A 41,643-nucleotide genomic window follows, 5' to 3' on the forward strand; every position below is an offset into this window, starting at 1 on the left:
CGTGTGGGAGTTCGTGGCGGGCGAGCTGGACACGGTCCCGGCGGCGGGCGCGGTGCCGCTGCTGTTCGACCACTGCGCCCAGGACTGGCGGGACGTGCTGCCCGCGATCGACGTGCCGACGCTGGTCGTGGGGTCCGAGGTCAGCCACGTCAGCGTGTCCTCGCAGGCGTACGTGGCCGACCGGATCCCCGGCGCGAGGCTGCACGTCTTCACCGCCGACGTGGCCACCTCGCACTTCCCGTTCCTGCTGAACCCGCCCGCGTTCAACGCGGTGGTGGAGGCGTTCCTGGCCGGGTGACCGGTGGGCGACACGCCGTGACGAAGGCAACGTTTGTATGATCATGCAGCCTCGTGCATAATCTTCATCGTGTCCAAAGTCCTCACTTCCCTCCCCGTCGGCGAACGCGTCGGCATTGCCTTCTCCGGCGGCCTCGACACCTCGGTGGCGGTCGCGTGGATGCGTGAGAAGGGAGCGGTGCCGTGCACGTACACGGCCGACATCGGCCAGTACGACGAGCCCGACATCGCCTCCGTACCGGACCGCGCCCAGCTGTACGGCGCGGAGATCGCCCGGCTGGTCGACTGCCGGGCGGCGCTGGTCGAGGAAGGGCTCGCGGCGCTGGCCTGCGGGGCGTTCCACATCCGGACCGGGAGCCGCACCTACTTCAACACCACCCCGCTCGGCCGGGCCGTGACGGGCACCATGCTGGTGCGCGCCATGCTCGACGACGACGTGCAGATCTGGGGCGACGGCTCCACCTACAAGGGCAACGACATCGAGCGGTTCTACCGCTACGGGCTGCTCGCCAACCCCTCGCTGCGGGTCTACAAGCCGTGGCTGGACGCCGAGTTCGTCGGTGAGCTGGGCGGCCGCACCGAGATGTCGGAGTGGCTGCTGGCCCGCGACCTGCCGTACCGCTCCAGCGTCGAGAAGGCGTACTCGACCGACGCGAACATCTGGGGCGCGACGCACGAGGCCAAGGCGCTGGAGAACCTCGACGCGGGCATCGAGCTGGTCGAGCCGATCATGGGCGTGCGGTTCTGGGACCCCGCCGTGGAGATCGAGACCGAGGACGTCGTCATCGGCTTCGAGCAGGGCCGTCCGGTCACCATCAACGGCAAGGAGTTCTCCTCCGCCGTCGACCTGGTGCTGGAGGCGAACACCATCGGCGGTCGCCACGGCCTGGGCATGTCCGACCAGATCGAGAACCGGATCATCGAGGCCAAGAGCCGGGGCGTGTACGAGGCTCCGGGCATGGCGCTGCTGCACGCCGCGTACGAGCGGCTGGTCAACGCGATCCACAACGAGGACACGCTGGCCGCCTACCACAACGACGGCCGCAAGCTCGGCAGGCTGATGTACGAGGGCCGCTGGCTGGACCCGCAGGCGCTGATGATGCGCGAGGCGTTGCAGCGCTGGGTCGGCATGGCCGTGAGCGGCGAGGTCACGCTGCGCCTGCGGCGCGGCGACGACTACTCGATCCTCGACACGACCGGTCCCGCGTTCAGCTACCACCCCGACAAGCTGTCGATGGAGCGCACCGAGGACTCGGCCTTCGGCCCGGTCGACCGCATCGGCCAGCTCACCATGCGCAACCTGGACATCGCCGACTCCCGCGCCAAGCTGGAGCTGTACGCCGGGTACGGCATGGTCGGCAGCAGGCACCAGGCGCTGATCAGCGCCCCGCAGGTGTCGACGACCGAGCTTATCGGCACGATGCCCGACGGCGGAGCCGAGGTCATCGCGTCGCGCGGCGAGGTCGCCGACGACGAACTGCTCGACCACGCCGCCCTCGAGGCGGGCAACGACTAGCACCGTTCGCCAGGTGAGCCCCCGACCGCTCGTGCGGTCGGGGGCTCACTGCTGCATGGTCAGCCAGTCGACGATCGCGCGGGAGATCGCGCCGTTCGCGCGCTGGTCGTAGCCCTCGAAGCACGGCATCGAGTTGGCTTCCAGGAAGTACCAGTCGCCGGTGGTCCGGTCGACCTTGAAGTCCACGCCGAGCAGCGGCACACCGCAGTGCTCGGTCAAGCGGGCACAGCCGTCGGTGATCTCCGGGGGTGGGACCAGCGGGCGGTAGGCGTTGACGCCGCGGACGGTGCGGTAGTCGACCACGGGGGAGTCGATCCGCTCGGCGAAGCAGCGGTCGCCGACCACGTGGACCCGGACGTCGGGGCCGGGCACGCGTTCCTGGAACAGCACCGGCAGGTGGGCCAAGCGGGGCAGCAGGGGGACGTGGTGGTACTCGAACACCGTCGCCCACGTCTTCACGGCGCTGGAGCCCTTGAAGATCGCGCCGTGGCGGCAGCCCTTGACGAACCGCTCCGCCTCGGCCGGGTCCGAGGTGAGGCACGTGTCGGGGATCCGCCAGCCGCCGACCTCGGCGAGGGCGACGGAGTGCAGGACCTTGGTGAACCCGGACGCCTCTCGCAGCGGAGGGTTCACCACCTTGCGCGGCAACACCTCCAGCACGCGGGCCAGTGCCTCGAACTGCCCGGCGGCGCACGCCGCCAGGTGCGGGGCGGGCGCCGCCGCGGAGACGTCCACGAGTCGGCACCACACGGCCGAGAAGTCGCCGAGCCGGTGGTGGTCGTCGTCCAGCACCAGTTCGGTGTCCTCCGGGTGCTCCAACGGGATCCGCACGCGGCCGCGCAACGCCAACGACGGCAGGTCGACGCAGCGGAACGCGACCCCGGCCCGCCGCAGCGCCCGCACCCCGGCGGTGAAGGTCGGGTCGGCGGCGAGGCCCAGGCAGAGGATCACGGCGTCAGCTCCGCCAGCAGCGCGGTGTGCACCCGGTGTTCCACGTGCGCGAACTGGTGGTGCCGCGGGTAGCACGACACGTCGTGCAGCCGGTGGTCGTGCTCCACGGTGAAGGTCGCGAAGTCCACGCCGTTGCGCCGGATCCAGGCCACCACGGGGGCCGTCCCGTCGAGCCCGCCCCCGTCCAGGGCGATCACGTCGGACCCCGCGACGAGGACCTGCCTCGTGCGGGCCGGGTCCCGGTCGCTGATCCGCACGACGGCGAACCGGTCGCGTGGCGCGTCGGGCTCCAGCACCGTCCAGTCGGGCAACCGGAACACCTCCTCGCCGGGGGCGGAGCCGTCGTTCAGGACCACCGTGCGCGTCGGGGCGACCACGCCGGTGGCGACGAGGTCCAACGGGTCCAAGCGGGGGAAGAACCCCTGCGGGGACGGCCGGTTGACGACCGGCCCGTCCCACAGCGCGATCGCGGACCAGAGGACGGCGTACGTCTCGGCGGCGACGAACGCCCGGTCGGCGTCCGGCTCGTCGCCCCACGGTCCGAGCCCGCGCGACAGGATCGCCGTCACCTCGACGCCGTCGACCGCGATCCGCGTGCGGCTGACCCGGTCCCGGCTCACGCGCACGCTGACCGCGATCCGGTCCAGGTCGCTCGCCACGACCGCCGTCCGTCCGCTCGCACGGGCGAAAGCGGCGAACCGGTCCGCGGTCTCGTCGTCGTCCGGGGCGAGGACGAGGACCGTCATCGCCGCGCGTCCAGGGCTTCGGCGACCTGCCACGCGGTCGCGGCGAGGTCGTCGAGCACCTGGGGCCTGGCCTCCGCCGGGATGAACGGCCGTCGGTCGTCCGCGTCGGGCGTCACCGCGGGTCGCGGAACAGCCCGGCGGCCCACTCCGACCGCTCCTTGCCCTCGCTGGTCTCCGTCATCTCGGACCGCTCGGTCGTCTCGCTGCCCTCGGTGCCCTCCTTGCCCTCGGACCCCTCCGTGCTCTCGGAGTTCTCCGACGTCTCGGACCCCTCGCTGCCCCGTTGGGACGACTCGGGAACGCCGGTCGGGGCCGTCAGGCCGAGGTAGCTCGCCGCGCGGTTCCGGACGTCGGCCGGGAAGTCCGTGAAGGCGGGTCGTTCGGTCATCGTGTTCCTCCTGCGCGGCTCTGCTTCGCTCGTCCCGAGAGGGGACTCTGGGCGCGGGATCCCCTGCGGTCAACGGGAAAACCGGACGTGGGAACAGATGGGAACGCCTGAGAACGGCAGGGAAGTCGTGGGAAGATGACCCGTATGCCGTTACCGCGGACCGGTGAGCGATGACCGACGACCTCCCCGGCGAACCGCGCACCTGGACGGAGTTCCGGGCGGCGCTGAAGAAGCTGATGGCGCGGGCGGAGATGACCGCGGTGGCGGTCGAGCGGCTGTCCGTCGACCCGGAGGCCCGGCGGCTCGGCGTCGACAGCATCGGCGACGCCACCGTGGGCCGGAAGATCGCCGCCAAGGACGAGCCGGTGGACGCCAGGGCCGTGCGCGCCATCGTCGTCACGTGCGGGCTCGCGGCGGCCCGGCGCGGGGTCGCGCTCGCCGACGCGGACGTCCACCGGTGGCTCCGGGCGCGGACCCGCCTGGCCGAGGGCGAGGTCGCGCCACCGGCCGACGAACCGGTGGTCCACGAAGAGCAGCCGTTGGGCCGGTCGTTCGGCAGTCCGTGGGTCGTCGGGGCGCTGGTCGCGCTGCTGATCGTGACGGGCGGGGCCGTCCTCTGGACCGTGACGGGCTCGGACCGGACCCCGCCGGTGATCGCCGAGTCGACCAGCGGTGGTGGCGACGACCTGGTCACGGGACGGCCGCCGTGCGTCAACCCGCCGGACAAGCCCACCGGCACCGGGCTGGCGATGACCGCGCCGACCTCGGGCCTGACGCTGACCGGCGACTCGGCCGAGGCGACGGGCACGGTCACCCTGGCTCCCGGCGAGAGCGCGCCCTGGCTGCTGCTCTACGCGCCGGGGGACTGCAAGTTCTACCTGGTGGGGCCGGTGGCGGTGGCCGACGGCACGTGGGCGGGCACGCTCTACGTCGACCCCACCCAGCGCGGCAGCTACGGCGCGTACGTCGTGGTGGTCGACAACGCCACCGACGAACGGCTCCACCGGATCGCCGAGGCGAGCAGGTCCCCGTTCATCGTGCGGCTCCCGACGGGCGCGCGGGTCGTCCACGTGACGGTCCGCTGCTGCGCCTGACCCGTGACCAGCACGGGCAGTCGCGAAAGGCCCCACAGGGCCAGGACGGCGAGGACCGACAGCACCACTGTGGTGCCCAGGCCGACCACCCGGTCACGCAGGTTTCGCCCCAGCACCAAGGGGATCAGCACGGCGACGACGCCGTAGCCGATCGCGTCGCCGTGGTAGGCCAGGACGACCTGGTACCAGAGGGCGTCCATCCCGAAGACCCCGCCGAGCAGCGCCGGTCCCGCGGTGCGCCGCCACCCCGTGCCGGTGCGCCACCACGCGCCCGCCGTGCCGAAGAGCGGACCGGCGACCAGGGCCAGCGCGAGCCAGAACAGGGGGTAGGTGAGGTCGCCCATGCCGTCGCGGAGCAGTTCGGCGTAGGCGTAGTAGCCGACGACCGCGCCGACCTCGGTCGCCGTGCCCGCGAGGACCGCCACCCGGCCGGGGACCCGTGCCAGCGCGCCCGCCGCGAACGCCGCGGCGGACCAGACGGACCCCGAGTTGGAGATGGCCTGGAGGGCGTCGGGCAGCACGCCCTGGAGCACGTTGGTGACCGCGCCGACGAGGAGCCCGGCGAGCAGCGCGAAACCGGTCGTGGAGAGCGAGGAGCGAGCGGGAGCCGTGAGCACGGGAGGAGCCTGGCGCGGCTCACGGCCCGGGGGGGGGGGGCCGCGGGGGGGGGGGGGGGCAGACGCGCAGCGCGGGGGGTGGCGCCGCGGGCGCCGCCCGCCGGGCGGGGGGGGCGCCGCGGGGCCCCGCCCGGACGACATCCGGGGGGGGGCTGTTGTCGCCGAGCCGAGCGGCCGGTGTTCCGGCCCGGTGACCTTCGCCGCGGTCGCGAGGGGACCCGGCGAGGACCTCAGCCCGGTGCCACGGCCCGGCCGGTCTGCGGGGAGATCATCCCCGCGCACAGGCCCTTGCCCGCCAGCGTCTGCGCGATCCGCGGGATCGCCGCTCGCGTGTTGGCGGGCCACTCGTGCATGAGGATGATCTGGCCGTTGCCCAGCCGGGAGTTGGCCGCGACGATCGCGTCGACGCTCGCGCCGTTCCAGTCCTGCGAGTCGACGTCCCAGATGATCTGCGTCAGGCCGTACTTGGCCGCGGCGGCGCGCACCGTCGCGTTGGTCTCGCCGTACGGCGGGCGGAACAGCCTCGGCGTGCCGCCGCCCCCGTTGGCGATGGCTTGCTGCGTCCGGGAGATCTCGGACTCCACCTGCGCCTGGCTCTGCTGCACCAGGTGCGGGTGGGTGTAGCTGTGGTTGCCGACCCACATGCCCGCCGAGACCTGGGCCCGCACCTGCGACGGGTTGGCCGCCGCGTTGTTGCCCTGGTTGAACATCGTGGCCCGCAGGCCGCTCTGCCGCAGGGCGTTGAGCAGCGCCGGGGTGTTGCCCGAGGACGGGCCGTCGTCGAACGTCAGCCCGACGTAGCCGTTGCACGCGGCCGCGTGCGCCGGGGTCGCCGCGACCGTGCTCCCCAACGCCAGCGCGGCGGCGGCCAGCCCGGTGACCAGCGCGCGTTTCGGTGGTGTTCGCATCCGGTGGCTCCTCGCGGTGGTGTGCCCGGTCATCCGACGTAGATGTTGGAGTTGCCGCTGCTCTGGTAGCCCTCGGTCGCGAGGATCATGTAGTAGTTGAACGAGCCCAGCCGCATGCCCGCGCGGGACCACGCGTCGAAGTGGTTGCCGGTGGTGATGCTGCCGCCGGTCTTCTTCTGCTGCCGGACGCTCCAGTACTGGTTGAACGTCTTGGTGCCCTCGACGGACGGGGCGTTGTACCGCGTGGTCTGGTAGATGTCGTACGTGCCGCCGTCGGTGGTGACCGAGCCCTTGTAGGTGCCGGTCGGCCGGTAGGTGCCCCAGTTGTCGACGATGTAGTACTCGACGAGCGGGTTCGACGTCCAGCCGTAGAGCGTCAGGTAGGCGTTGCCGGAGGGGTTGAAGCTGCCGGAGTAGTTGACCGTCCGGCGCGAGCCGTTGGCCCAGCCCTTGCCGCCGACGAAGTTGCCGGTGTTGCGCCACGAGGTGCTGTAGTTGCCGCCGGAGCCCAGGGTGATGCACGCGGAGCCGCCGCCGTCGGTCCACCACGAGTAGTAGTAGCCGTTGTTGGTGCCGGTCGAGCTCGAGCACGTGGCCGCGGCGGCCGTGCCCGGCAGGAGAGCCATGACCAGTGCGGCGCAGACACCGCCCGCGAACAGCCTGAGGCGGCCGCGCCCGCCTGTGGTTTTCAGCATTGTTCCTCCTCGTTGAGGTCGGCACGGCGGCCGGGCAGGGCCGTCCGGTGTGCCGGGAGCGCCGCCGTGCGTGACCGACAGTGTTGGTGCGACTCCGAGGAGTTGTCAATGTGTTTCGAGGAAGTTTCGGAAACTTATCTTGTGAGTGTGCTCGGGCGAAAGTGTTGGTCCCGAACGCTTGTTGAAGGGCGACGGAGAACGTTTTCGGCCGGTCGGCTGAATCGATTGATCGCCCGGTTGGCTCGGTGATGGCGAAAGTTTCGATGCGCGGCTTGCGGCAAGTGTCTGCAAATTATCGATGTTTTTGAGCAACTACTAGTCAATTCGGCGAAACTCGCGCACAACTTCTTGTGGGTAGCCGTACCGCATCTTAGAGTCGCCTCACCCTGTCGCCGGAAGAAATGAGTTCCCCGATGTCACGGAGCACCACAGGAGCTGCTGCGAGACGTTCCCGACGCCGATCCCGGTGGGTCGGCGCGGCGACAGCGGTCAGCGCGGGCATCGCCCTCGCGGTCGTGCCCGGCGCGGCGACCGCGGCCGCGGGCCCGGTCGTCACGCGCGCCGCCCTCGCGCCCGCGCTGGTCGCCGGGCGGGGAGCGAAGGTCGACTTCGTCGAGCAGGAGGCGGAGAACGCCGCGACGAACGGCACGGTCATCGGCCCGGACCGGAACGCGTACACGCTGCCCGCCGAGGCGTCCGGCCGCAAGGCGGTCAAGCTGACGCCGGGGCAGCACGTCGAGTTCACCCTGCCCGCCGCGGCCAACGCGGTGACGGTCCGCTACAGCATCCCGGACGCGCCGACCGGCGGCGGCATCACCGCCCCGCTCGACGTGGCCGTCAACGGCAGGTACGCCAAGACCGCGACGCTGACGTCGCAGTACTCGTGGCTGTACAACCAGTACCCGTTCTCCAACGACCCCAACGCGGGCCTGCTGCACCCGGACTGGTGGATCACCGAGTGCTCGTGCGTGCCCGCGGCGACCACGCCCGCGCCGGTCATCACGACCCCGTTCCGCCCCAACCACTTCTACGACGAGCAGCGGATCCGGCTCGACCGCGCCTACCCGGCGGGCGCGAAGGTGCGGCTCACCGCCCCCGCGGGCTCCACCGCCGCGTGGACCGTCATCGACCTGCTCGACTCGCAGCTCGTCGGGCTGCCGCACGTCGAGTTCACCGCCGTGAACGTGCTGCTGTTCGGCGCGGACCCGACGGGCAGGCGTGACTCCGCCGACGCGTTCGACAAGGCCATCGCCCTCGCGAAGCGCTTGCACCGCAAGGTTTACCTGCCGCCGGGCGAGTTCCAGGTCAACCGGCACATCATCGTCGACGACGTGACGATCGAGGGCGCGGGCAACTGGTACACGACCGTCAAGGGCCACGAGGTCGCGCTGAGCGCGCCCGCCCCGGACGGCTCGGTGCACACTGGTGTCGGCTTCTACGGCAAGGACGCCGCCGCGGGCGGCAGTCGCAACGTCCACCTGTCCGGGTTCGCGGTCGAGGGCGACGTCCGCGAGCGGATCGACACCGACCAGGTCAACGCCGTCGGCGGCGCGATGAGCGACTCGACGATCCGCGGCCTCTACCTGCACCACACCAAGGTCGGCCTGTGGTTCGACGGTCCGATGAACAACGTCCGGGTCACCGACAACGTGATCGTGGACCAGATCGCCGACGGCCTCAACTTCCACACCGGCGTGACGAACTCGGTGGCGTCCAACAACTTCGTCCGCAACACCGGCGACGACGGCCTGGCGATGTGGGCGGAGAAGACGCAGAACGCGGGCAACACCTTCGACCGCAACACCGTGCAGTCGCCGGTGCTGGCCAACGGCATCGCCATCTACGGCGGCCAGGACACGACCGTCTCCAACAACCTCGTCGCCGACCCGGTCCGTGAAGGCAGTGCTCTGCACGTCGGCTCGCGCTTCGGCGCGCAACCGTTCACCGGCAAGGTGTGGATCACCGACAACACCACCGTCCGCGCGGGCACGTTCGAGCTGAACTGGAAGATCGGCCTCGGCGCGCTGTGGCTGTACGCGCTGGACCAGGACATCACCGCCGACGTCCAGGTCGTCGGCGACAGCTTCCTCGACAACACCTACAACGCGGTCATGCTGGTCAGCGACTTTCCGGTGAAGGACAAGTACTCGATCACCGACGTCCACTTCAAGGACCTGAAGGTCGACGGTGCGGGCACGTCCGTGCTGAGCGCCCGTTCCGCGGGCAAGGCGACGTTCCAGAACGTCGACGCCCGCAACGTCGGCGCGGTCGGCGTGAACAACTGCGGCTCGTTCAACTTCACCCCGGCGGGCTCGGAGTTCTCCCTGACCGACCTGGGCGGCAACGACGGCGGCTGGCTCGCCCCGTGGCTGCTGCCGAACACCATCACCTGCGACGACCGCCCCACGGTCGTCCCGCCACCCGCGCCTTCGGCGTGGTGAGCTAGCGCGAGGGTGGGCGGTCCCCGGACCGCCCACCCTCTCCGTTCGGGTGCGTCGAACAACCGGACCCGGTCGGCTTCCGCCAGATCGTGCTGCCCCGTGATGACATGACGTGCCATCGCGGCGTACGGTGATGACACGACGTGTCGTCACCAAGGCGGCACCGGGGTGGCTGGAGACTCGATGACCGGTGAGGTCTGGATCCTGGGTGGCACGGGGCGCAGTGCGAGGGCCATCGCGGCGGCGTTGGTCGAGGTCGGGGTGACGCCGGTGCTGGTGGGGCGGGACGCCGGGCGGCTGGCCGAGGCCGCGAAGGGTGGGCGGACGGTGGTGGCGGGGTCGGCCGCCGCGATGGCCGAGGAGATCCGGCGGCAGCGGCCCGCGGTGGTGGTGAACACGGTCGGGCCGTTCACCGAGACCGCCGCGGTCGTCGTGCGGGCCTGCCTGCCGGGGAGCCACTACGTGGACCTGGCCAACGACCTGGCCGCCGTGTCCGCGGTGCTGGGGTTCGACGCGGAGGCGACCGCCGCCGGGCGCACGCTGGTGACGGGCGCCGGGTTCGGGGTCACGGCCACCGAGAGCGTGGTCGTCAAGCTGTGCGAGGGGCAGGCCGCGCCGGTGAAGGTGCGGGTGGACATGGTGCCGTCGTTGGAGACCGAGGCGGGACCGGTCGGGGAGGCGCTCGCCGCGACCATCCTCGACGGCCTGCCCGGAGTTCCCGGCGGCGGACGCTTCGACGGGAGGCGGTACCGGGGCGGGCGGTTGGTCCGCGCGGCGGTCGGGGCCGAGGCGGCGCGGCTCGTCCTGCCGGACGGGACGACGGTCACCACGGCGAGCGTGCCGCTCGGGGAACTCGTGGCGGCGCAGCGGGCCAGTGGCGCTCCGGACGTGGTGTCCGCGTCGAGCGAGGCTCCGTCGTCGCCGGTCGTGCGGGCGGTGCTGCCGGTCGCGATGGCGCTGCTGGGGAACGCGCGGGTGCGGGCGTTCGCGAAGCGGCGGCTCGCCGCCGTGACCCTGAAGGCCCGCGAACGGCCCCGTGAGCACTCCTGGGGACATGCCCGGCTGGAGTGGGCGGACGGGACCGTTCGCGAGGGGTGGCTGCGGGTCGGGGAGGCGCAGGCGTACACCGGCGCGGTGCCCGCCGAGGTCGTCCGGCGGCTGCTGGCGGGGGAGGGCAAGCCCGGCGCGCACACGCCCGCCGCGCTGTTCGGGTCCTCGCTGGCCGAGGCGTGCGGCGGCGAGTACCTGGTCTAGCGGACGGCGGCCGCCAGGACGTCCCGGAGCGGCGTCGGACGACGGCCGAGCAGGTCGCCGAGCGCGGGGCCGACCTCGGCGAACTCGGCCCGGTGGCTCGCGGCGAACAGGCCGACGAGCAGGTCGGCCGCGTGCTCGGGGACGCCGTGGCCGAGCAGGGTGGCGCGGTAGTCCTCGGCGGGCACGACGACCCGGCGGATCGGCCTGCCGGTCACCTCCGAGGCGAGGGCCGCCACGCCCTCCATGTCGATCGCCTCCGCGCCGGTGAGGGCGGGTGTCACGCCGTCGAGGACGTCGTCCGCCAGGGCGATGGCCGCCGCCTCGGCCAGGTCGGCGTGCGCCGTCCAGGAGACCGGGCCGTCCTGCGGCACGGCCAGTTCGCCGGTCGTGAGGGCCGCGCCGAGCAACTGGACCGCCGACGACGCGTAGAAGCCGTTGCGGAGGACGGTGAACGGCACGCCCGCGTCCCGCAGCACGGCCTCGGTGGCGGCGTGGTCGGGCATGGGCGGGAACAGCGAGTCGGGGGCCGCGCCTTGGTGGCTGGTGTAGACGACGCGCTGCGCACCGGCCTTCGCCGCCGCGTGGATCGCGGTCTCGTGCAGGCGCACGGCGGCCTCGCCGGTGGAGTCGACCGACACGACGAGGACGCGTGACGCCCCCTCGAAGGCGTGGTCGAGGCTCGTGGGGTCGGCGAAATCGCCTTGGCGGACCCGGACACCGCGGTCCGCCAACCCCTGCGCCTTCGCCGGGTTCCGGACGCACACGCCGATCCGGTCGGGCGCGACCCGGTCGAGCAGCCGCTCGACGACCGCGCTGCCGAGTGCTCCGGTGGCTCCGCTGACGATGATCATGGGTTCGTGGTGTTCCTTCGTTCGGTGGCGGGACTGCCGACCACGATGCCCGCGCCGCCGGTGACCTGGAAGGATCGGCGAGGACCCGACTGTTACCCTCAGGGACATACCGAATCGGGGTGGTCGTGTGGAGTCCCGCCCGCTGCGCTGTTTCGTCGCGGTCGCCGAGGAGCTGAACTTCACCCGTGCCGCCGAGAAGCTGGGCATCTCCGCGCCACCGCTGTCCCGCACGATCCGCAAGCTGGAAGCGGAACTGGGCGTCACGCTGTTCGAGCGGACCACCCACAGCGTCGCGCTCACCGAAGCGGGCACCGTCCTGCTGGAACAGGCGCGGATCGCGTTGGACGCGCTGACGGCGGCCGCGCACCGGACGCGGCGGACCGCCGAGCCGAAGCTCGTCCTGGCCGTGAAGGCCGACAGCGACGCCGGGGTGCTGGACGCCGTCGTGGCGCGCTGCACCGCCTACCCGGTCACGGTCCGGCTGTGCGGCTGGGGCGAGCAGCCCGGCCTCCTGCGCCGAGGCGAGGCCGACGCGGCGCTGATCCACGCGCCGTTCGACCACGCGGGCCTGGACTTCGAGACCGTGGCCGAGGAGCCGAGGGTCGCCGCCGTGGCCGCCACGCACCCGTTGGCCGCTCGCGACAGCGTCACCCTCGCCGAGCTGGGCCTGTCCTTCTCCAGCCCGGAGGACGTCGGCCGGTTCCTGGACGGGATCGTCGAGGAGCACGCCGTGCGCGACCTGCCCCAACTCCTCAAGCTGGTCGAGTTCGGCACGATCACCACCCTGCTGCCCGAGTCCGTCGTCGCCCGCTACCCCCGGCCCGGCGTCGCCTACCTCCGGGTCCCGGACGCCCCGCCCGCGGTGCTCGTCATCGCCTGGCCGCAGTCGTCCCGCTCACGGGCGGTGGCCGCGCTCGTCCGCGCCGCCACCGGTTGACCGTCAGCGGCGGCCGTCCCACAGGACGCGCTCGTCGGCCCGGTCGTCGAGGGTGGTCGCGGAGTCGGTGTCGAAGCGCATCGCGACCCGCTTGTCCGGGTGGTAGGCGGCCCAGCCGGGATCACCCGTCGTGGCGAAGTCGACCCACGCCCGGTGCACGGCGTCGGCCAGCTCCTGCGGCGCGTGGTCGTCGGTGATGGTCGTGAACGCCGGGTCGTCGAGGTTGTCGAACACGAACGGGAGCTCGATGGCGTGGCACGCCCCGAGCGCGTGGTCGTACGCCGTGGAGCGCCAGGCGAACTCGTAGACGTACGTGGTCGCGGCGTGCGCCTCGGCCAGGCGCAGCGCGGGGATCCGGTAGTACCAGTCGGTGATCACGGCGGCCAGCACGTCGCCGGGCGAGGCCTTCGGATCGGCGGCCCGGTAGCGGCGGACCGCGCCCGGCCGCAGCCCGTAGCGCAGGGCCGCGAGGTGCAGGACGAGCGAGGTGATCTTCGAGACGGCCCCGGTGGGCACGAGGAACAGCCGGGCCTCCTCGCTGTTCGTCCCGATCAGCACGTCGACCCGCTCGGCCGTGCCGGAGGTGACGGCGTCGATGGGGGAGGTCGGCAGCACGTCGCCGTCGACCACCGGCTCGAACGGCATCAGGTTGCGGGCCGCCTCGCCCCACCGCTTCGGGTTCGGCTTTGCCCCGATCTCCTGCGCCACCTGGTTCTGCGCCGCCAGCAGCCGCTCGACGGGCACCTCGGCGATGGCCTCGCGGGTCGGCGCGACGCCGAGGATCGCCGCGAGCCGCGTGCCGATCAGCCGGGCCGACGCCGGGGACAGGAAGCTGTGGGCCGCGCCGGACTGCGCGATGGCGCGGTGGAACAGGCCGCGCGCGGCGGGCATCGCCAGCAGGGAGCACACGCTCATCGCGCCCGCCGACTCGCCGAACACGGTGACGTTCGCCGGGTCGCCGCCGAACCCGGCGATGTTGTCCCGCACCCACTCCAGCGCCGCGACCTGGTCCAGCAGCCCGAGGTTGGCCACGCCGTCGCCGAACCAGAGGAACCCGTCCGCGCCGAGCCGGTAGTTGAGGGTCACCAGGACGACCCCGTCACGGGCGAAGCGCGTGCCGTCGTAGCCGGGGATCGAGCCGGAGCCGCTGATGAACGCGCCGCCGTGGATGAAGACCATCACGGGTCGGCCGCCGGTGGTGTTCGGGGTCCAGACGTTCAGGTTGAGGTGGTCGTCGCCGGGGATGATCGCGCGGGGGATCAGGTCGGCCAACGGGCCCTCGCCCGCGGTCTGCGGCGCGGTCGGGCCGTAGCGGGTGGCGTCGCGCGGGCTCGTCCACGGTTCCGGCGGCCGCGGCGGTTGGAACCGGTTCGCGCCGACGGGCGGCGCGGCGTACGGGATCCCCTTGAACACCAGGATCCCCGAGTCGGTGGAACCGCCGAGGACGTCGCCGTGGCGGGTGGTCGCGGTGGGCTGGACGAACAACGGACCTCCAGGGGAGTCGTGGTCAGGAGCCGAGGCCGCCGACGAGGAGGTCGACGATCCGGCGGGCCAGGTCGTGGATCTCCTCGGCGGTCTGGCCATCCACCTTGCGGTACCAGGCGTCGACGGCGTTGAGGTTGCTGAGCAGGGTCCGGCTCGCCAGACCCGTGTCCACCCGGCGCAGGGACCCGTCCGCCACGCCCTCGGCGACGACGCGGTGGAACATCCGCTCGTAGTCGCGGCGGAGGTCGTTGAGGGCCAGGAGCGCCTCGCGCTGGCGCGGCTTGAGCGTGGTCGACACCTCGCCGCGCACGCCCTGGTGGACGGTGTGGTGGAAGGCGAGGTCCTGCATCAGGTTGACCACGTGCGCGACGGACATGGCCACCAGCCGGTCGCGGCCGGTCGCGTCGCCGCGGGAGTGGGGCTCGACCCGGTCGCGGACGCGCCGCATGGCCTCCTCGTACACCGCGAGGAAGATGTCGAACTTCGACCGGAAGTGGTAGTACACCAGGCCCTTGGTCGCCCCGAGGTCGTCGGCGATGTCGTCGATCGTGGTGTTGGCGAACCCGGCCGCCATGAACGCCTCCGCGGCCGCGGCGAGCACCCGGCTCCGGGCGTCGGGCGGCACCTCTGGACTCGCGCTCACCGGCATCTCCTCCTCGCCCTGACCAGGCCATCGTCGCACACGAGGAGTGTGACGGTTGACACAGCGGGTCACCTGACCATACCGTAATACTCGGTAGTATCCCAGGTCAGACGGCTTTTGGGGTCTCGCGCCGCCGATCCTGGGCACCGCAGTGGAGCGCCGACTCCGGAGGCCGTCGATGACGACGAACGTGAAAGACCTGCTGCACGAGCACGCGACCAGGAAGGCGATGCTGCGGCTGCTGCCGATCCTGGGCATCGCTTACTTCATGTCCTACGTGGACCGCACGAACATCGCGCTGGCGAAGACCGCGCTGCAGGCCGACATCGGCCTCGGGGCCGCCGCGTACGGGCTGGGCGCGGGCCTGTTCTTCCTCACCTACGCCCTGCTGGAGGTTCCGAGCAACCTCGTCCTGCACCGCGTCGGCGCCCGGCTCTGGATCGCGCGCATCGCGGTGACGTGGGGCGCGGTGTCCGCGGCGATGATGTTCGTCCAGGACGAGCTGTCGTTCTACGCGCTCCGGATGTTGTTGGGCGCCACGGAAGCGGGCCTGTTCCCGGCGCTGATGTACACGGTCACCCTGTGGTTCTCGCAGAAGCACCGGGTCACGGTGGTGGGGCTGATCTACACCGCGCCGTGCATCGCGATCGTCATCGGCTCGCCGATGGGCGGCGCGCTCATGGAGTTGCAGGGCGTGGGCGGACTGCGCGGCTGGCAGTGGATGTTCCTCGTCGAGGGGCTCGTGACGATCCTCGTCGGCGTGCTGGTCTGGTTCGTCCTGCCGGGGAAGCCCGCCGACGCCGAGTGGCTCACGCGGGAGGAGGCGGCGGAACTGGAGGAGCGGGCGGTGGCGAACGACCCGCCGTCGCCGACGCGGCTGCGTGGCCACTTCCGCCTGGCGTTCGGCCACCCGACGGTGCTGCTGCTCGCCGGGATCTACTTCGTGAACCAGGCGATCAGCTCCGGGGTGGGCTTCAACTTCCCGGCGCTGCTCGGGTCGTTGGGGCTCAAGAGCCCGTTCCTCATCGGACTCGTGGCGGGCGGCGGCGGCATCACGGCGCTGGCGGGCGTCCTGTTCTTCCCGTGGCTCAAGCGCCGCACCGGGCGCGAGGTCCCGCTGATCGGCCTGTGCGCGGTGGCGGGGCTGGTCATCCTGATCGGCTTCCTGCTGTCCGCGAACCCCCTGTGGCGCATCAGCCTGATCTTCGTCGCGAACTTCTTCGCCCTCGGCACCCTGCCGCTGTTCTGGTCGGTCGCCATGTCCCGGATGTCCGGCCTGATCGCGGTGGTGGGCCTCGCGTTCATCAACATGATCGGGATCACCGGCGGGTTCGTCGGCCCGTACGTCTACGGCCTGGTCGAACAGGCCACCGGCAGCCTCATCGCGCCGTACTACGTGGTCGCGGGCGCGTCCTGCGTCGGCGTCGCGCTGGTGCCGCTGCTCGCCCTGTCCATCCGCCGTGACGAGCGGACCGCCGCTCCGACGCCCGTGGAGGAGCCGGCATGACCAGGTGGCTGGGAGTGGTGCTGGCGGTGGTGGTCGCCGCCGTGATCCCTGGTCCGACGGCCGCCGCGAGCGCGCCCGTCCGGTACGTGGCGCTGGGCGACTCGTCGGCCGCGGGGCCGTGGATCCCCGACGAGATCGACTCGACGTGCCTGCGCTCGAACCGGAACTGGCCGCACGTGCTGGCCGGGCGGCTGCGCGCCGCGCTCACCGACGTGACCTGCTCGGGCGCGAGGACGACCGACCTCGCCGGTCGGCAGGCGGGGGTGGTGCCGCCGCAGTTCGACGCGCTCCGCCGGGACACCGACCTCGTCACGCTCGCCATCGGGGCCAACGACGTCGAACTGGGCGGCGCCTTCGTCACGTGCGCGAACCGGCCACCGGGGTCGGCGACCTGCCGGGAGCGCTACACCGTCGGCGGCGTGGAGCAGTTCGGGGCGCGCACGGCGGCGACCGCGCCGAAGGTGGCCGCCGCGCTGGAGGAGATCCACCGCAGGTCGCCGCGCGCCGAGGTCGTGGTGGCCGGGTACCTGACGTACTGGCGGCCCGGCGGCTGCTCCCCGGCCGACCCGTACCTGCCGGAGGACGCCGACTACCTCCAGGGCGCGCTCGACGGCGTGGCGAGGATGCTGCGGCAGCAGGCGAACGCGCACCGGGCGACCTTTGTGGACATCCGCACTCCCAGTGCGGGCCACGGGTTGTGCGAACCGCCCGCGCGGCGGTGGCTCGAAGGCGCGACACCCGCGTCCCCGGCCTACCCGTACCACCCGAACGCGGCGGGCATGGCGGCCGCCGCGGCGATCATCGCCAGTGAGGTGGACTGACCGGGGGAAGGAGGAACGCCGGTCCACGCAGGGTGGACCGGCGTTCCGCCGTCAGCGCTTGACCGCGACGGCCTCGTGCTCCTCCTCGGCCGGGACGGGCTCGTCGGCCTTCGCGAGGGCCGCGCCCTCGACGTCGAGCGACGGCAGCCAGGCCAGCCAGCTCGGCAGCCACCAGGCGCGCTCGCCGAGCAGGGCCAGCGCGGCGGGCACCAGGACCATGCGCACGACGAAGGCGTCGAACAGGATGCCCGCGGCCAGCGCGAAGGCGATCGACTTCAGCGTGGCGTCACCGGCGGGCACGAAGCCCGCGAAGACCGAGAACATGATCAGCGCGGCCGCGACGACGACCGGGGCCGCCTGGCGGAAGCCGGTGCGGATGGCGTCCAGCGGCGAGGCGCCGTGGCTGTGCGCCTCGTGCATCCGCGAGACCAGGAAGATCTGGTAGTCCATCGCGAGGCCGAACAGGATGCCGATCACCAGGATCGGCGTGAGGCTGATCAGCGGTCCGGTGCTGTCCAGCGCGACCAGGTCGCCCAGCCAGCCCCACTGGAACACCGCGACCGTGGCCCCGAGGGACGCGCCGATGGTGAGCAGGAAGCCGAGCACGCCGACCAGCGGCACCAGCAGCGAGCGGAACACCAGGATCAGCAGCGCCAGCGCCAGGCCGACGACGAGCGCGAGGTAGACCGGCAGGGCATCGTCGAGGCTCTTCGCGACGTCGACGCTCACGGCCGTGGCGCCGGTGACCGACGCGGTCGGGCCACTGGCGTCCTTGGGGAGCGCCCGCAGGTCGGCCACGAGCTGCTCGGTGGCCTCGGTGGTCGGGCCGGACTTCGGGATGACCGTGACCAGGGCCGCGCTGCCGTCCGCGTTCGGCGTCGGCGGCGTGGCGAGGGCGACGTCGTTCAGCCCGGAGATCGCGGGCACGGCCTTCGTGGCGGCGTCGACGGCTCCGGGGCCGTCGAACAGGACGATGATCGGGCCGTTGAAGCCGGGGCCGAAGCCGTCGGACAGCATCTGGTCGGCGCGCGCCTGCGTGCTGTCGGTGGCGGGGCGCTGCACCAGCGTGGTGCGCATCGAGGCGAACGGGATGGCGATCACGCCGAGCGCGACGATCGCGAGGCCCAGCGCCAGCACGCGGTGCCGGGTGACCCCGGTGCTCCAGCCCGCCAGGAACCCGCGACCGCTGGTCTCGACCTCCTCGACGGGTGCCGCGCCGCGCTGCTTGCGGGGCAGCGCGCGGTGCCCGAGGTAGCCGAGCACGGCCGGGACCAGGGTGATCGCGACCAGGACGGCCACGACGATGGTCGCGGCGGCGGCCACACCCATCTGGGTCAGGAACGGGATGCCGACGACCACGAGCCCGGTCAGGGCGATGACGACGGTCAGGCCCGCCGTGACGACCGCGGAGCCCGCGGTGCCGACGGCCGTGGCGATGGCCGACGGGACGTCCGCGCCGCGCCGGAGTTCGTGGCGGAAGCGCGTGACGATGAACAGGGCGTAGTCGATGCCGACGGCGAGGCCGAGCATGCCCGCCAGGATCGGGGTGGTCGACGACAGGTCGGCGAAGCCGGTGGCGATCGTGACGCCCAGGACGCCGATGCCCACGCCGATGAGCGCGGTCAGCAGGTTCATCCCGGCGGCGATCAGCGAGCCGTAGGTGATGACCAGGATCATCAGCGCCACCACGACGCCGAGGCCCTCGGCGATGCCGCCGATGTGGAACGGGGCCTGGGTGGCCTCACCGGTGGCCTCGATGGTGAAGCCGGTGGTGCCGCGGGCCGCGTCGACGACGTCCGTCAACGCCTTCTGCTGGTCGGCCGTCACCTCGCCGACGGCGGCGGAGTACGTCACCGTGCTGTAGGCGGTGGTCTGGTCCGCGTTGACCGCGGGAGCCTTCGGGTCCAGCGGGTTGGCCGCCTTCACCACGCCGGGCAGCGCGCCCAGCTTGGTCACCAGGTCGCCGAGGGCGGTGGCGTTCTCCGGCGTGGTCAGCGTCTGCCCCGCGGGGGCGTGCACCACGACCTTCGCGGCGGCGCCGCTGGAGCCGAACTCCTCGCCGATCCGGGTCAGCGCGGTCGTCGACTCCTGGCCGGGGATGGAGAAGCTGCTGGACGTGTCGCCCGCCAGCGTCACGGCGCCCGCGCCGCCGCCGACGAGGAGCACCAGCCAGACGGCGATCACGGACAGCCGGTGCCGGTGCGCGAAGGCCCCGATCCGGGACAAGAAGCGAGCCATGGTTAGTCCTCAGGCTGGTCGGAGGTGGAACGGGGAGCGCCGGGGCGTCCGTGGCCCAGCGCGTCGAAGCAGGTGGCGACGATGTGCGAGCGCCACGCGGAGGTCCGGTCGTCGTGGTGGGCGGCGATGCTCAGCACGGCCAGCGCCGCCAGCGACCCGGCGACCCGGACGCTCCGCTCCGAGGAGGGCGCGGTCGGGTCGACGCCGAAGGCCAGGAAGGCGTCACCGCCGATGCCGTGGAGCTTCGGGTCCAGCGGGCCGCTGGAGCCCTGCATCACCGGGGCGAGCAGCAGGGCGACCAGGCCGGGGTGGGCCAGGGCGATGTCGACGAAGGCCTCCACCGCCCGCCGGTCGCGCTCGGGGCCGACCGGGAGGTCCTTGACCTGGTCCACCGCCAGCCGCCCCAACCCGCTCGCCTGGGCGATCACGGCCTCGCGCAGCGCCTCCTTGCTGGGGAAGTGGTGCAGCAGCCCGGTCTTCGAGAGGCCGACGGCGTCGGCGACCTCCTGCACGGACGTCTTGGCGATGCCGCGCCGGGCGAACAGCGCGGCGGCCTGGTCGAGGATGCTCGCGTCGATCTGCTGCCGGAACGGTCGGGTCATGGCATCCACGGTACGACGTCGCGGACCAAGTTGGTCGGTTTACCGACCAACTTGGTCGGTGGCCTTGGTCATAGTCCTCAGTGGAATGCCCGACCGGTCGCCGCTGTCGACGAACCGCGCGACCCGCTCCGGGCCGCCGTTCCCGCACGGAGGTAGCAGGATGCTCGACTTCGACGTGGCCAAGGCCTTGGCCGACGGGGTGCTCGCCGAGGGCAGGCGCCGCCGCACCGCCCCGCTCACGGTGGCGGTGCTCGACGCGGGAGGTCACCCCGTCGTCCTGTACCGCCAGGACGGGGCGGGCATCGTCCGCCCCCAGCTCGCCACCGGCAAGGCGTGGGGCGCGCTCGGCCTCGGCTTCAGCTCGCGCGGCATCGCGGGCATCGTCGAGAGGTTCCCCGGTTTCGTCGAGGCGCTCGCGGTCGCCTCCGAGGGCCGGGTCATCCCGGCGGCGGGTGGTGTTCTGCTCCGCGACGGCACCGGCCGGATCATCGGCGCGGTCGGCGTGAGCGGGGACGGCTCCGACGTGGACGAGGCGTGCGCCATTGTGGCGGCACGGGCGGTCGGCCTCGATCCGGAGCCCTCCGCGCCGTCCGCCTGACGGTCACCGCGGTTCGGCCCCGTGGGAGAACGAGGCCGACTCGGGACCGCGCTGGGGCGCGCCTTGGCCGCGCAGCCGGGGCAGCGCCTGCTCCAGCGCGTCGACCAGCAGGTCCGCCAGGTCGTGGCTGAACCCGTTGCGCACGACGATCCGCAGCACCTGGAGGTCCTCGCGGTCGGCCGGGAACGTGTAGGCGGGCACGAGCCAGCCCTGTTCGCGCAGGGCGGCGGACACGTCGAACACCGAGTACCCCTGCTCGCCCGGCGCGAGGGTGAAGGCGAACACCGGCAGCTCGCGCCCGTCGGTGAGCAGCCGGAACGGGCCGAGCGCGCCGATCCGGTCGGCCAGCGCGGAGGCGACCTCGCGGCAGTACAGCTGCACCCGCCGGTAGCCGTCGAACCCGAGCCGCAGGAACGAGTAGTACTGGGCGATGACCTGCGCGCCGGGGCGGGAGAAGTTGAGCGCGAACGTCGGCATCTCGCCGCCCAGGTAGTTGACCTTGAACACCAGGTCGGACGGCAGGGCGTCGGCGTCGCGCCACACCACCCACCCCACGCCGGGGTACACGAGGCCGTACTTGTGGCCGGAGGTGTTGATCGAGGCGACGCGGGGGAGCCGGAAGTCCCACTCCAGGTCGGGATCGCAGAACGGGGCGATCATCGCGCCGGACGCCCCGTCGACGTGGACCGGGATGTCCCAGCCCCGGTCGCGCTGGAGGCCGTCGAGCGCGGCGGCGATCTCGGCGACGGGCTCGTAGCTGCCGTCGAACGTGGACCCGAGCACCGCGACCACGCCGATGGTGTTCTCGTCGCAGTGCTCGACGACCTGCTCGGCCGTGAGGTGGAAGCGGTCGCCTTCCATGGGCACGAGCCGAGCCTCGACCTCCCAGTAGTTGGCGAACTTCTCCCAGCACACCTGGACGTCCACGCCCATCACGATGTTCGGCCGGTCGGTCGGCAGGCCCGCGGCGCGGCGGGCGTGCTGCCAGCGGCGCTTGAGCGCCAGCCCGGCCAGCATGCAGGCCTCGCTGGACCCGGTCGTGGAGCAGCCGGTCGCGCGCTCCGGGTCGGGGGAGTGCCACAGGTCCGCGAGCATCCGCACGCAGCGCTGCTCCAGTTCGGCGGTGCGCGGGTACTCGTCCTTGTCGATCATGTTCTTGTCGAACGACTCGCCCATCAACCGCTGCGCCTGCGGCTCCATCCACGTGGTGACGAACGTGGCCAGGTTCAGCCGGGCGTTGCCGTCGAGCATCAGCTCGTCGTGCACCACCTGGTAGGCGGTGTCCGGGTCCAGTTCGCCCTCGGGGAGCCGGTTGCGCGGGATGCGCACCGGTTCCCTGGTGAACACCGGGTTGACCGACACGTGCTCGCGGCCGTGGTCCGACGGCTGGGCCAGTGGCATGGGAGGAGGGCCTTTCCGTCCGGGGCTGTCGCGCCAGGATGCCGGACCCGGCGTGGCCGCGCCGGGCGACGACGACGCCGGCAGGATGTGGCCGGTGAAGTACCTGATGCTCATCTACGGCAACGAGACCGTGTGGAACAGCCTTCCGCCCGCCGAGATGGCGGACCTGATCAGCCGGGTCGACGCGTTCAACCAGGACCTGCGCGACACGGGCGAGTTCATCACCGCCGAGGGCCTGGTGGAGCGGCCGCACGCGGTGCGGCGGGGACCGGACGGCCCGGTCGTCACCGACGGCCCGTACCTGGAGGCGAAGGAGTTCGTCGGCTCGATGTTCGTCGTGGACGTCGAGAGCGAGGACCGGGCGCTGGAGATCGCGAAGTCCTATCCGGGGATCGCCTTCGGCGGCGGGCTGGAGGTGTGGCCGCTCATGGGCCACGACGGGTGACGCCGGTCGAGGACGTCCTGCGCGCGCTCGCCCCGCGGGTGCTCGGAACGCTCGTGCGCCGCCACGGCGACTTCGCCCGTTGCGAGGACGCCGTGCAGGAGGCGTTGATCGCCGCCGCCGAGAAGTGGGCGCGCGAGGGCGTGCCGGAACACCCGCTGGGCTGGCTGACCACGGTCGCGGCCCGGCGCTACGTCGACCAGGTGCGCGGTGACGCGGCCCGTGAACGCCGGGAGCTGGCGGTGCTCGACGCCTCTCCGCGTGACGCGCTGGTCGCCCCGGCCGCGGACGCCGAGCCCGCGCGGGACGACCTGCTGGAACTGCTGTTCCTGTGCTGCCACCCGGCGTTGACCGCGCCCTCGCAGCTGGCGTTGACGCTGCGGGCGGTCGGCGGGCTCACCACGCCGGAGATCGCCGCGGCGTTCCTCGTGCCCGAGAAGACCATGGGGCAGCGCATCTCCCGCGCCAAGCAGACCCTGCGCGACGCGGGCGCGCGGTTCGAGCTGCCGTCCGACGCCGAGCACGGGCCGCGGCTGCGGGTCGTGCTGCACGTGCTCTACCTGGTGTTCAACGAGGGCTACAGCGCCAGCGCGGGCCCCGACCTGCACCGCGTCGACCTCACCCGTGAAGCGCTGCGGCTGGTCCGCGCCCTGCACGAGCGGCTGCCCGCCTCCGGCGAGACGACCGGCCTGCTCGCGTTGACGCTGCTCACCGAGGCGCGCGGCCGGGCCCGCACCGGCCCCGACGGCGTGCTGATCCCGCTGGCCGAGCAGGACCGCTCGCTGTGGGACCGCGCGGCCATCGCCGAGGCGACCGCGCTGCTCACCCACAGCCTGGCGACCCTGCCTCTCGGGCCGTACCAGGTCCAGGCGGCCATCGCCGCGCTGCACGACGAGGCCACCTCCGTCGAGACCACCGACTGGCCGCAGGTCCTCGCCCTGTACGACCTGCTGGAACGCCTGGCGCCCAACCCGGTCGTCTCGCTCAACCGGGCCGTCGCGCTCGGCATGGTCGACGGCCCCGAGGCGGGCCTGGCCGTCGTCGACGACCTGGACTCCGGCGTCCTGGCGGGCAACCACCGGCTGCTGGCCGTCCGCGCCCACCTGCTCGACCAGGCCGGGAACCGCGCGGAGGCGGCCGCTCTCTTCCAGGAGGCGGCCCGGCTCGCGGGCAGTCGACCCGAGCAGCGGTTCCTGCTGGCACGGGCCGCGGAACTTTTTTCTCCGCGGATGTAGAACGCGCCGCGACGGCTCCGATCCCCCTCCGAGCGACGCCGACGGGCGTCGCCGGGGACACGAGGAGCTGGGCACGATGACCAAGGTGACCGCGCAGATGTCGGTGTCGCTGGACGGGTACTACGCCGGACCGCGCCACGACGGCGAGGGCGACTGGATGGCCTCGGCCGAGGCCGCCGCGTTCTTCCGCGTGACGCGCTGGGCGATCGACGCGATGGCGTGGCGCGAGCGGCAGGGCTTCGCGGGCGGTGAGCCGGACGTGAACTCCGACATCATCGCGGAGACGTTCGAGGCGGCGGGCGCGTACGTGATGGGCAGGCGGATGGCCGACGGCGGCGAGGCGCCGTGGGGTGACGAGCCGCCGTTCCGCGCGCCGGTCTTCGTCGTCACGCACCGCCCCCGCGCGGTGCTGCACCGCCAGGGAGGCACCAGCTTCACCTACGTGACCGACGGCGTCGCGAGCGCCGTCGAGCAGGCGAAGGCCGTGGCGAACGGCAAGAACGTCGCCGTCGCCGGCGGGGGAAGCCTGGTGCGGCAGGTGATCGAGGCCGGACTGCTGGACGAGCTGGAGCTGCACATCGCGCCGGTCGTGCTGGGCAGCGGCCTGCGGCTGCTGTCCGACGACCTGACGCTCCCCGACAAGGAGGCGATCGAGCTGACCCCCACCAGGGTCGTGCACACCCCGCAGATCACCCACATCCGGTACTCGGTCAACGGTCGCGCGCCGCTGGTCCTGGACGACCGGGGCAGTGGCGGCGGTCCCGCCGAGATCTACTCCGCGTAGCGCGGGTGGCCGTGGCGGTCTTCACGACCGACCGCCACGGCCCGTCCGGGCTACTTGGCGGTCAACGCCGTGTCGTCGACGAGCCACTCCGTCGCCTCGCCCTGGTCCTCGTCGCCCAGGAACCGGAACTTCACGGTCTTGCCCGCGTACGCGCCGACGTCGTAGGTCTTCAGCACGTACCCCGGCTTGGCGTCCAGGTTGGACGCCCCGCCCAGCCGGTCGTTGCCCGCCCTCACCTCGAACAGGTCGACCGCGCCCGCCGTGGTCGGCTCCTCGGTGCGGATCTTGAGGTAGAACGACAGCGTCGAGTACGGGCACTCGGCCGGAATCGCGACCTCCTGGGACAGCTCGTCCCCGAACGGCAACCCGATGCCCGAGAACGACGCCGCCCACGTCCCCGTGCGCGGCGCGCTGACGCCGGTGGTCTGCGTGACCAGCAGCGTCCGGCTGGGCCGCCAGCCCGGCACGTCCCGCCCGCTCTCGAAGCCGGGGTTCAGGAACTTCTGGCCCCCGGTCGCGCACGTCCACGTCGGCGGCGTGGTGAAGATCCGGAACGTCACCGACCCGGTCTTCAGGTTCTTGTCCTTCGCCGTCACGGTCACCGGCGAGTTGACCACGGTGGCCGTCGGCGTCCCGGAGATCACGCCCGTGGCCGCGTTGAGCGCCAGGCCGGCGGGCAGCGCGGTCGACGTCCACGTGTACGGGGCCGTGCCGCCCGAGACGGACAGCGGGATGCTCATCGCGACCCCGGTCCGACCCGCGCGCACACCGGGATCGGTCACGTACGGGTAGCCCGCGCGGTAGCCGGTGTTGACCATCAGCAGCCGGTTCGGCGAGCCCTGCGCGTCGTTCACCGCGTTCTTCGTCGAGTCGGCGACCAGCGCCGCCGCGACCTGCGCGGGCGTGACGCCGGGGTCGGCGGCCAGCAGCAGCGCCGCCGCGCCGGACACGTGCGGCGTGGCCATGGACGTCCCGCTCAGCAGGGCGAAGTCGGTGTCGCTGTCCGCTCCCGCCGACCAGATGTAGTCGCCGGGCGCGAACAGGTCGACGCACGAGCCGTAGTTGGAGAACGACGACCGGTCGTCGGAGAACTCGCTGACGGACGCGACCGTGATCGCCTCCGGCGTGCGGGCGGGGGAGTGCAGGCACGCGTCGCCGTTGTCGTTGCCCGCCGCCACGGACGTGACGACCCCGTCGGCGATGGCCCGCCGGGTCGCGTCCTCGATCACCTGGTCCGGCGCGTCGCCGCCCAGGCTCATGTTGGCCACCGCGGGCCCGGACACGTGGTTGGCCACCACCCAGTCCAGCCCCGCCGCGACCCCCTCGCTGGTGCCGTTGCCCTCGCAGTCGAGCACCTTCACCGCGACCAGCCGCACGCCCTTGGCCACGCCGAACTCGGTGCCGCCGATCGTCCCGGCGACGTGCGACCCGTGCCCGTTGCAGTCCTCGTTCCGCCCGTCGCCGGTGGTGTTCGTGCCCCACACCGCTCGACCGCCGAAGTCCTCGTGCGTGGTGCGGATCCCGGTGTCGACCACGTACGCCGTCACGTTCGCGGCCGTCGTGGACCAGCGGTAGTAGTCGTCCCCGTCCGGCCCGCGCTGGTCGATCCGGTCCAGCCCCCACGACCACGGGTAGTGCTGCTCGCCGGACGCCTTGACCCGCCGGTTCTGCTGCACGTAGGCCACCGCCGGGTCGGCGGCGAGCCGTCGTGCCGACCGCGCGTCCATCCGCACCGAGAACCCGCTGAACACGTGGCTGAACGTCCGCCCGACCGTCCCGGAGTACTTGCCCGCCAACGCCGACGCGGACTTCCCCTGCCCCTTCAGCACCACGACGTAGCTGCCGTCGACCACGTCCGGCCCACCCGCGCCGACCACGTCCGCCACCGCCGGTGGCGCGACCCCCACGACCACCCCGGCGACCAGCCCGGCCACCACGGCCAACGCTCTTGCTCCCACACGCCCTCCCCGGCTCGCTCCCGACGTGCCAGACGCTAGGTCGTGGTGACCCGATCATCGGTGGTTTGGCCGGGAGTTGGGCCGGATGCGTTGGCGCGCAAGGGAAGGATCAGCCGAATGGGCGTCAGCGCGCTTCGGGAACACGATGCCCGGTAACGGAAGGCGGCGGTTGATCGATCAGCTGGTCGAGTGCGTCAGGGAGGTGACCACGTGGTCCTCGTGGTGCGAACGGTGGGCACGATCATCGGCAGTGCGCTGTGCCTCTTCATCACCGCGCTGCTGCTGGTGCTCGGCATCGCGGGCTTCCTGTTCCGCTTCGTGGTGTCGTTCTTCCAGGTGCTCGGCGGCAAGCTGTCCGACGCCGAGCTGTCGGCCCGCATCTGGGCCCCGACGAACTGGGCGATCGGCACCTCCACCGAGATGTGGCAGGGCATGCTCGGCAACATCTGGACGGAAGGCCGCTCTCACCGCTGGTGAGACCCGGTCAACCGGGATACGCGTACCCGAGCTCCTCGGCCGCGACCGACCAGAACGCGTTCTCCCCGTCCACCGCGACCGCGTCGATGCCCCGGAACTCCACCACGAGCGCCTCGGCGAACGCGTCCCCGGCGGCCATCTCGTCGTCCGGCTCCTCCTCGGGCTCGTCGGCCTCCTCCACCTCGTCGGAGGCCCGCCCGTAGACCACCGAGCAGGCCACCAGCGACTCGACGTCGGAGTTGACGAGCAGCGGAACCCCTCCGTCCGCCGGCACCAACCACACCCGCCCGTCGACCCGGTCCACCACGATCGAGCTGAGCCCCTCGTCACGGGCGACCTCCGCCCCCAAGCGATCCGCGAACCGGAGATCGGCGAACGGCACGCCGAGCCACGTTCCCGGATACGGCACCGGTCCACGCCGGGCGAGCAGGGCGAAAAGCGAGGAGTCGTCCACGAGGGCAGTCTATTCGTTGCCCCGCAAGGACTTCACCCGACCGAGAACGCCAGGTGCGCCGGATCGAGCGACCGCAGGAACCCACCCCCGTCCAGCAACCGCCCGGCCGTCACCGCCCCGGTGGGGGAGGGCCGGTCGTCCAGCAGCCGCGCCACGACACCCGCCGCGAGCGGCCCGCTGACCGCGTAGATGTCCTGCCCCGACGCACTCGCCCGCCGGTGCACCCCGTCCCGGCTGACGACCGCGTCGACGTGGAACGTCTGCGCGGACCGCCCGAGGTCGTCCACGGGTGGAGGCGGCGGCGACGCGGGGTCGCGCAGGTCGGCGAGCGGCTCGGCGTTCACGTGCACGCTGACGCGCGGAGTCCGCACGTGGTGGGCGATGGTCACCTGGTCGGACGTGGACAACTCGGTGAGCCGCTGCTCGCCCGCCCGATGGGGAAACCGCCACAGGACCGTGCCGGGAACGCTCGGGGCGGGGACGAACTCGTTGTCGGTGAAGACGACGTGCCTCCCGGTGTTGCGGGCGATGGTGCGCCGGGTGCCCTCGGTGGGCAGCCAACTGGAGAGCGCGATGGCGATCCGAACGTCGTCCACGGACGTCCAGTCACCCAGAGCGGCCGTGACGAGCAGATCCCCGAGCCCGCCGTAGAACGCGGCGGACGGCACCACGGCCACCCCCGCCTGCCGGGCGGGCGCGTCGTAGCGCCCCAACAGCTCCATCGTCACGCCCTGCTCGGCGGCGATGTCGACGTAGTGCGCCCCAGCGCGAAGCGCCGCCTCCACCACAGGCCCAGCCGTGTCGAGGAACGGCCCGGCACAGTTGACCACCGCCCCGACCCCGTCAAAGGCCCGGTCCAACGACACCGGATCGTCGACCACCGCCACCACCCCGGCGGCAGGCAGCCGACCACGATCCCGCCCGACCTCGACGACCTTCAACCCCACCTCGCGCAAACTCCTGACGACGAACCGAGCCGTGTGCCCGTAGGCACCGAAAACGGCGATTGTGGTGCTCCGATTGCTCACCCAACGAGCATCACGCCCACGACGATCGACGACGAGTGTCCGATCCGACAACATCCGTACACTTTCGGACATGCCATCCGTGGTGCTGGCCCTCTACGAGGGCGCGATGCTGTTCGAGGCGGCGACGGCCATCGAGGTGTTCGGCGTGGACCGCAGCGACATCGCCGACCCCTGGTACGACTTCACGATCGCGGGCCCCGGCGCACCAGCGGTCGGCGACATGGCCCGCATGAAGAGCGACCCCACCTTCACCCCGATCCTCACCGCACACACGATCGTCGTCCCGGCCTACCACGACGTCGACGACCCACCACCGGAAGACGTGGTCGAGGCCCTCCGCACCGCCCACACCAACGGCGCAAGGATCGTCTCCCTCTGCACCGGCGTCTTCGTCCTGGCGGCAGCAGGCCTGGTGGACGGAAAACGCGTCACCACCCACTGGGCCCACGCGGACCTGCTGGCCCAGCGCTACCCCAGAGTCGACGTGGACGCGGACGTCCTCTACGTCGACGACAACCCCATCCTCACGTCAGCGGGCAAAGCGGCCTGCATGGACCTCTGCCTCCACGTGGTCCGCACCGACTACGGCGCAACAGCCGCGAACACCCTCGCCCGCAGACTCGTGGTCCCCCCACACCGCGCAGGCGGCCAGGCCCAATTCATCACCGCACCAGCCCCACCGAACGGCCACCACCTCCAAGACCTGATGCAGTGGGCCACAAAACACCTCCACGAACCCCTGACGGTCAAGGACTTGGCGGAACGCCTCAACATGAGCACCAGAACACTGGCAAGGCACTTCATCGCCACAACAGGAACAACACCCCTGCGCTGGCTGCACAACCAACGAGTGCACGCAGCCCAGGAAATGCTGGAAACAACAGACGCCAGCATCGACACCATCGCCGAACGCACCGGCATGGGCATGGCGGCAACACTGCGCAGACACTTCAACCAAACGGTAGGCGTAGCCCCAGACACCTACCGCAGAACCTTCCAGGGCACCACCAAGCCAACGCCAAAACAGGCACAGCACAGGACTGATTGGTGACCACAAGCATGCGCCGGGGCAACGCAGTGGCCCACCACCCCGGCACAGCGCCGACCAATAACCACGCTGGGACTGGCAGCCACCTGACAACCACGCTGGGACTGGCAGGCGCAGGCCACGGAACGTGGCCGATTTGACATGGGGATTTCGGCCTTAAAATTGTGGTCGGGCGGGACTCTCTTTGGACCGCCTTTTGAGCCCGACAAAGGCCGAAATGAGGGGTCCCCATGTCAAATCGGCCACAGCACGCTGGAAATCGCAGCCGCCGAGAGACCCACGCCGGAACCGGCAGCCGCTAACCACGCCGAAACCCGCAGCCGCTGAAACCCCCACCCAAGCCCAACCCCGTACCGTGACAAGGGTGAGCACCGCGCCGCCCCACACCGTCACCCTGAGCACCCACTTCGCCCAAGCTCTCCCGGAGATGGCCCTCCCGTGGCAGGCAGCGGACACCCCCACCCCCACCCTGCTCCTCCTCAACACCGCACTGGCCACCTCCCTCGGCCTCCCACCCCTGGACACCCCGGAAGGCCTGGCCCTCCTCACCGGCACCCACCTCCCCGAAGCTGCCACCCCAGTAGCCCAGGCCTACGCAGGCCACCAGTTCGGCAACTACTCCCCACGGCTCGGCGACGGCCGAGCCCTCCTCCTGGGCGAACTCACCGACCACAACGGCCGCCTCCAAGACCTCCACCTCAAGGGCTCCGGCCGCACCCCCTTCTCCCGAGGCGGCGACGGCTACGCGGCCCTGGGCCCGATGCTCCGCGAGTACCTCCTCAGCGAAGCGATGCACGCCCTGGGCATCCCCACCACCCGTTCCCTCGCCGTGACGACCACCGGCCGCCCCGTCCACCGCGAAACCACCCTCCCCGGCGCCATCCTCGCCAGAACGGCCAGCAGCCACCTCCGCGTGGGCAGCTTCCAGTTCGCCCGAGCCACCAACGACCCGGACCTCCTCCGCAGACTCGCCGACCACGCCATCGCCCGCCACCACCCCGAGGCGACCACCGCCGAAAACCCGTACCTCGCCCTCTTCGACTCCGTCGTAGCCGCCCAGGCGACCCTGATCTCCCAGTGGATGCTCGTGGGCTTCATCCACGGCGTCATGAACACCGACAACATGACCATCTCCGGCGAAACCATCGACTACGGCCCCTGCGCCTTCCTCGACGCCTACGACCCCACCACCGTCTACAGCTCCATCGACCACGCGGGCCGCTACGCCTACGGCAACCAGCCTGGCATCGCCCAGTGGAACCTCGCCCGCCTCGCCGAGGCCCTCCTCCCGCTCTTCGACGACAACGAGGACCGGGCCGTCGCGAAAGCCCTCGACGTCCTGAGCACCTTCAAACCCCGCTACGAAGAAGCCTGGACCTCCGGAATGACCGCGAAACTGGGCCTCAACACCACCCCCGACACCCTCGTCGACGACCTCCTGACCCTCCTCAGGGACAACCACGTCGACCACACCTCCTTCTACCGCCACCTGGCCACAGCGGCACGGGGCAACCCCGAACCGGCCCGCTCCCAGTTCCTCGACCTGGCCTCCATCGACACCTGGATCACCCGCTGGCGGGCCGAACACCCGGACCCGGACGCCATGGACCGCGTGAACCCCGTCTACGTCCCCCGCAACCACCTGGTCGAGGAAGCCCTCGCCGCGGCCACCGACGGCGACCTCACCCCGCTCCACGCCCTCCTCAAGGCAGTCACCTCGCCGTACACCGAACTCCCCGGCCACGACCGCTACGCGGCCCCCGCCCCGGAGGACTTCGGCGCGGCCTACCAGACCTTCTGCGGCACCTGAGCCGAGAGCGTCCACATGCGACGAACGACCACGATGGGGTTGTTCTCGCTTGGGCCCCACGGATCCGGGTACCCGGCTGCGGTAGCCGAAGCCGAAGGAGACCCCCGGATGCCCCCGAAGCGCCAGCGCGACCAGGCCGCCCCCAAGCCCACGACCCCCACGGGCAAGCCGGAGGCGGCCGGGGACCCGCGGGCCCGGTCGGGCCGCTACCTGACCACCTCGCAGGGCGTCCGCCTGTCCGACACCGACCACTCCCTCAAGGCGGGCCCGCGCGGTCCGACGCTGCTGGAGGACTTCCACCTCCGCGAGAAGATCACCCACTTCGACCACGAGCGCATCCCCGAACGGGTGGTCCACGCCCGCGGCGCAGCGGCCCACGGCACGTTCCGCGCCTACGGCAACGCCGAGTCCGTCACCAAGGCGGGTTTCCTGGCCAAGGGCCGCGAGACGCCGGTCTTCACCAGGTTCTCCACGGTCCTGGGTTCGCGCGGCTCGGCGGACACGGTCCGCGACGTGCGCGGGTTCGCGGTGAAGTTCTACACCGAGGAGGGGAACTTCGACCTCGTCGGCAACAACATGCCGGTGTTCTTCATCCAGGACGGCATCAAGTTCCCCGACGTCATCCACGCGGGCAAGCCGCAGCCGGACCGGGAGATCCCGCAGGCGCAGTCCGCGCACGACACGTTCTGGGACTTCGTCTCGCTGCACACCGAGGCGACCCACCACGTCATCTGGGCGATGTCGGACCGCGGCATCCCGCGCTCGTACCGGACCATGGAGGGCTTCGGCGTCCACACGTTCCGGCTGGTCAACGCGGCGGGGGAGACCTCGCTGGTGAAGTTCCACTGGAAGCCGGTCGCGGGCGTGCACTCGCTGGTGTGGGAGGAGGCGCAGATCGCGGCGGGCGCGGACCCGGACTTCCACCGGCGGGACATGGCCGACGGCATCGAGGCGGGAGCGCCGCTGGAGTTCGAGCTGGGGCTCCAAGTGCTGCCGGACAGCGAGGACGAGACGTTCGAGGGCATCGACCTGCTCGACCCGACCAAGCTCGTGCCCGAGGAACTGGCCGAGGTCGTGCTGGTCGGGAAGCTGACGCTGGACCGCAACCCCACCAACTACTTCGCCGAGACCGAGCAGGTCGCCTTCCACACCGGCCACCTAGTGCCCGGCATCGAGATCACCAACGACCCGCTCATGCAGGCGCGGATGTTCTCCTACCTCGACACCCAGCTCACCCGCCTCGGCGGCCCGAACTTCGCCCAGCTGCCGATCAACTGCCCGCACGCGGCCGTGAACGACAACCTGCGCGACGGGATGCACCAGACCGCGATCCACCAGGGCACGGCCGCCTACAAGCCCAACAGCGTCGACGGCGACCAGCCGGAGATCGCGACCGAGGGCGCGTACGTCCACGTCCCCCGCGAGGTCTCCGGGCCGAAGGTGCGGGCGAACCCCGTGTCGTTCGACGACCACTACTCCCAGGCGACGCTGTTCTGGCGCAGCATGAGCCAGGTCGAGCAGGCGCACATCGTCGAGGCGTACACGTTCGAGCTGTCCAAGGTCTACGAGAAGCCGATCCGCGAACGCGTCCTCGGCGTGCTCGCCAACGTCGACGCCGAGCTGTGCGCGCGGGTCGCGGCGGGCCTCGGGCTGCCGGTCCCGGACGGCGACCCGGCGCGCGGCGTGGTGCCGTCGCCCGCGCTGTCCCAGGTGTCGACGGAGTCCGGTCCCATCGCGGGCCGGGTCGTCGGGGTCGTCGCCGGGCCGGGCGCGGACGTCGCCGGGATCGGCAAGCTCCGCAAGGCCGTCGAGGCCCGTGGCGCGGTGCTGCACGTCATCGCCCAGATCGGCGGGGAGGTCGCGAAGGGGCGGGCGAAGGAGGTCGTCGAGCGGACGTTCCTGGCGACCCGGTCGATCGAGTACGACGCCGTGGTGGTCGCCGCGGGCGTGACCGGGTCCGACCCGCGGCTGACCGTGCTGCTCCAGGAGGTGTTCCGGCACTGCAAGGTGCTGGGCGCGTGGGGCGACGGGGCCGCGGTGCTGGAGGCCGCGGGGATCGACACCGGCGCGCCGGGCGTCGTGCTCGGCGACACCGCGGTCAAGCCGTACTTCACCGAGCTGCTCACGGCGGTCGGCAAGCACCGCGTGTGGGACCGGGCCGTGCCCGCGGGCATCGCCTGACCGGTGCCCTGGCGGGCGCACCCGTGTGCCCGCCAGGGTCGGATCCTGGGGCGACCGGCACTCCACGGGGCCATCCTCGAAGCAGACGCCGAAGGGCGTCGAACACGAGGAGCTGAGATGGTGGAGTTCAAGGTCGAGATCATCGTTCTGCCGGTCGCGGACGTCGACCGGGCCAAGGAGTTCTACGGCGGGATCGGCTTCCGGGAGGACGTCGACTACACGGGTCCGGACGGGTTCCGGGTCGTGCACTTCACGCCTCCGGGCTCGGCGGCGTCGATCATCATCGGCGACCGGGTCACCGACGCCGCGCCCGGCTCGGCGCAGGGCGTGCACTTCGTCGTCGACGACATCGTCGCGGCCCACGCCGAGCTGCTCGCGAAGGGCGTCAAGGTCAGCGACGTCTTCCACGACGCGGGCGGCGTGTTCCACCACGCGGGCGTTCAGGACCGGATCGCCGGACCGCACCCGGACCGGCAGTCCTACGGCTCGTTCCTGTCGTTCGAGGACCCCGACGGCAACGGCTTCGTCGTTCAAGAGGTCACCGAGCGGCGGCCGGGGCGGATCAGCCACGTCGTCTACGGCTCGGTCGCGGAACTCGAACAGGCGCTGCGCGACGCCGCCGCGGCCCACGGCGAGCACGAGAAGGAGCTCGGCCACGAGGACGCGGACTGGCCCGCGTGGTACGCCGCGCACATGGCCCGGCAGGCGGGCCTCACCTCCTGACGTCGTTCTCCCCGGCCCGGCGAAGATCCCCCGTTCGAGTAGCCTCCGCCGGGGAGGACGACGTGCGGAGCGACAACGGTGGACCGGTGCTGCGGGGCAGGCGCCGCGAGCGGGACGTGCTCGACGGCGTGCTGCGCGACGTGCGCGACGGCCGCAGCCGGGTGCTGGTGCTGCGAGGCGAGGCGGGCGCGGGCAAGACTGCGCTGCTGGACCACTTGGTGGCCACCGCCCGCGGCCGGGTGACCCGCGCGGCGGGTGCCGAGGCCGAGTCCGAGATCGCCTACTCCGCGCTGCAACAGCTCTGCGCGCCGCTGCTGGACCACCTGGACGCGCTGCCCCGCCCGCAGCGGGACGCGCTCGCCACCGCGTTCGGGCTCGGCGTCGGCGAGGCGCCGGGATCGCTGCTGGTCGGCCTCGCGGTGCTCGGCCTGCTCGCCGAGGCCGCGACCGACCAGCCGCTGGTCTGCGTCGTGGACGACGTGCAGTGGTTGGACCGGATGTCCGAGGTGGTCCTGACGTTCGTGGCCCGCAGGCTGGACGCCGAGGCGGTCGCGCTGGTGTGCGCCGCGCGCAGCCCCGGCGACGAGCGGATCCTCACCGGCCTGCCGGACCTGCGCGTGGAAGGCCTGCCCGCGGCGGACGCGCGGGCGCTGCTCGACTCCGTGCTGCCCGGACCGGTCGACGACCGCGTGCGCGACCGCATCGTCGCCGAGACCCGCGGCAACCCCCTCGCGCTGCTCGAACTCCCGCACGGCCTCACGCCCGCGGAACTGGCGTTCGGCTTCGGCACCCCCGGCTCCGCGCCCCTGGCGAACCGGCTGGAGGCCGGGTTCCAGCGGCGGATCGCCGCGCTGCCCGCCGACGCCCGCAGGCTGCTGCTCGCCGCCGCCGTCGAACCGGTCGGCGACGTGGCGCTGCTGTGGCGCGCGGTCGAGTCGCTGGACGTCGGACCGGACGCCGCCGGACGGATCGAGGCCGCGGGACTGGTCGAGTTCGGCGCCCTGGTCCGGTTCCGCCACCCCCTCGTGCGCTCCGCAGCCCGCCGGTCAGCCGACGTCGCGGACCTGCGGGCCGTGCACCGCGCCCTCGCCGAGGTCACCGACCCGGAGCAGGACCCCGACCGCCGCGCCTGGCACCGCGCGCACGCCGCCACCGGCCCGGACGAGGACGTCGCCGGGGAGTTGGAGGACTCGGCGGGCCGCGCGCTCGCCCGTGGTGGCCGGATCGCGGCCGCCGCCTTCCTGGAACGCGCCGCCGAACTGACGTCGGACCCGAAGACACGCGCCGCCCGCGCCCTGGCCGCCGCGCGGGCCCAGTTCGACGCGGGCGGCCTCGCCGAGGCGTCCGAGCTGCTGACGGCCGCCGAACTCGGCCCGCTGGACCCGGTCCGGAAGGCGGACGTGGAACGGCTGCGCGCCCAGATCGCGTTCTCCCTCCACGCGGCCGGACCACCCCTCCTGGCCGCCGCCCAGCAGGCTGGAGGACCTGGACGTCGCCGCCGCACGGGAGACGTACCTGTCGGCCCTCGGCGCGGCCGTGCGGGCGGACGACCTCCGCGAAGCCGTCGAAGCCGCCCGCGATGTCCCCGCGGGCGACGAGCCAGCCGGGCTGCTCCTGACCGCCCTCATGACCTGGGCCCTGGACGGCTACCCGACCGCCGTCCCCCTGCTCCGCACCGCATTGGCCAACGCCGACCCCCGGTTCCTGTGGTTGACCGCGCCCGTGGCGCACGCGGTGTGGGACGCCGCCGCGTGGCACCGGCTCACCGAGCGGGCGGTCGAGGACGCCCGAGCCACCGGCACCCTGTCGCTGCTGCCGACCGCGCTGGTCCACCGCGCCGAAGCGCTGGTGGTCGCGGGCAGGTTCACCGACGCGGCCGCCCTGCTCGACGAGGCCGCCGCGTTCGCCCGCGCCACGGGCGTGCCGGTGACCCAGTCCGGCGCACTGGCCGCCTACCGTGGCCGTCCGACCGACTCCCCGACGCACGAGGAGGGCAGCCTGCTCGGTCACGCGGGCTACGCCGAAGCCGTGCTGCACAACGGTCTCGGCGACTACCCGACCGCACTGCGCGCCGCCCGTCGGTCCGCCGAGCACGGTGGGGCCCTCGCGGAACTGGTCGAGGCCGCCACCCGCACCGGCGACACCGACCAGGCGGCCGACGCACGGTCACGCCTGGCCGACCGCACCACGGCCGCGGGCACCGACTGGGCCCTCGGCGTCCAGGCCACGGCCGACGCCCTAGCGGGACCACCCGACCAGGCCGAGGCTCAGTACCGCGAGGCGCTCGACCGCCTGACCGGCGACCACCTCGCCGTCCCCTTGGCCCGCGCCCACCTGCTCTACGGCGAGTGGCTCCGCCGCGAAAACCGCCGAGGCGACGCCCGCACCCACCTCCGCACCGCACACGACTCGTTCACGGCCATGGGCGCGGAGGCCTTCGCCGACCGCGCGAGCCGAGAACTGGCCGCCACCGGCGAAACCGTCCGCAACCGCACCACCGACCCGACCACCACCCTCACCGCCCAGGAAACCCAAATCGTCCGCCTCGCCGCAGCAGGCCGCACCAACCCCGAGATCGGCGCGACCCTCTTCCTCAGCCCCCGCACCGTCGAATGGCACCTGCGCAAGGTCTTCACCAAGCTCGGCATCACCTCGCGCCGCGAACTGGCGTCGGCGCTGCGCGTCTAGCGGGTCACCCCGTCAGGTCGGCCACCGCCGCCAGGAAGCGGTCCACGTCCTCGCGGTCGTTGTAGTGCGCCAGGCCGGCTCGGACCGCGCCGCCGGTGTCGCGGATGCCGAGTGCGCCGGTCAGCTCCCACGCGTAGCTGTGGCCGTGCCACACGTTGACCCCGTTCATCGCCAGGTGTTCGGCGACCGCGGCGGGGCTGTGGCCCGCGACGCGGAAGTACGCGATGGCGGTCCTCCGGGCGGGCTTGCCGTGGAGGGTGACGTCGGGCAGGCCGCCGAGACCCCCGAGCAGGACCTCGAACAACGCCTGCTCGTGTGCTCCGACCGCCTCCATCGACACCCGCAGCCGGTCCCGGCGGGACAGGGACGGGAGCGGCAGGGCGAGGCCCGCCAGGTGTTCCACGGCGGCCGTGACGCCTGCCAGGTCGGCGAACGGGGAGGTGCCCGTCTCGAAGCGCTCCGGCACCCGGTCGGGCGAGGGCAGCAGCTTCTCCGGGTGGAGGGTCTCCAGCAGGGCCGGGTCGGCGACCAGCGCGCCGAGGTGCGGGCCCGCCCACTTGTACGCGCTGGTCACGAAGAAGTCCGCGCCGAGCGCCCGCACGTCGGGCAGGTCGTGCGGGGTGGAGTGGACGCCGTCGACGAACGTCAGCGCGCCCGCGGCGTGCGCCTTCGCGGTGATCGCGGCGACGTCCGGCCGGGTGCCGAGGATGTTGCTGGCCGCCGTGACGGCCACCAGGCGGGTCCGGTCGGTGAGCAGGGCGTCGTACTGGTCCACGGGCAGTTCGCCGGTGTCGACGTCCACCTCCGCCCAGCGGACCACTGCTCCGGCGCGCTCGGCCGCCTGCACCCACGGGCGGACGTTGGCGTCGTGGTCGAGGCGCGACACCACGACCTCGTCGCCCTCCCGCCAGGTCGCCGACAGGGCGTGGGCGAAGCGGTAGATCAACGTCGTGCTGTTCGGCCCGAACACGACCCCGGACGCCTCACCGCCCACGAGGTCCGCCACGGCCTGCCGGGCGTCGGCGAGGATCGTCATCGACCTCGCGCTCGCGGGGAACGGTCCGCCCACGTTGCCGATCCCCAGCCGGTAGGCGGAGGCGATGGCGTCGATGACGCAGGTCGGCACCTGGGTGCCCGCGGCTCCGTCGAGGTAGGCGTACCCGTCGGCGAGCGCGGGGAACCGGGACCGGACGGCGGCGATGTCGAAGGTCATGTCCGCCAGCCTCGCCCAGCGCCGCCGCTAGGGGAAGGGGTGTTCGGCCGCGGCCAGCAGCCGCGACCCCACTCTGCGCGCGGCCTCCTGCAGTTCCGGGCAGGCGACGATCCGGTAGGACGCCGGGATCGTCGCGAGCTGCTCGGCGTACCAGGCCGGGTTGCTGGTGCTGCCGACCAGGCGGGTGGTCCCGGCGTCCACGGCGGTCAGCTTGCCCAGCGTGCGGGAGAGGCAGCGCTCCAGCAGGTCGACCGGGGCGTCGACGACCACCTCCACCTCGTACTCCCAGCCGGTGCCCAGGTGCTCCTCCAGCAGGGCCACCGGGTCGAGGTCGGCGGGCGGGGCGACGGTGTCGTCGAGGACCTCGACAGTGCGGACGCGGTCGATCCGGTACGCCCGCACGGCGTCCTTCGCCACGGACCGGCACAGCAGGTACCAGCGGCCGTGGCGCACGACGACCGCCCACGGGTCGACCTCCGGGCTCCACTCCGACCCGGCCTCGGACCGGTACCCGATCCGCACGCGCCGGTGCTCGGTGCACGCCCGCACCAGTGTGCTCGCGGTCTCGGGGTCGGGCCGGGCGGCGGACCGGTCGGGCGCCGGTGCGGTCGCCCGGCGGACGGCCTCGGCCTGCGCGGCCACCGACTCCGGCAGCGCGCGGATGAGCTTGCCCAGCGCGCTGCCGACCGGGTCGGTGGGGTCGCTCGCCTCGTGGTGGCCGTCCAGCACGGCCATGACCAGGCCCAACGCCTCGGCCCCGCTGAACACCAGCGGCGGTAGCCGCAGGCCGCGACCGAGGCGGTAGCCGCCGTGCGGACCCCGTGTCGAGTCGACGGGGATGCCCGCCTCGCGGAGAATCCCAACGTAGCGCCGAGCCGCGCGCTCGGTGACGCCGAGCTTGTCGGCCAGCCGGTCCGCGGTGATGCCCGGACTGGCCTGGAGGAGTTCGAGCGCGAGCAGCGCCCGTGCGGTGGGGCTCGTCTCGGTCGTCATCACGCCCCGCGATCCGGAAGTGGACTGTCCGGAATGGAGGTTACCTTGGCTCCCGTGGACACCACGATCGAAGAACCGCCGCCCACGGCGGACGAGACCGAGATGCTGCTGTTCGCGCTCGAACGGGCGCGCGGCCAGTTCGCCTGGAAGACCGGCGGGCTCGACGCGGAGGGCCTGACCAGGCGCCACCCGCCGTCGGAGATGACGCTGGGCGGGCTGCTCAAGCACCTCTCGATGCTGGAGGCGTTTTACATCGCCCGAGACCTGAGCGGAGAGCCGATGGGGCCGCCGTGGGACGGGGTCGACTTCGTCGCCGACCCCACGTGGGACTGGCGCTCGGCCGACTCCGACACGCCCGCGCAGCTCTACGACCTGTGGGAACGCTCGGTGGAGCGGTCCCGCGCGGCGTGGGCGGCGGCGCTCGCGGACGGCGGGCTCGACCGGCCGTCGCGGTACGCCCTCCCGACCGGGGAGCACCTCAACCTCCGGCGGGTCCTGGTCGACTTGATCGAGGAGTACCTCCGCCACACCGGGCACGCCGACCTGCTGCGGGAGGCGTTCGACGGGCTGGTGGGCAACGACCCGCCGCGCTCGTGACGGCCCCCGAGGAGGTCACCGTCGTGCCCGCCAACGAGGCGTCCGCGGCGGACCTCGCCGCGGTGTTCGGCACGACCGACTACGCGGGCCGCTGCCAGTGCCAGCGGTTCAAGGTCCTCGGCTGGCTGTGGCGCGACTCCACCCAGGAGGAGCGGACGGCGATGCTCCAGGAGCAGACCGCGTGCGACGAGCCGGACGCCCCGTCCACCAGCGGGCTGGTGGCGTACCTCGACGGCGAGCCGGTGGGCTGGGTCGCGGTGGAACCGCGGACGGCGTACCCGAAGCTGCGCACGTCCCGCGTCCCGTGGAAGGGCCGGGACGAGGACAAGGACGACGACGGGGTGTGGGCGGTGACGTGCTTCGTGGTCCGCAAGAGCCACCGGGGACGCGGGCTCACCTACCCGCTGGCCCGCGCGGCCGTCGACTTCGCCCGCACGCGCGGAGCACGGGCATTGGAGGCGTACTCGATGATCACCCAGCCCGGCAAGGAGATCACCTGGGGCGAGCTGCACGTGGGGGCGCGGCAGGTGTTCGAGGAGGCCGGGTTCCGGGAGGTCACGCACCCGACCGTGCGCCGGGTGGTGATGCGGGTCGACTTCGGGTAGCTACTTGCGGCGCGGCTTGCCGGGCTTGCCGCGCTTGCCGCCCGAGGGCGCGCCCCGCCGTGGCGGCTTGGCCTGCGGGGTCTTCCGCTTGTCCGGCTTGGGCTCCTGCTTGGGCGTGGGCGCGGGACCGCGGGTGCTGTTCACGGTGCGGCCGCGGATGATGCCGATGAGCTGCTCGACGAGGTCGGTGGTCTCGTCCTCGACCCACGAGAGCGCCACCCGCGACTCCGGGGCGTCCGGGAACGGCCGGTAGGTGAGGTCGCGGCGGTGGTGCAGGCGGGCGAGGGACTGCGGGACGACCAGCAGTCCCACGCCCGCCGCCACGAGCTCCACGGCGTCGGCCGTCGTGGCGGGACGGTGGAACGCGGGCTGACCGGGAGGACCGTCCCAGTCGAGCGTGTCGTCCAACGGGTGCAGGACCACGCCGTCGACCAGGTCCTCGGTGGACAGTTCCTCCGCGAGCGCGGCGGAGTGGTCCTTGGGGACCACGACGACCGTCGTCTCGGTGTAGAGCGGGATCGCGTGCAGACCCGTGCGGTCGAACGGCAGGCGCAAGAGGACCGCGTCGGCCTTCCCGTCGCGCACCGCGGCGGCCGCGTCGGCGGCGGGCACCTGGAGGAGCGTGAGCGCCACCTCCGGCAGCCGCTCCTTCCAGAGCCGCACCCACTTGGTGGGCGTCACACCCGGCACGTACGCGAGCGTGAAGGAAGGAGGTACGTCCTGGCCGGTCACGAGGGCAGATTACCGGGCGTGACCGGGGACGCCGACACGGCCCGATACCCTGGGCGGCATGAAGTCGCAGAAGACCCCCCAGACGATGAAGCCCGCGACAGCGGCGAAGAAGCTGGGTGTGTACCTCGAAGCCACCCCCGCGGAGTTCCAGGACGGGGTGGTTTCCCGCGACGAGCTGAACGCGCTGCAAGCCGACCCGCCGGAGTGGCTGCGGGACCTGCGCCGGAATGGGCCGCATCCTCGGCCCGTCATCGCGTTGAAGTTGGGGATCTCGATCGGTGGGCTGGCTCGGGGTGGGGTTACCGGGTCGTTGACGACCGAGGAGATCGAGGCGTTGAAGACGGAGAACCCGACGTGGTTGAGGCAGGAGAGGTCGACCGCTGCTGAGGTTCGGAGGGAAGAGGAGCGGTTGAAGGCCAAGGCTGAGGCGCCGGTGAAGGCTCCGGCGAAGTCTTCGGTGAAGGCTCCGGCGAAGAAGGTGCCTGCTCGGCGGTCTGCTCGGTCCTGAGCTTGGGGCGTCTCCGTTGCCGCCGGTTCCAGCGTGGTCTGGTCGGTGACTGCCGGATTAGGCGTGGGTCCCCCGGCGGCTTCGATTTCCAGCGTGCTGTGGCCGATTTGACATGGGGACCCCTCATTTCGGCCTTTGTCGGGCTCAAAAGGCGGTCCAAAGAGAGTCCCGCCCGAC

Annotated in this window: 38 protein-coding genes and 2 pseudogenes (1 of these 40 cut by a window edge); 21 read left to right on the top strand and 19 right to left on the bottom strand. The window is 72.4% G+C overall.

The genetic code is table 11. From position 1 onward, the window contains the following. Positions 1-298: the 3' end of an alpha/beta fold hydrolase gene (locus tag ACFWW9_RS12650; protein ID WP_390375380.1), read on the top strand. The gene continues 536 nt to the left of window position 1, outside the view; only the last 298 of its 834 coding nucleotides appear in the window; the start codon falls outside the window, past its left edge; its stop codon occupies positions 296-298. A 69-nt stretch (positions 299-367) separates the two neighbouring features. Next, positions 368-1,813, top strand: a complete 1,446-nt coding sequence (gene argG, locus ACFWW9_RS12655; RefSeq protein ID WP_390375383.1) for an argininosuccinate synthase — start codon at positions 368-370, stop codon at positions 1,811-1,813. A 45-nt stretch (positions 1,814-1,858) separates the two neighbouring features. Here argG and ACFWW9_RS12660 read toward each other — a convergent pair whose 3' ends face one another. The 6 genes from ACFWW9_RS12660 to ACFWW9_RS12685 all read right to left on the bottom strand — a co-directional run bounded on the left by ACFWW9_RS12660 (position 1,859) and on the right by ACFWW9_RS12685 (position 7,212). Beyond that, on the bottom strand, positions 1,859-2,764 hold the full coding sequence (locus ACFWW9_RS12660; RefSeq protein ID WP_390375386.1) for a RimK family alpha-L-glutamate ligase: 906 nt from the start codon (positions 2,762-2,764) through the stop codon (positions 1,859-1,861). Beyond that, a complete protein-coding gene (locus tag ACFWW9_RS12665) occupies positions 2,761-3,510 on the bottom strand; it encodes a hypothetical protein (RefSeq protein ID WP_390375389.1) in 750 nt (249 codons plus the stop codon). Before ACFWW9_RS12665 ends, ACFWW9_RS12660 begins: the two co-directional genes overlap by 4 nt. A 112-nt stretch (positions 3,511-3,622) precedes the next feature. Beyond that, positions 3,623-3,898, bottom strand: coding sequence for a hypothetical protein (locus ACFWW9_RS12670; protein ID WP_390375392.1), 276 nt, complete (start codon positions 3,896-3,898; stop codon positions 3,623-3,625). A 952-nt stretch (positions 3,899-4,850) separates the two neighbouring features. Further along, a complete protein-coding gene (locus ACFWW9_RS12675) occupies positions 4,851-5,609 on the bottom strand; it encodes a DUF6518 family protein (protein WP_390375395.1) in 759 nt (252 codons plus the stop codon). A gap of 230 nt (positions 5,610-5,839) precedes the next feature. After that, positions 5,840-6,517: a polysaccharide deacetylase family protein gene (locus ACFWW9_RS12680; RefSeq protein WP_390375398.1), complete on the bottom strand. Its 678-nt coding sequence runs from the start codon at positions 6,515-6,517 to the stop codon at positions 5,840-5,842. 29 nt (positions 6,518-6,546) lie between these two features. Then, on the bottom strand, positions 6,547-7,212 hold the full coding sequence (locus ACFWW9_RS12685; protein WP_390375401.1) for a glycoside hydrolase family 11 protein: 666 nt from the start codon (positions 7,210-7,212) through the stop codon (positions 6,547-6,549). 413 nt (positions 7,213-7,625) lie between these two features. Between ACFWW9_RS12685 and ACFWW9_RS12690 the strand changes: the two genes are divergently transcribed. Beyond that, a complete protein-coding gene (locus tag ACFWW9_RS12690; RefSeq protein WP_390375404.1) occupies positions 7,626-9,653 on the top strand; it encodes a glycosyl hydrolase family 28-related protein in 2,028 nt (675 codons plus the stop codon). Between the two features lie 183 nt (positions 9,654-9,836). Further along, positions 9,837-10,907, top strand: coding sequence for a hypothetical protein (locus ACFWW9_RS12695; RefSeq protein ID WP_390375406.1), 1,071 nt, complete (start codon positions 9,837-9,839; stop codon positions 10,905-10,907). On the opposite strand, the gene ACFWW9_RS12700 is transcribed toward ACFWW9_RS12695, so the two are convergent. Continuing rightward, complete coding sequence (locus tag ACFWW9_RS12700; protein ID WP_390375409.1) at positions 10,904-11,758, bottom strand: NAD(P)H-binding protein; 855 nt, start codon at positions 11,756-11,758, stop codon at positions 10,904-10,906. The genes ACFWW9_RS12695 and ACFWW9_RS12700 overlap by 4 nt on opposite strands. A 127-nt stretch (positions 11,759-11,885) precedes the next feature. On the opposite strand from ACFWW9_RS12700, the gene ACFWW9_RS12705 reads away from it, so the two are divergent. Further along, positions 11,886-12,695 (top strand): LysR family transcriptional regulator, encoded by an 810-nt coding sequence (locus ACFWW9_RS12705; RefSeq protein WP_390375412.1) that lies wholly within the window; start codon positions 11,886-11,888, stop codon positions 12,693-12,695. Between the two features lie 3 nt (positions 12,696-12,698). On the opposite strand, the gene ACFWW9_RS12710 is transcribed toward ACFWW9_RS12705, so the two are convergent. Together ACFWW9_RS12710 and ACFWW9_RS12715 are read right to left on the bottom strand one after the other, a co-directional pair. Next, positions 12,699-14,180, bottom strand: coding sequence for a carboxylesterase/lipase family protein (locus tag ACFWW9_RS12710; RefSeq protein WP_390375415.1), 1,482 nt, complete (start codon positions 14,178-14,180; stop codon positions 12,699-12,701). Positions 14,181-14,202: 22 nt separating this feature from the next. Continuing rightward, the gene (locus tag ACFWW9_RS12715) at positions 14,203-14,823 is read right to left on the bottom strand and encodes a TetR family transcriptional regulator (RefSeq protein WP_390375418.1); all 621 of its coding nucleotides are present in this window, start codon (positions 14,821-14,823) and stop codon (positions 14,203-14,205) included. 178 nt (positions 14,824-15,001) lie between these two features. On the opposite strand from ACFWW9_RS12715, the gene ACFWW9_RS12720 reads away from it, so the two are divergent. Continuing rightward, a complete protein-coding gene (locus ACFWW9_RS12720; protein ID WP_390375420.1) occupies positions 15,002-16,330 on the top strand; it encodes an MFS transporter in 1,329 nt (442 codons plus the stop codon). Next, the gene (locus tag ACFWW9_RS12725; protein WP_390375422.1) at positions 16,327-17,151 is read left to right on the top strand and encodes an SGNH/GDSL hydrolase family protein; all 825 of its coding nucleotides are present in this window, start codon (positions 16,327-16,329) and stop codon (positions 17,149-17,151) included. The genes ACFWW9_RS12720 and ACFWW9_RS12725 overlap by 4 nt, the downstream gene beginning before the upstream one ends. A 51-nt stretch (positions 17,152-17,202) precedes the next feature. On the opposite strand, the gene ACFWW9_RS12730 is transcribed toward ACFWW9_RS12725, so the two are convergent. Next, positions 17,203-19,389 (bottom strand): MMPL family transporter, encoded by a 2,187-nt coding sequence (locus ACFWW9_RS12730; RefSeq protein WP_390375425.1) that lies wholly within the window; start codon positions 19,387-19,389, stop codon positions 17,203-17,205. Between the two features lie 2 nt (positions 19,390-19,391). After that, positions 19,392-19,991 carry a TetR/AcrR family transcriptional regulator gene (locus tag ACFWW9_RS12735; protein WP_390375428.1) on the bottom strand — a complete coding sequence of 200 codons (600 nt, stop codon included), beginning with the start codon at positions 19,989-19,991 and terminating at the stop codon, positions 19,392-19,394. 160 nt (positions 19,992-20,151) lie between these two features. On the opposite strand from ACFWW9_RS12735, the gene ACFWW9_RS12740 reads away from it, so the two are divergent. Beyond that, a complete protein-coding gene (locus tag ACFWW9_RS12740) occupies positions 20,152-20,589 on the top strand; it encodes a heme-binding protein (protein WP_390375431.1) in 438 nt (145 codons plus the stop codon). A gap of 3 nt (positions 20,590-20,592) precedes the next feature. Here the strand turns inward: ACFWW9_RS12740 and ACFWW9_RS12745 are convergent, their stop codons facing one another. Continuing rightward, the gene (locus tag ACFWW9_RS12745) at positions 20,593-21,990 is read right to left on the bottom strand and encodes a glutamate decarboxylase (RefSeq protein ID WP_390375434.1); all 1,398 of its coding nucleotides are present in this window, start codon (positions 21,988-21,990) and stop codon (positions 20,593-20,595) included. 52 nt (positions 21,991-22,042) lie between these two features. Between ACFWW9_RS12745 and ACFWW9_RS12750 the strand changes: the two genes are divergently transcribed. From ACFWW9_RS12750 to ACFWW9_RS12760, 3 genes are all read left to right on the top strand, one after another. Beyond that, positions 22,043-22,435: a YciI family protein gene (locus tag ACFWW9_RS12750; RefSeq protein ID WP_390375437.1), complete on the top strand. Its 393-nt coding sequence runs from the start codon at positions 22,043-22,045 to the stop codon at positions 22,433-22,435. Continuing rightward, positions 22,432-23,667: an RNA polymerase sigma factor gene (locus tag ACFWW9_RS12755; protein ID WP_390375440.1), complete on the top strand. Its 1,236-nt coding sequence runs from the start codon at positions 22,432-22,434 to the stop codon at positions 23,665-23,667. The genes ACFWW9_RS12750 and ACFWW9_RS12755 overlap by 4 nt, the downstream gene beginning before the upstream one ends. A gap of 76 nt (positions 23,668-23,743) precedes the next feature. Then, entirely contained in the window at positions 23,744-24,451 is a 708-nt protein-coding gene (locus ACFWW9_RS12760) for a dihydrofolate reductase family protein (RefSeq protein WP_390375443.1), read from the top strand. Between the two features lie 50 nt (positions 24,452-24,501). On the opposite strand, the gene ACFWW9_RS12765 is transcribed toward ACFWW9_RS12760, so the two are convergent. Then, the gene (locus ACFWW9_RS12765) at positions 24,502-26,409 is read right to left on the bottom strand and encodes a S8 family serine peptidase (RefSeq protein WP_390375446.1); all 1,908 of its coding nucleotides are present in this window, start codon (positions 26,407-26,409) and stop codon (positions 24,502-24,504) included. Between the two features lie 210 nt (positions 26,410-26,619). Between ACFWW9_RS12765 and ACFWW9_RS12770 the strand changes: the two genes are divergently transcribed. Continuing rightward, on the top strand, positions 26,620-26,886 hold the full coding sequence (locus ACFWW9_RS12770) for a hypothetical protein (RefSeq protein WP_390375449.1): 267 nt from the start codon (positions 26,620-26,622) through the stop codon (positions 26,884-26,886). Positions 26,887-26,893: 7 nt separating this feature from the next. Here the strand turns inward: ACFWW9_RS12770 and ACFWW9_RS12775 are convergent, their stop codons facing one another. Both ACFWW9_RS12775 and ACFWW9_RS12780 read right to left on the bottom strand, forming a co-directional pair. Then, the gene (locus tag ACFWW9_RS12775; RefSeq protein ID WP_390375452.1) at positions 26,894-27,340 is read right to left on the bottom strand and encodes an SUKH-4 family immunity protein; all 447 of its coding nucleotides are present in this window, start codon (positions 27,338-27,340) and stop codon (positions 26,894-26,896) included. A 32-nt stretch (positions 27,341-27,372) separates the two neighbouring features. After that, the gene (locus tag ACFWW9_RS12780) at positions 27,373-28,368 is read right to left on the bottom strand and encodes a saccharopine dehydrogenase family protein (RefSeq protein WP_390375455.1); all 996 of its coding nucleotides are present in this window, start codon (positions 28,366-28,368) and stop codon (positions 27,373-27,375) included. Positions 28,369-28,438: 70 nt separating this feature from the next. Here ACFWW9_RS12780 and ACFWW9_RS12785 point away from each other — a divergent pair, with 70 nt between their 5' ends. The 5 genes and pseudogenes from ACFWW9_RS12785 to ACFWW9_RS12805 form a co-directional block, all read left to right on the top strand. Beyond that, positions 28,439-29,419, top strand: a complete 981-nt coding sequence (locus ACFWW9_RS12785; RefSeq protein WP_390375457.1) for a helix-turn-helix domain-containing protein — start codon at positions 28,439-28,441, stop codon at positions 29,417-29,419. 361 nt (positions 29,420-29,780) lie between these two features. Continuing rightward, positions 29,781-31,226 (top strand): YdiU family protein, encoded by a 1,446-nt coding sequence (locus tag ACFWW9_RS12790; protein WP_390375460.1) that lies wholly within the window; start codon positions 29,781-29,783, stop codon positions 31,224-31,226. 108 nt (positions 31,227-31,334) lie between these two features. After that, positions 31,335-33,407, top strand: coding sequence for a catalase (locus ACFWW9_RS12795; protein ID WP_390375463.1), 2,073 nt, complete (start codon positions 31,335-31,337; stop codon positions 33,405-33,407). A 117-nt stretch (positions 33,408-33,524) separates the two neighbouring features. Further along, a complete protein-coding gene (locus tag ACFWW9_RS12800; RefSeq protein ID WP_390375466.1) occupies positions 33,525-34,130 on the top strand; it encodes a VOC family protein in 606 nt (201 codons plus the stop codon). 140 nt (positions 34,131-34,270) lie between these two features. Next, positions 34,271-34,621 (top strand): annotated as a pseudogene (locus ACFWW9_RS12805) (ATP-binding protein); the annotation flags it as partial. Between the two features lie 555 nt (positions 34,622-35,176). Here the strand turns inward: ACFWW9_RS12805 and ACFWW9_RS12810 are convergent. Further along, positions 35,177-35,569, bottom strand: coding sequence for a hypothetical protein (locus ACFWW9_RS12810; protein WP_390375469.1), 393 nt, complete (start codon positions 35,567-35,569; stop codon positions 35,177-35,179). Between the two features lie 97 nt (positions 35,570-35,666). On the opposite strand from ACFWW9_RS12810, the gene ACFWW9_RS12815 reads away from it, so the two are divergent. Next, on the top strand, positions 35,667-36,818 hold the full coding sequence (locus tag ACFWW9_RS12815; protein ID WP_390375472.1) for a LuxR C-terminal-related transcriptional regulator: 1,152 nt from the start codon (positions 35,667-35,669) through the stop codon (positions 36,816-36,818). Positions 36,819-36,822: 4 nt separating this feature from the next. On the opposite strand, the gene ACFWW9_RS12820 is transcribed toward ACFWW9_RS12815, so the two are convergent. Continuing rightward, positions 36,823-38,031 (bottom strand): cysteine desulfurase-like protein, encoded by a 1,209-nt coding sequence (locus tag ACFWW9_RS12820; protein ID WP_390375475.1) that lies wholly within the window; start codon positions 38,029-38,031, stop codon positions 36,823-36,825. Positions 38,032-38,058: 27 nt separating this feature from the next. Next, positions 38,059-39,024: a helix-turn-helix transcriptional regulator gene (locus tag ACFWW9_RS12825; protein ID WP_390375477.1), complete on the bottom strand. Its 966-nt coding sequence runs from the start codon at positions 39,022-39,024 to the stop codon at positions 38,059-38,061. Between the two features lie 54 nt (positions 39,025-39,078). Here ACFWW9_RS12825 and ACFWW9_RS12830 point away from each other — a divergent pair, with 54 nt between their 5' ends. Both ACFWW9_RS12830 and ACFWW9_RS12835 read left to right on the top strand, forming a co-directional pair. Continuing rightward, complete coding sequence (locus ACFWW9_RS12830) at positions 39,079-39,621, top strand: DUF664 domain-containing protein (protein ID WP_390375480.1); 543 nt, start codon at positions 39,079-39,081, stop codon at positions 39,619-39,621. Continuing rightward, the gene (locus ACFWW9_RS12835; protein ID WP_390375483.1) at positions 39,618-40,226 is read left to right on the top strand and encodes a GNAT family N-acetyltransferase; all 609 of its coding nucleotides are present in this window, start codon (positions 39,618-39,620) and stop codon (positions 40,224-40,226) included. Before ACFWW9_RS12830 ends, ACFWW9_RS12835 begins: the two co-directional genes overlap by 4 nt. Here the strand turns inward: ACFWW9_RS12835 and ACFWW9_RS12840 are convergent, their stop codons facing one another. Then, entirely contained in the window at positions 40,227-40,958 is a 732-nt protein-coding gene (locus ACFWW9_RS12840) for a LysR substrate-binding domain-containing protein (RefSeq protein ID WP_390375486.1), read from the bottom strand. Positions 40,959-41,043: 85 nt separating this feature from the next. Here ACFWW9_RS12840 and ACFWW9_RS12845 point away from each other — a divergent pair. Further along, positions 41,044-41,376 (top strand): annotated as a pseudogene (locus tag ACFWW9_RS12845) (DUF5997 family protein); the annotation flags it as partial. Positions 41,377-41,643 lie beyond the last annotated feature (267 nt).

The sequence above is a fragment of the Umezawaea sp. NPDC059074 genome, assembly GCF_042738955.1.
GTDB lineage: Bacteria > Actinomycetota > Actinomycetes > Mycobacteriales > Pseudonocardiaceae > Umezawaea.

Bases quoted from the DNA above. Each gene is read 5' to 3' on its own strand.
- ACFWW9_RS12665 (WP_390375389.1), bottom strand. From the start codon at position 3,510: ATGACGGTCCTCGTCCTCGCCCCGGACGACGACGAGACCGCGGACCGG.
- ACFWW9_RS12670 (WP_390375392.1), bottom strand. From the start codon at position 3,898: ATGACCGAACGACCCGCCTTCACGGACTTCCCGGCCGACGTCCGGAAC.
- ACFWW9_RS12680 (WP_390375398.1), bottom strand. From the start codon at position 6,517: ATGCGAACACCACCGAAACGCGCGCTGGTCACCGGGCTGGCCGCCGCC.
- ACFWW9_RS12685 (WP_390375401.1), bottom strand. From the start codon at position 7,212: ATGCTGAAAACCACAGGCGGGCGCGGCCGCCTCAGGCTGTTCGCGGGC.
- ACFWW9_RS12690 (WP_390375404.1), top strand. From the start codon at position 7,626: ATGTCACGGAGCACCACAGGAGCTGCTGCGAGACGTTCCCGACGCCGA.
- ACFWW9_RS12695 (WP_390375406.1), top strand. From the start codon at position 9,837: ATGACCGGTGAGGTCTGGATCCTGGGTGGCACGGGGCGCAGTGCGAGG.
- ACFWW9_RS12700 (WP_390375409.1), bottom strand. From the start codon at position 11,758: ATGATCATCGTCAGCGGAGCCACCGGAGCACTCGGCAGCGCGGTCGTC.
- ACFWW9_RS12720 (WP_390375420.1), top strand. From the start codon at position 15,002: ATGACGACGAACGTGAAAGACCTGCTGCACGAGCACGCGACCAGGAAG.
- ACFWW9_RS12725 (WP_390375422.1), top strand. From the start codon at position 16,327: ATGACCAGGTGGCTGGGAGTGGTGCTGGCGGTGGTGGTCGCCGCCGTG.
- ACFWW9_RS12730 (WP_390375425.1), bottom strand. From the start codon at position 19,389: ATGGCTCGCTTCTTGTCCCGGATCGGGGCCTTCGCGCACCGGCACCGG.
- ACFWW9_RS12735 (WP_390375428.1), bottom strand. From the start codon at position 19,991: ATGACCCGACCGTTCCGGCAGCAGATCGACGCGAGCATCCTCGACCAG.
- ACFWW9_RS12740 (WP_390375431.1), top strand. From the start codon at position 20,152: ATGCTCGACTTCGACGTGGCCAAGGCCTTGGCCGACGGGGTGCTCGCC.
- ACFWW9_RS12745 (WP_390375434.1), bottom strand. From the start codon at position 21,990: ATGCCACTGGCCCAGCCGTCGGACCACGGCCGCGAGCACGTGTCGGTC.
- ACFWW9_RS12760 (WP_390375443.1), top strand. From the start codon at position 23,744: ATGACCAAGGTGACCGCGCAGATGTCGGTGTCGCTGGACGGGTACTAC.
- ACFWW9_RS12785 (WP_390375457.1), top strand. From the start codon at position 28,439: ATGCCATCCGTGGTGCTGGCCCTCTACGAGGGCGCGATGCTGTTCGAG.
- ACFWW9_RS12795 (WP_390375463.1), top strand. From the start codon at position 31,335: ATGCCCCCGAAGCGCCAGCGCGACCAGGCCGCCCCCAAGCCCACGACC.
- ACFWW9_RS12800 (WP_390375466.1), top strand. From the start codon at position 33,525: ATGGTGGAGTTCAAGGTCGAGATCATCGTTCTGCCGGTCGCGGACGTC.
- ACFWW9_RS12820 (WP_390375475.1), bottom strand. From the start codon at position 38,031: ATGACCTTCGACATCGCCGCCGTCCGGTCCCGGTTCCCCGCGCTCGCC.
- ACFWW9_RS12825 (WP_390375477.1), bottom strand. From the start codon at position 39,024: ATGACGACCGAGACGAGCCCCACCGCACGGGCGCTGCTCGCGCTCGAA.